Genomic DNA, 46917 nt, shown 5'->3' on the forward strand with positions numbered 1-46917 from the left:
CATCTTGTAGGGTACAGTTTAGTCTATAAACAATACTATTAATTTATGGAAAAGTTACCTAATATTTATTGTACTAAAGCTGGTTAAATAAATCCAACAACAAAAAGACCCTGATGCCGCTTCCAGGCAGCTCAGGGTCTAACGTATAAATCACATCATAATCGGCAACTGGATCCATTTTCAAAATGATAGCGCACCTGCCTATGCAAGCCGCCGTCTATCATCCGTCTATTCCATTCTGCGTTCCGCACGCCACTCCAGATACTGGTTCTCCAGCATCTCGCGCTCGCGCTGCTCATAGGAGTCACGCTGTGGCAGCCAAGATACCGTATCCTCATCTTCGTAGATGGTCCACAGATCGGTGAATAGATGATCCTGCATACTCACACGCTGACCGGATAAACGGCCTTCAGCCCAGAGCAGCCCATCTGTTGTCCGTATGACTATGCGAATGCCATCCATCGTGCGGGCTTTTTGACCAAGACGGATAGCAGATAGCATCTGTCCAAGCGTATACCAGTTCATCTTCGCACCTCACTGTGCAGCGATTCCGGATCGGAATACAAAATCGTACTGCTTAACGTTCGATCAGTTTGAAATCATCGTAGTGGAAGCCCGGTGCTACTACACAGGATACAAATACCGGCTCATCTCCCAATGGACGCGCCATCTGCCATACTCCAGCTGGAATCAGCACCTGAGGCAGCTGACCTGCTTCCAGATCCAAACCAAGGATGAACTTCTCGCCTTCTTCCGGATGCTCGCCACTGCCGCCAAGCGTCAGCTCCAGCGGGCTGCCGGAATGAATCAGCCACAGTTCATCCGAATGCACTACATGCCAGTCGGACGTTTCATCCGCATGCAGTAGAAAATAAATCGATGTTGCTGAGAAGCGTGGACCCGAATATTGCTCAGGTAAAATGGATTGCGGAATCTCAAAGGAAGCTTTCCACATTTCCTTGTACCATCCGCCTTCTTCATGTGGCTTCAGTCCAAGTGCAGCTACGATAGGTGATACGGGTAATTGGGTAGTCATGGTCAAATACCTTCTTTCTGTAATAGTAGATTAAGCGATAGGGCGTACACATTTTCCCGAGCTCTTAGAGTTCTTCGGCAATCTGGATATCCGGTACGGTCGACAGCTGCACATTACCGGCCACTGCGCGCGAGATCATGCAGGATTGCTCCGCTTTGTGAGCCAGCATCAGTGCCTTTTCCTGTTCACGTTCACCGGCGCCTGCAGCCAGTACGATCTGCGGACGATGAATAATCTGCTGATAGGTGAATATGTTGTTGGTTACATCGACATGACCTTCGGAACGCATCGTCAGACGATCTATATCAATATTCGAACGTTCCAGCATCGCCGCCAGTGTGATGATATAACAGGTCGCTGCTGCGCCAAGCAGCATCTCATCCGGATTGGTACCTGTACCCGGACCGCCCATAGGTTGCGGAATCGAGATAACCGTATTCAGATTACCGGTGGAAATGGTACCTTCACTGTTGCGCCCGCCTTTCCAGTCGGCATCCAGTATAAATTCATGGATCATGATGATCTTCCTCTCTTCGTGATGTTGTCCATACGTCTCGTATGCCTGATAACCCGGCCAGCAAGGCCAAATCAGTGCTTCTGCCAGTGTACCATATATTTTCGTTTTTTTGACTCTGCTTCTCTTGCATACGGAACCAGAGATACTCGTGCAAAAGCAAATAAAAAACACTGCGCTACAGAATTGTCTGTACAGCTGCAGTGTCTTTTTGAAAATATCAAAAGTCTCTTTTATAAAAGCGGCGGATTCCCCATGCCAATAATAGAAGCATATAAATCGCAGCATACACAATGAAAGAGGCCGAGGGAATCTGTCCCAATCCAAAGCCGGCGGTCATCGATCCGCTCATATCCAGCATACCCGCCAGTTCCTGCAGACCCAGGAGCAGAGCCAGCATTTTGCGCTGAATCGCATCCACCGGCATAATCAGCGAGATCAGACCAGTAATATTATACAGCGTCTTCAGTACCTGTGGCTCCATTTGCATACTAGAAGTGACTTTCTCTACCATACCGCCCAGCCAGCCTGCTCCATATAACATGGTCATAAATACTCCATTGCCAATTGCCGAAAAGCTGGTAGAACCCAGCAGACTGAGCGTGACAAGTATAGGTACAGTCAACGCAAACAGCAAATAAGACTGGGTATGTACTGCTATATTTCTCGGTATACTAGCATGAATATCGGCAATAACGATAACGCAGATATAGAGGATCAGCGCATACAGAATCCCAAACAGCGTATAACCCAACCATCTGCCCAGGTACCATTGCCAGCGTGGAATCGGTCGGGTCAGCATCGACTGCATGATTCCGGTCTCCGCTTCTCCCGAAATCGAAGAAAACGAACTAAAAATCACCAGAAAAGCCAGAATAAAACTGCCAAAGAAAAAACCGAGTGTGAGCAAGGCAGCTCCATGGGCATACTGTTCTACCAGCTGGGCCGAAGGGGAGGAGTTGCTTATCTCTGAAGCTCCAATCGTCCGTGCAATAAACCAGAATACAATCAAAAACAAAACAGTCATCAGTACCGTCATTAATAGAACTTTTTTGCGCAGTAGTTCTTTCCATGTCATTCCAATTACAGCTGTCATTCGTGTTCCCCCCTGTGACTGAGCCCCGATACAGCTTCCATAAACCATTCTTCCAATCGTTCCCGGACAGGCTCTACCTGATAAAGGGTCATCCCCTGATTGACGATAAGTGTATTGATAAATCCTACCTGCTCTTCGTTATCGATCACAGCTCCCAGCCAGACGGTATCCTGCAGGGAATCTGAAGCAGTAACTGCTCCTGTACCAGGATGACCGGACTGCAGAATCTGCAGCGGAATACCACTGGTCTCTGTCAGCCAGGGCATAATATCCGGCGTGAATCCGCCGACTTTGAAGTGCCAGCGAGTCTGTGCGTAAAGTACTTCATGCACCTGTCCATGCCGTAAAATAACACCATTATTGAGCAGGGCGATTCGGTCGCAGATTGTCTCGACTTCTTCCAGCAGATGAGAGTTCAGAAAGATCGTCTTGCCTTCCTGCTTGAGCTCTTGCAGCAGACGACGTACATCCATCCGGCCTACCGGATCAAGTGCCGAAGAAGGTTCATCCAGAAATAGTATCGGAGGATCATTTACTAGCGCACAGGCGAGGCCCAGACGCTGCTGCATTCCTTTGGAATAATGTTTGACCCTGTCCTTGCCACGGCTCCCCAGTCCTACCCGCTCCAGCAGCATCGGGATGCGTGCATCCGCTTCTTGCTTGCTCATGCCGCACAGCCGTCCATGAAGCTGAATAACTTCCTGGCCAGTCAGCCATTCCTGATAACGATACAATTCGGGCAGATAGCCAATATGCTGCCTTGCTGCCAGCGAGCCTATAGGGTCACCAAACAAACGTGCTTCACCATCTGTCGGGTGGATCAGTCCAACGAGCATTTTAACAAGGGTGCTTTTGCCGGCACCATTGGGGCCGAGGAAGCCAAAGGCTTCCCCTTCTCCAACAGTAATCGTTACATTACGGCAACCCTTGCCATTACTGTATTCCTTAGTTAGATTTTGAATATCGATTGCTGTAACTGTCATAGTTTTATCAGCTCTTCCGCTTTCTTGATCAGCGCTTCACGGCTATAAAATATATCTCCATCCAGCATGAATAATTGATTATCCTTGAGCCAATAAGCAGTGTAATTCGTATATTTTGTAACGTTGTCTCCGTCTTGATTTTCATAATTTTGGGTCCCGATAATAACAGGTATACCACCAATCGTAACCTTTTCGATCCGAGCATTGGAGATCACCGGCAGAGGAAGTTCGCCTTTCAGTACTTTTTCCTTTTGCAGCATGGTTTTCACACTTTCCGGTAGGAAAGGCAGATTCATAATTGCATTGAACGCTTCTTCCGTATTGATTGACGGATCAAATTCTACACTTGGCAGACCCATCTGCGTCAGCAAGCCGGTGTTCTCATCAGTAGATGAATCCTCGGGTGATAATGGATAAGTAATACTTTCCGGTATCTTGATGCTAATCGGCTTCTGGTTCATCGATTCGGGAAGAAGTGTATCTCCACCCAGCTGCTGGATCGCTTTATTGACTTCATCAATGTTCATACGTACCGTACTGGTGCGGGAGGGATGGACGCCTACTCTAAGATCTTTTTCCGTTATCATTTTGCTCAGGTCGGTGTAACCCAGCATCTCCGCTGCTTTCTTTGGATAGTATAATCCCTCCACCTTGCCGGTCGTATCGGTAAATGTTCCAAAACGGTTCATATTTTCGTCAGTCATACCGCTTTCCTTGTAATGATCGAACATTTGGTCCAAATCATTGTCGTTCACAGTGGTAATTTCCTGCATACGGAACTGACCAAGTAGTGCAGCTAATGCATTATTGCCAAATGGTGTGGTAATGACTACACCAGCGACCACGCAGGCAGTGATACCTGTCACCCATCTGCGGCGAACCGGATTCATTTTGTTGCGGCGTGCAGATGACTTGGTAGCAGGGGATTCCTGACGCTGAGGTTCCTGTTGATCATTTGGTTTTATTGGATTCATGATTGTATTCATTCCTCTCGGATTGGATAAATTTGCAGATGCCTTGTCAGGCTTGGATTTGAACGAAGGGTTAGACCACTTTTCCCAATTGGGATGTGGGATTTCTTTTGTGAGAAGAGCCTGCATATTCTGCCATGCCTGATCTGTAGCATGCCGTTCGGCATCCTGATCATGCTCTTCTGCTGTATGGTTTGCCTGTGGGTATTCCCGTTGATCGGGATGATCCAGCGGATGTCTTGTCACGTGTAACGTCCTCCTTTGACTTCAAGCTCTCGGTTCTACGCCTTGTATGCTGCAAGGTGTTTACTCACCTGTTTACCTTTGCGGTCATTCAGGTGGATTTTAGCATCTTTTTTCTTAATTTATTGGTGGCCCGGTGCAGCAGGGTCCCTACCAGCGGCGGCCTTAGCTGAAGCTGCTCGGCAATCTCGGCATAACTGTATCCCGAATACCTCATCAGCAGCGCTTGACGGTCACGCGGTGGCAGCTGGTCGAGCAGCAGATGGACTTCATCCTGCTCCAGCTGTTGAATCATGATCTCCTCTCCCGTCGGTGGAGAATGACCTTCCAGATCATAATACTGTTCCTGCTTTTCTTGCAGCCGGCGCTCACGCGCTTTTTTATCCATATAGTCATAGGCGATTCGTGTCAGTACACGATGCAGCCAGGCACCGATGGCCTCCGGATTATCGGGAGGATTACGATACAAACGGAGGAACACCTCCTGTGCCAGATCATCTGCAATAGCCTGATCGCGCAAAAGCGCAGTTAATTTTCGTTTAACGGTCGGGTAATGCTCATAAAATATCTGTTTGAACTGTTCCGGTTCCGGGGTGTTCATGTATTGCATGCTCCTTTCCGCTGCAGCTATAAGAAAGACGCACGGGTTTGGATTTTTATATCACACCTATTCAAAAAAAATAATGCAGACAGGATATAATCTTATTTATCATCAGGCATAGAGCATCAAAAAACCAGTGATATTACTGGATTACACCGATTTGGAGACTTGGATTCAATAGCCATTATTTTTATTAGTCATACAATAACTGGATAGTTATAATGGAGATAAAATCCTGAGGGAGCGTGAAGATATGCACTGGCTGAATGACTTCGACAGGCATATGCATGCAGCATTTGAGGAAGCGGCTCAGCGTATACGACAATTTCCGGCTCCGCTGAATCATGAAGGGCTGAATTATCTGAAGGGATTCGATATTCGGGTGAAAGATGGCATACATAACTATATTTGCTATCTGCTTCCCTTTTGGCTGGAGCGCATGAGTAGCCTTCATCTGGCGCCTGAACAGAAGGAACATCTGCAGCAGATTGCCCAAAGTATCGCCGCTGGCAATATTATGGGTATGCTGCATTACTTTATCCATGATGACCTGATGGATGCTTCCGCGACAGCTACCGAAGATAATGGGGCTGCATTAATACAGAATCTGCGGCGCCTCCTTCCGCTGAGTGAGCTGCTGCATTCGGAATACACCGGTATTCTTTCCAGAATTGCCGGACACCGGCCGGAATACTGGTTGTATCGCCGTCAGTATACTTACGACTGGGCACGCGCTGTTCAACATGAACAGCACCCGGGTCATTTTATGGATCATCTTCCTCTAATCACCGGCAGAGCCAGTCCACTCCGGCTGTCTGCTGTCGTCATGCTGCTGGAAGCAGGACTTCCTGCCCTCGTGCCCGGTATTTTACAGCAGCTGGATCTGGCATTGCTGCTGCTGCAAATGAATGATGATGCGGCGGATTGGCAGGAAGATCTGCGTCTGCACAATTATAATTGCCTGCTGTCCCTTATTCATGAAGAAGCCGTGCCTGCTGCCGACCACCCACCTGAAGCCTTTTACATACTTGATGAACAGACAGTACGCCATTATATTTACGACCGGAATATTCTGCGCCACTACGCCAATATCGCTCATGAGCAGTACTATTCGCAACCGGCTCGTCCAGCAGACAATATGGATCTGCTGCAATTCTGTGAGGAACTGGTACAGCAGCTTGATCAGCTCGCTGCTGCTATAGAAGCAAGCCGTAATATGCTGCTTCAACAAGGAAGCCTTTTTTACTACGTCAATCCCCCTAAATTGTTATAGATTTTTCCAGTATGCCGTGCTAGACTAATAGGAAAATATAACCATTTTGCGAAAGGATTGATGGTCATGTCCAGCCAAGCCCTTTTACACTCGCAGGTCATTCAAAAAGCATGGGAAGATCCAAACTTTATGGAATTGCTCAAAAGCGATCCCAAAAAGGCATTGTACGATGTAATGGGAATTACGCTTCCGGAGAACGTACAGCTGAAGACGATTCAGGAAACTGCCGAGGAGATTTATCTGGTCATTCCGCCCAAGCCTTCCGAAATGGTTGCATCTGCCCGGATAAACGTCAAAGCTGCCTGGTAACTGGCTCAGACAGCGGTTTTATTAACGATCCAAATGGAAATACCAAAAAAAGCGCAATCCTCTGCAAAGTAGGATTGCGCTTTTTTTATATGCTACTGCGTCTTTTCTCCCTTGTCGGCGATAGACAGTTTGATTATTCTATTAATAAAGCGCTTACATTATTATCGTATTAGATCACTTCACGTATTTACCTGATGAAAAGGAGGCCTTTGATGAATACTGAATTCATGATTGAACATGATATTGATCTCAGCTTCCCTGCCTGTTCCAGTCTGCATCCGCATAAATGGACCCTGCTGTATGCAGCCGAGAATAACGAAACCCTGGATGGTCCAACAGCCCAGATCTATCTGCTCCCTCCCGGCAAAATCGCATTATATTTACATCTGCTTCCGCTGACAGAGGTTTGTTGTCAATTTACTGCCCATTCCCAGTGGACACTGCTGCTGCATAAGCTGCAGACCGGACTACCGGAACAACCACTGTGGCTGGAAGACTGTTCCTTATGCCAGCAAATCGCGTATATTCTGGAGCGTATGCGGGAATATGCAGCTTCATCGCATAATACGTATTACCGCAAACTTTCCTATCATTTGCTAAGTGAACTGCTGCTGCTGCTCGCTGCCGGTGCACGTCCGGATACTTATCCTGCCGATCCGCGCATTGATGAAGTCCTTCAATACCTGTATCTCCACTATACAAACGATATTCGTATTGAACATCTGGCTCAGCATGTATGTCTGTCTCCATCACATCTGTCCCACTTGTACAAGGAACAGACCGGCGAGACTATTATGGATACGGTACTGCGGCTAAGACTGGAGCAGGCCAAACATCTGCTTTGTTTTACTACCCGTTATATCGGCGAAATTGCCTATGAAGTGGGATTTAATTCGCAGACCTATTTCACCTGCAAATTCACCCGCCATTTTGGTATCAGTCCTTCCCTGTACCGCAGCAGCTTTTATGAGAAACAATCCTGTCAGTCTTCCTGAGCAGATAGATAAGATTGAACCTGTAAGCCGTAAAGTAGTGATTATTTCCACACGCTGTTCAGCTGGTACACGTCCATCGAGACCAGATTGACCTGGCCGCCATTTACATAAAAAGACATGCCCTGACTTCCCTGATCCGGGAAAATCACACTCGAGAATACACGCTGGCCGCCATTTGCGAAAATCTCGACCGTAGACTCATCCACCAGAATTCGCAGCCGGATCCGCCGGTTCTCCGGCTGTACATCAGCAGTCTGCCGGGTACTGAACTTGTCGGAGAAATCCGTTATCCCTGAAGCAGTACGATCGATATACAATTGACCGGTATCCACCTGATAACCTACATCAGTAAACTGACTGCCGCTACGATTGGTTCGCAGCTGGAAACCAAAATGGGCTGCGGGCTGCTGTGCAGGCAATTCCAGCTCGGCTTCAATCTCATAACTGCCGGCAGATAGACCTTTGAGTATATTGGCAGAAGAATGATCTACCTTGACAGCGCGGACACTGCGCAGTGGAGTACGTAGTGTATTCAGCTCCTGTACCGGAGCCTGTACGAGTCGAACACCCGATGTGGTGGAGACAAGCGACAACTCTCTTGGAGCACTCAATATCCCTTTCCAGTCTTGGGTCGGAAGATCAAATGCATAATCCCAATTGGTCATCCATGCCATCGCAATGCGCCGATCAGAGAGTCCTGCAAACGTCATGGAAGCATAGAACTCTTTGCCCCAATCGGTCTGGAGTACCAATCCCGGCGGATTATCATTGACAAAACGGCCTTCGTCGCTCAGCTGTCCGACGAAATATTCGGCATTCGAGCCCCCGGTATTCGGATGGGCGCCGGTGCTGATCATCAGTACCCATTTACTCTGATTTGTTCCTTGTACCGGCAGTTTGAATAGATCGGGGCACTCCCATACTCCGCCGCGAATATAATCGCCATATCCAAAATTATCGGTCAGTGTCCAGTCCAGCAGATTGGTTGAAGTGAACAGTCGTACATGATCACCTCCCGATACGACCATAACCCAGCGATTCCGCTCTTCATCCCGTACGATCTTGGGATCACGGAAATCCCAGCTGCCTGGATTATCGGCGGTCTGTCCGGGATTCTGGATTACGATGGAATGCTCTTCGGGATAATGCCATGTTCGACCCCGATCCATGCTGTAGGCAATCCCGATTTTCTGATTGCCATTGGGACGCTCAGGCGTGTAGGAAGTATAATAAGCAATCAATCCACCCTTTTCCGGCGACTCGTCAAACAGACCGGATACATTATGATCATCAGCAATCGCCGATCCCGACCAGACATGTCCCCATTTGTTCCATTCCAGTGCAAAGGGGAGGTTTTTCCAGTGCAGCAGATCTTCGCTGACTGCGTGTGCCCATCGTCCACCATCCTGATGGAACAGATGATATTCTCCTTTGTAATAAATCATTCCGTTCGGATCGCTCGCCCAGCCGCGCAGAGCAGAGTAATGATAGGCTGGCCGATACTTTTCACCATAGAACTGCTCGGCAGTCAGTACATACGTATCCTGAAAAGAAGCCGCGCCCTGCAGTACAGCTATTCCCGATACTGTTCCTGGGCGGGCAATTCCGTCGGCTTCTATCGCCGGATCTGCATAGCCATCCAGAAATAAGCGGATACGTTCACCCTCCAGGTGAATCTCCAGTCGATGCCTTGTTCCATTTTCACTGTAATAATCCTGTGCAGACGTCGCGATAACCTTACCATCAGCCTGCTGCAATCTGACCTTAACCCGTTGATCCTCGCGTACCAAGAGAGCAATGTATCCCTGCTTCCCATCCGCTGTACCACGGAAAAACAGACCGGCCTGCATCTGTTCATCTATCGGCATTAGATCTGTCATTATCACCATGTTCTCTGCTTCGGCAGGAGCAGTATAGGTGCGTATGCCGGCTGCATTACCATGGGCGCTCCCTCGCATACCACGTTCGTCCAGCGCCCAGACAGCTGTACCATGTGTATGCTCGCCCGTCAGGTTACTGTTCCACACAATCGTTGTATCGTCTGCTGTAGTCTCTTCATTATCCTTGCCGGATGATGGATTCATCTTGTCCTCCTGACCTGGGGGTAAAGTGCTGATAGATGGCTGGGCTGCTGCTGTACCACGAGCAGGTATATAGATATCCGCCAACAATAGTACCAGTGTGGTAACTGCTAATTTGGATAATCTGGATGGCATCTTCATTCCTCCCGATGAATGGATTACGATACAGAACCGGATAGATCATATATCTCCACACGACATACTACTATGTCCTGCTCCATAGCAGTCAACCTGATCCGGTCGGCATTCGGCTCCGGGAAAATAAGATCGGTCATCACCGTCCGCCCCTGATCGGCAAACACCTCCACCGAAGCAGCATCCACCAGAATACGCAGTTCCCGCTCTTCCTGAATCGTCTGCAGTGGTGCAGTATGATGATTGGCAAAATCGTTATGAAAATCGCTTTGTCCTGATTCTGTACGGTCGATATACAACTGCGCCGAACCGGCATTCACTCCAATGCGTGTGCAGCTCGCTGTCCCGGCGCGCACTTGAAGTTCAAAGGAGACCTCTTTGTCCATTCGAACAATCAGTTCATAGCTCTCCAGCCGCAGCTCCTTTATCGCCTGTTGAACCTGAGCCAGTGACACATGTTCCAACAGGAGAACAGGTCTGCGTATGGATTCCATTTCATCAACAGGACACTGCAGCAGCTGTACACCGGTAGGGGTCATCTCCAATTGTAGTTCACGGACAATTGTCATTGCCCCTCTCCAGCTGCCGGTAGGCGTATGATTGGCATACCGCCAGTTGCTCATCCAGCCGATGTATAGTCTGCGACCATCCTGCTGCGGAATATCCGACCAGCTCACTCCAGCATAATTATCGCGTCCATGGTCCAGCCAGCGTACTTGCCATGATGCTTCGTCCGGCAGGAATATCGCTCCATCAAAATGCCCGGTAAAATATTGGGTACGCGAGCCTTCTGCTCCTTGGCCATTATCGCCAATGCTGACGAGCATCACCCAGCGGCTGAGCCCGGGTGCATTGTTGATCGGCAGTTCGAACAGATCCGGACACTCCCATACTCCATCATGACATCCTATGCCTTCGCCAAATATACTGCTTTCGGTCCAGTTCTTCAGATCCGGCGAATGATATAATGCTATGCTTTGTCCGCAGGCGAGCACCATGGTCCAGCGTCCGGAGGATTCGTGCCAGAATACTTTGGGGTCGCGAAAATCGGGACGATAATCACATGTCAGTACCGGATTGCCCTGATACTTGTGCCAGGTTCTGCCGCGGTCATGACTGTATGCCAGACTCTGGCTCTGACGTACCGGATGATCCGGCTGTTCATCATGATGGGTAAAGATCGCGACCAGCCCCGGTTCCTCGGGGAAAAATCCGGTCGTATTCTGCCAGTCCACGACTGCGCTGCCCGAGAAAATCGTACCCTGTTCATCCGGTTCCAGTGCAATCGGGAGTTCTTCCCAGTTCACCAGATCACGGGTGATGGCATGTCCCCAGTGCATCGGTCCCCAAGTATCGCCATGCGGATGATGCTGAAAAAACAAATGATATTCCCCATCCAGATAGACCATTCCATTGGGATCATTCATCCAGCTGCGAGACGGGGAGAAATGATAAGCTCCCCGGTAATCCGGTTGTAGTTGAAGTGACATTGTATTAGCCTCCTGTTGTATGTTCAGCGCTCTGCTGTTTACTGCGGTCGTACCCATCCTGTCTGATCTTCAGCCACTCTTGCAGACCGAGACGATCCAGCTCCTGCAGATAGGCAGCCCATTCCTGATCAGCCTGTCCATTCTGATACCATTCTGTCCGCTTGCGCAGCATATACGGGAACAGATCGGCTTCGATCGTGGAGAGACGATCCAGTTCCTCAATACTGAAAAATACATTTGGATAAGTGTGCTTGGCCTTCATATGCGGTACCAGTACTTTTTTCATCAGATCCATACGCCATTTGGCATCATCGGGCATCGTCGTATATTTGCCAAAATAATCGCTCAACACTGCCAGCGGTCCGCCGATGCTGGTCTTCTGACGCACTTCTACTGGCGCTGAACCTTCAAGCGGCAGATGCTTCAGCATCTTTTTTGATTCATCATATTCAAAAATATTCTGCTGGTTCGGATCACCGTACGTCCCCCAGTTATTCTGCACCGACTGTAGCGGGTCATACATCTGATCCACCCATTTGGCTGTCTGTTCCAGCTGCTGGTTGCTGCTGGTGACGACCATACTGCCCCGGAAAAAGCCCATGGCATTATTGCGGGTTACGTTCACTTCACCATCCGGACCCGCTAGCGGTGGCATCAGTTCATAATCATTATTCATACCGGTAATATTGGCTTTGTCCCAGGTGAAATACAATCCATAGCGCTGATCTTTACCTTTGGCAAGATAGGTGTTCCAGTCCTGCTGGAACGATTCGATATCTATCAATCCGCTGCTGTACAGATCATGCACATAATTAACGGCTTCCCGGTACCCTTCCTGATTGCCGGTAAATACGACCTTGCCATCATCGGTTACGACCGTATGATCGGGATTCTCTCCCAATCCAAAGGAAGCGAACAGAAACGTCAGGTTCTCTCCACCCGGCTTGTCGATAAAGGACAGCGGAACCTCGTCAGCCTGTCCATTGCCGTTCGGGTCCTGTGTCTTAAAAGCAGTCAATACCTGCTTCAACTCATCGGTAGTGGTAGGCATCGACAGTCCCAGCTTTTTGAGCCATTTCACATTGATCCATGGCATATCATCGACCGATTGAATACGTTCTTTGTCCGTACCCAGCTCCTCGATCCATGGAAAGGAATAAATATGTCCATCCGGCGCGGTAATCATCGTGCGGTATTCCGGCCGTTCGGTCAGCACTTTTTTGAAATTGGGCATATACTGGTCGATCATATCTTCCAGCGGAACAATCGCTCCATCCTTGGCCAGCTTGAGCAGATCATAGTCACTGTACTCTGCTGCGAAGATGGCATCGGGCAGCTCGCCACTGGCGACAGCCAGATTACGCTTTTCTGCGAAAACATCACTGGTATAGCTTTTCCATTCCACATGAACGCCGGTTTTCTGCTCCAGTCGCTGCAGGACCAGCTTGTCGTTGGGATCGGCAGGTGCCAGTGGCGAACTGGAAGTCATAATATGCAGAATCGGTTTGCCGTCTGCTGTTTTTTGCGGTTCATTGCCTCCATCTCCGCAGCCTGTGGCTGCCAGCAGGATAATGGATAAAGCCGATGCTACAGCCGCTTTGCGTACTTTGGAATTACCGTTTGTGTTGCGCATAATATTGCCTCCCGAATCTTATATTTCAGTCTGGGTTTATTTGAGTGAGCCGACCATAACGCCTTTTTCGAAATATTTCTGGAAGAACGGATACATTACGATCAGCGGCAGACTGGAGATCACAATTGAAGAATACTTGATCATCTCGGACAGCCGTTTTAGCTCGGCCATAGCCTGCTGGTCGCCAATCATGCCTGGTGCTGCCTGGTTCTGGATCAGAATAGAGCGCAGGACAAGCTGCAGCGGAAACAGATTGGGATCATCCAGATAGATCATCGCATCAAAGTAGGAATTCCATTGCCCTACAAACGCATAGAGGGCAAGCACAAACATAATCGGCTTGGACAGTGGAATCACGATACGGGTGAAAATGGTCCATTCCGAAGCACCATCCACATTGGCTGCTTCTTTGAGTTCTTTGGAGATGCCTTTAAAAAAAGTACGGGCCAGAATAATATTCCATACATTCACTGCTCCCGGAATAATAAGCGCCCATGGAGTATTCAGCAGATCGAGCTGCCGTACCAGCAAATACGTCGGAATCAGTCCGCCACCAAAAAACAGCGTAATCACAAACAAAGTCATAAACCATTTGCGGCCAACCAGCGAATCTTCGGCCATCGCATAACCAGCGCAGATAGACACCAATACTGTCACCACAGCAAATCCTGTCGCATACAATACCGAATTAAAAAATCCGCGAATCATTGCTTCATTGCCCAGGATTTTGCGATAGCCTTCCAGACTCCAATCAGCAGGTTGAAACGAAAATCCGCGATTCAGCAGCACGGTTGGGTCCATAAACGAAGCTGCGATAATATAGCCAAACGGAATGACAACGATCAGTACGCCTAGCCCGAGAAACAGCCCGTTCAGTATGAGCAGCAAACGGTCAAACGGAGAGTTTTTGACAACCATGGTCTTCCTTCCTTTCTGTACAAATCCTGTGATCTAGTACAATCCCTCGTTATCATTGAGCTTCTTCACAATGAAGTTCACACCCAGCAGCAGAATCACATTGATCAGCGAGTTAAATAGTCCAACGGCTGCCGAATATGCATAATCTCCTGATTGCAGACCAATCTTGTAGACATAAGTCGCGATAATCTCTGAAGCAGGCAAATTCATCGATGTCTGCAACAGGTAAGCCTTTTCAAAACCAATCGACATAATGCCACCTGCTGCCAGAATAAACACGATAGCCATAATCGGCTTGATCGTCGGCAGATCGATATGCCAGATTCTCCTCAGCAGACTTGCTCCATCCAGACTGGCTGCATTATGCAGCTCGGGATCTACATTGGCCAGTGCCGCTACATAGATAATGGATGCCCACCCGGCTGTAGCCCAGATATCCGACAAGATATATACCCAGCGGAAGTATTCGGGATCGGTCATAAACATCAAAGGCTGACCGCTGATCCAGCTAACGATCTGATTGATCGGTCCGGTAGGAGACAGGAAAATAAACAGCATCCCGGCAATAACAATGACCGATACAAAATTGGGAGCATACAGAAACAGCTGGATATTTTTCTTGATTCCTTTGCGGCGAACCTGATTCAACATCAGTGCCAGCAGGATCGGAATCGGGAACCCGCATATCAGGCCAAACGCACTCAGCTTGAGCGTATTCATAAAAATCACTTCAAAATTGGGCGAGGTCAGGAATTTCTCAAAATGCTTGAGTCCTACCCAGTCACTGTGCATGATTCCCCGAATCGGACTGAAATCTTTGAAGGCAATGATTGCCCCATACATCGGTACATACTTGAACAGCAGTGTCAGAAGCAGCGCCGGTGCCAGCAGAATATACAAAAAGCTGTTTTTGCGGATATGCTCCCAGCGTGTTCTGCTGACCGACTGCTTCTCTGTATGTACAGGATGAGCGCCTGGTCTGCCGGATTTTGCTGAACTTTCCATGATTGTCCCTCCATTTCACTATTCCCTTGCCCCTTGTTTCCCCTACAGCAGTTTGTGTCCAAGACTAAAAGTAAGTGCTTACATTTTCATTTGTAAGCTTATTCCTTTACAATTTATACGATCCATTGTTCATATGTCAATAATAAATGTAAACAAAAGTATTGATTTTTATAATTACATGGTGTGCATATGCACATTTATAACATTCCATTTGCACATAAGAGATTGCTTTTAAAAGTAATCTCCTTTATATTTTAGATAGATATGCAGTAGTGTAAGACGGATATTCCCTGTTCTGCTGACAGAACAGCAAATTTGACAGTACAAAGGTGGATTTAATCCATGACCAAGGAAAAAGTAACCATTCAGCATATTGCCGATGCACTGGGTATTTCCCGCAATACGGCTTCCAAAGCGCTGAATGGAAATGAAGGCATCCCGGATGAGACACGCAGTAAAGTCATCCGCAAAGCTATTGAGCTAAAATACAAGCAATTTGCCTATATGGAAAGTGACGGACTGCTTCCTCGTAAAACCGGTAATATTGCCCTGCTCACCACCAATATGCCGGATAGTTCGCACTTTGGCTCTCCTTTGATCAGCGGTCTGGAGAAACGGGTCAGCGCGGAAGGCTATAATCTGTCTATCCATATTGTCCGGGAAGACGAGCGTGATGCCCTGCGGTTGCCCAATAATTTTGATGTATCCGCGGTGGATGGAATCGTATGTATCGAGCTGTTTGACCGGGAATACAGCGAGCTGCTGAATAATTTGAATATTCCGGTGATCTTCGTCGATTGTGCGTCCGATATCGACTTTTCCAGTTTTGAAGCGGATATTCTTTTAATGGAAAATGAACATAGTGTCTACCAGTTGACCCGCAGCCTGCTGGATAATGGATACGATCGTATTGGCTTTGTTGGCGATTACCGACATTGTAAAAGCTTTGGCGAACGATGGATGGGCTACAATCGTGCGCTGCTGGAAGCAGGTTTATCCATGTCTCCCTCCTTTTCTATCCTGGACGAAGACCGGTTTTTCCTGTTCGAGAATGATTGGATGGAACAGCGTCTGAAGCAGCTGGATGAACTGCCGGATGCATTTGTATGTGCCAATGATTTTATTGCAATCCGTCTGATGAAAGCGCTCAAATCGAGCGGTTTTTCTATCCCGGACGATATTGGCGTAACCGGATTTGATAACGCTTCTGCGTCAAAAATCGTAGAGCCCCATCTGACTACCGTGCATATTTACAGCAGTGATATGGGTATCAAAGCCGCCGAGATGCTGCTGTCACGGATTCGCTATCCGGAACAGCCCTATCAGGTCGTTCACGTACAGACCCGGCCTATGCTGCGTGAATCGGCGAATCATGCCGCAGCTGCTTCCATGCTGCACGCCTAATCCAAAGAGATATTCATACCAAAAACCCCTGAACATCGCAGGCTATGACAGCCTTTTTGTTCAGGGGTTTTTAATAATTTACAGAATATTAATAACGGGATCGTAAAAATATTTATTTGGTGCCTGCAGACTCCAGCTGCGTTTTGTAGGCATCCAGCTGACGCTGAAGTTCCGCCATGACTTTGTCATAACCGGCTACTTTCAGCTTATCGCGGAAATCCTGCACGGCCTGTGCCGGATCTCCCGCTTTGCCATAAGTGATCGCTGGTCCCATCTCTGCTGTAACCTGCGAAATGGCAGTGAGTTCCGATTCGACAGCCGTTTTGTCAAAAACAAATTGTCCGTATGGATACGGCTTTTTGATTTTGTCATATTCGCTGTACAGCGTATCAATCTTGTCCCAGGTAGTGTCGCTTGGAATCTCGTGTTCATCCATCCGTCCTGCCCAGAAGTCAGAGTAGAATGCATCATTGGTCTCGTTATAGTTGGCTGGCAGCGTACGCTTGCCATCCTTGATATCGTATTGTACACCTTCCATGCCATAGTTTATCAGCTGATAGATCTCTTTGTCATTACGAATCAGATCATAGGCCATCAGCGCACGCTCTGGATTTTTGCTGTGGGCCCCCAGGGATACACCGCCATGAGTGATCGGCATTTCCAGCAGATTGCCGCTTTGACGGGAGAACGGGAACATTTGCAGTTCCGAACCCGGCTGTTTTTTGTCCATCTGCACACGCAGGCCGGAGAAAGTCTGGGTATGATGCTGATCCATACCTGTTTGACCAGCCTGCAGGGCGACACGGGTATCGTTTTTGTTGTTCAGTACATCTTCGCGCCAGTAGCCTTTATCCGCCCAATCTTTCATCGTAGTGGCAAAATCCAGAAACGTATCTTCGAAGATCGGACTGACTACTGTATACCGGTCATCATAGGATTTGGTATTGAACACCGGCAGATAGCCTGTCGACATTGGCAGCTCCAGATATGGCGTATGCGACTGGACCCAGCCTCCAAAAATACTGGTGCTGGACTGCGCATCCCATGGAATTACGCCAGGTTTATTATCTTTGATCCACTGCAGGTACTTGCCGATCGTATCCCAGTCCTTGATTGGCTCGGTGATACCGGCCTGTTTGGCCCAGTCGCCGCGATAGAAGAAACCATGATTAATCCACTGGGTATAATCATTCTCGGGAATCAGTACGATTTTGCCATTGTATTTACTTTGATTCCAATCTTCAGCAGGAATCGATTTCCAGGTGACCGGAGCATACTTGGGCAGCAGATCGTCCAGCGGCATAAAAGCGCCACGCTGCGCATTGGACCAGGTATCCAGCCAGTCTGTACCGATCGTAATCAGATCCACCGATTCACCGGAAGCGAGCAGCAGATTGTATTTGGTCTGCCAATCTGCCCATTCTACCCACTTCCATTTCACTTCGGCATTGATTTTCTGCTTCATGATCGTATTGACCTTTTCCATCACTTTCTCAAACTGTCCGTTCTTGGGCTTGTCGCCCAGCGCCACAAACGTAACCGTAACAAACTGCGATTGATCATCACCAGCACCGGATTTGCTGCCGCCACAGGCAGCAAGTGACAGAACGATAACAGCCACCATCAGTGCCGAGATCAGCTTACGGAATTTCCACATACATTAGCCCCCTTTGGAATCATTGCAAAATTAAAACCATACTGCCCGGATACATTCAGCCTTTGACCGCGCCGACGGTAATCCCTTTGATAAAATAGCGCTGAACGAACGGATAGAATAAAATGACCGGTCCGGTAGCGACGACTGCTGTTGCCATCTTCATCGTTTCCAGTGGCACATCACTCATCGCTACATTGGAGGACGCCGCCGAATTACGGATAAAGTCGGCGCTGGTGACCACATTGTAGAGGAATAACTGCAGTGGACGATAATCCATATCCGGCGACAGGAATAACATCGCATGATACCACTCATTCCAGTATCCAAGGGCGATAAACAGTCCGATCGTTGCCAGTGCCGGTGTAGACATTGGCAGAATCAACCGCAGAAAAATGGTAAAGTCGCCAGCTCCGTCAATTTTGGCAGATTCGGTAATCGCATGTGGAATAGAGCGAACAAAGCTTTTCATCATAATAATCAGAAAAGGGGTCAGCAGTCCCGGCAGCAGCACCGCCAGATAGTTGTCCTTGAGTTCCAGGTACTGGGTGATCAGCAGGTAGAACGGTACCAGTCCGCCGGAGAACAGAGTCGTAAAGTAAATAAAAAAGGAAATACGATTTCGGTACGAGAAATCCGGTCGCTGCAGTGCATATCCGGTCATCGCTACGATAAACAAACCAACGATCGTACCGACAACGGTAATGCCCATCGTGACCAGATACGATCCGATAATCAGCTTGGGATTCTCGAATACAATCTGATAGGCAAAGGTACTGAATTCATGCGGCCAGATATTGAATCCATGCTGCTTGACTGCACTCTCGCTCGTAAAGGATGTGCCCAGAATAAGCAGAAATGGCAGCAGACATGAAATGGCAAACAGGCTGATAAAAATATAACCGGCCCAGCGTACAATAATTTCACTCTTATCCTGCCGGATACGTGCAGGTCGCGGAGGATTGCTGCCAATCAGGTCCATTTTGCTGTTGATATCCATCGCTGTGCACCTCCTAGAATAATGAGTTTTCCGGGGAAACTTTTTTGACGATCCAGTTGGCAGTCAGTACGACAACAAATCCGAATATGGACTGATACAGACTGACGGCACTACCCATCGAGAAGTTGAAATTGGTCATCAGCGAGCGGAATACATAGGTCTCGATAATATCAGTGCTGGCGTACAATGCCGTGTTATTGGCACCCACGAGATTAAAAAATAGTCCAAAATTGCCTTTGAGAATACCGCCGAGCGAGAACAGCAGCAGAATAATGAATGTAGGCTTGAGCCATGGAATAACGATATGAACAATCCGCTGGAAGGCATTCGCTCCATCAATCTCCGCGGCTTCCACAATCTCCGTATCCAGTCCCATAATAGCGGCAAAGTAAATGATTGAACCATAGCCTGTTGTCTGCCAGAGATAGGTAATGATAATGATAAATGGCCACAGATGCGGCTCCGAGTAAGCTTTGACCGGGTCCATGCCGAGCGCGCCGAGTACACCGTTCAGCAGACCATAGTCATAACTGAGGATATTGTAGGCGAGCAGACCCACCAGTACAGCCGATATAAAATAAGGCAGAAACATCAGCGTTTGCGATACTTTTTTGAACCATTTCTTGCGGATTTCATTCAGCAAAATCGCTACGGTAATCTGCGCGATATTGCCAAGCAGGATAAAAGCCAGATTATAGGCGATCGTGTTGAAAGTGAGTCTCCATAGATCCCCGGTCATGATAAGGAATTTGAAGTTATCCCATCCAACAAATGGACTGCCAAAAATGCCATCTGTATAATTGTATTTCACAAATGCCAGATACAGGCCGGGCATCGGTAAATAAGCAAATATACAGAAGAAAATGACGGCCGGACAACACATTAGCAAGAGCACACGGCTATTGTGAAACTGCTTGCGCCGGGAACGTTTTACACGCACGGCAGGGATTGATTTTGCGGTATCCAATGAATGATTCCTCCTTTGTGCTCTGGCTCAGGGAGTCAGGTGTAAAATGGGCTATTGGGTATCGGTATGGTTTACCCTTTTATTGTAAGCGTTTTCTTTATGCTTTTTATTACACTATTCTGCTATACCCTTTCAATATTCTGCTATATTTAAGCGGATAATTACGATTCCATACGAAAAAGCCATTCTGCTTTTCCGGTCAGGACACGCATCAGCTGCGTGTCGCGAGTGGAAAAGTCAGAATGGCTTCGGTACCTTCACCTTTTTTACTATAAAATTCCAGACTGCCATCCATCGCTTCAATAATGCGGAAGGTGACCATCAGGCCAAGTCCGGTTCCTTTGGTCTTATTGGAGAAATAAGGTTCCCCAAGTCGTGCCAGTTCTTCATCCGTCATACCCGAGCCGTTATCCTTGATATGCAGCTCGATATGATTCTCGTGTTCGATGGTCCATACCCGCACATACCCTTCCTTGTGTACCGCTTCAATACTGTTCTTGATGATATTGATGCAAGCCTGTTTGAACTTGGAAGAGTTGCCCCGGATCTGCAGATGCTGCGGCACCTGAATCTGCAGTACACTTCCCTGCAGACTGGCCAGCGGCCGCATAATATTCTCGATATGCTGGAATTCTTCATACAGGTTAAGCGTCTCTGTCTTCTCAAATTGCGGTTTGGCAAAGGTAAGGAAATCCGTAATAATATTGGCTGCGCGATCCAGTTCCTCCAATGCCATCCTCAGATGCTCCCGGCCCTTGTCATCCGTATTCATCTGGGTGAGCTGCAGGAAGCCACGGGTCACCTGCAACGGATTACGTACTTCATGGGCTACCGAAGCTGCCAGTTCGCTGATCATATCCATTTTCTCGGAACGCTGTAGTTCATTATTGAACAATTCCAGCTGCTGAGAATACTGGAGCACCTGCCGCTGATTCTCTGCAAACACTCTGCCCATAATAGCGATCAGGGAAATAACGAAGAAGATGACGCCCCATTTCCACAGGAACAGCTTGTAATCTCCATCTTCCAGATAGAACCAGATCAGCTCGCTGGCCGTAATCAGCGCAAAAGTGGTAAATCCGGAAGCGAAAATAATCGCTGCCCGGTTCTTCTGCAGTGCATATCGGATCGTAATAATCATAAACAGAATCAATCCTGCCAGAATGAACAATCCCAGGATCAGTACCGAGATTACATAGTAAATTTTGAAATAACGATCATGAGTCAATACGTTGGCAATCAGTGTCAGTACACAGAATCCCGAATATACATACTGCACCCGCTTCAGCTTGTAGATCATATCCCGGTAGCCTCTGCCGAATACACTTTCAAAAAACTCATAAAAGGCAGGGACCAGCACGAACAGACTGACATCAAACCCAAGGGCATATAGCCTGTCCCCATCGGGATAAAAAGTAAACAGAAACGGGGAATAAGTCACTATAACGCTACCCAGAGCCAAAATGACGATACAAAGACTGACCCACATCCTGCGAGAGCGCCCTTTCAGGAATACGGAACAAAAAGCCATAATAAAGGCTACAAAGATAAATGAGAACCCAATAACCACATCTACCAGATCGGAGCTGACATAAGTGGTTAGAATATCCTGATAGTCGCCGATCAGGATGCCGTTGGTCAGACCGATTTTCTCCCGGGCGGATTCGACCCAGATATAAATCATTTTATAGGAATCCTGCTGGGTTAGCGGCAGGAGCAGCTGGTTCTGCTCATACGCGTAGCCGCGGCGTGATTCATAGATTTTATTATCATCCAGATAGACGATTACATGCTTGCCCTGTAGCTCCCGGATCAGCAGACCGGAAGTGTTCCAGTTCAGTTCCGGAAGCGGAATCCGTATCCATGCGGAGGAACTGTTGACCGGCTTGCCGTCTTTCATCAGCTGTGAGGATGTCCAGTAGCTGTTCTGATCATCATTCCACGGCTTGGAAGTGAAGCTGTTCTGTGCTTGCCATCGGACCTGCCAATAATCGATACGCTGGAACTTCTGGTCTTCTCTTGCATTGGCAGACAAAGACAATGCCAGCATCGCCATGATAATGAAGAGTAGGAATATAATTAAGGCTTTGGGCATAAACTTCATAGTGCACCTCATTATTCATATACTGTCTGGTGATACCAATATACTTCATTGTTAGCAGAACGAACTTGATTTTGATAAATATGTATATTTCCCTATTGTACCTTATAAAGCGCTATTTCATAACTATTATTATACTTGTTTGTACATGTTGCATATACATAAATTACGGAAGAATCAGTAAAATTCATTCTACACATGAAAAATATGCCAGAGTAAGTTGCGTCACGACCTGTCATTTCTCGTCAAAAACAGCCTTTTCTGTTGTCAGTGTATCAGGTATCCTCAAGCACCCCATGTTTGGCAGAATAGCAACAAGGGTAACCTCTGATAAGGGGACCGATTTCCTCTGGAACATTATTCCGAAGGAGATGATGAATAATGACAGACAACAAACACTATGATGATGTATTCTGGAAAACAAGAAATTCACTGATGGATGATGAAGATTCACAGCCCGCAGGGGAAGATGCAGAGGTAGAACTCCCAAGAGATGCAGAACTTGCCGTGATTCAACCGGAACGGATGGATCCAAAAGAATATGAGAGTATTGCAGACGAAGAAGATGCCGGTATGCATCCACAAGCCGACCCGGAAGATATCGAATCCGATGCTGCACTTGCTCGTGAAGAAGACATGGACGAAAATAAATAAAAACAACATAGAAGCCGCATAAAAAATAACCAGTGTACAGCCATTCAATAAAAGCCGGAGGCGATCAGGATATCCTGATCACTTCCGGCTTATTTGAATGAATAATTTATCAAAGTAGGATGGCAGCCATAAGAGCTGCACATGTTGTACCTTTCAGCCTGTGCACTGTCTTTTCGTACCGATGTCGCCCAACCTGGAATGCTGATTATTTCCGTCCATAATCCGCTTTGATTTCGCCCCAGCTACGTGTTTCCCATTTGAGCAGCTTATTGCTGTACGTATTCGTGCGCAGCCATTGCTCTGCGCGATCGACCAGCTCCCAAATCTCGGCTGTGGAAGCATCACGTACCAGAGTAGAAGCTGCCTTTTTCTGCCGAACCCATTTCAGGGCATTCTCGGAATCACTATATACCGTTTTACTGCTGCCCTGGCGCTTCAAGTAGGCAAGAGCATGCACAATAGCGAGAAATTCGCCCATATTGTTGGTGCCTTTGGCGATAGGTCCGCAGCTAAAAATAGTCTGGCCGGTACGTGTATCTACTCCCTTGTACTCAACAGGTCCGGGGTTGCCGCGTGTACCTACATCAACAGAGATGCTGTCATAATCGATCTGATCCATTGGAATGCTCGTCGATGCAGCCGTCCGTTTGCCGTAGCTTGCTGTTCGGGAACTTCCTTTTGATGAAGAACTGCCAGTACTACCGGATTTACCCTGTCCCCAGTGTTTTTTCCAGCCTTCGCTGTAAGCTTTATCTGCTTCCGCACGGGATTCGTAGGATTTGTATTTGGCATCCTTGTAGCCACTCGTCTGCTTTTGGCACTCCGGCCATGATGTATAGATTCCGGGCTGGTGCCCTTCCCATACTACATAATATTTTGACTTTGCCATATCTTTTGTATGCCTCCATTGCCTCAGCCTGCACATGTTCGCAGGCTGTCCTTGTACATATTTATGCACAGACTATTTATGTACCTTCCATTATGGCTGTTCGGTACGTATTTTGGCAACCGGTTCGGCAGGTGCAGCAGGTATCTCCCAGCTGCGCCGTGTTACCATAAAGGCACATACGAGCAGCAGCAGTCCATTGATAATAAAGACAAACCGGATGTCCAGCCACGACCCGAGTACTCCACCAATCACAGGACCTGCCATTGTAGCAATCTGGGATGCCGACTGATTCAGTCCAAATGCCCGTCCACGGAAATCTGCCGGTGTTACCCGGACAATCATTGCATTGATCGACGGCAGTACAGCCGCAAAGAACAATCCGTAGCCAAACCGCAGCGCGCCAAATCCCCATATATCCGTAAAGAAAAATTGCAGCATATTACCAACGCCACTGCCCAGCAGTCCGATCAGCAGCACTTTGCCAAATCCGATCCGGCTGCCTATTTTGCCCCAGCGTGGTGCCATGATCAGAGTCGCAATACCAACAGCCGAGAATACAATGCCAGCACTGAGTGATGCATTATTCGTAGAGACGCCCATACTTTTTACATAGATGGTAATCAGCGGTTCCAGAATCATCACCGAGAAGTTGGCTACCCCTGTCAGCAGCAGCAATGACATGAACAATCGATTGGACGCCGCCTGCTTAATATCATCCAGCACATGAGAACGCTGGGCAGACCGATTAAAATTATGCTCCTTGGCCCAGATCGTCGCAATCAAAGCAGCAATCAGCACGATCAACGCCGAGAACAAAAAGGCATTACGGTTACCAAAATAATAACTGACCACCCCGCCGATCAGCGGGCCGATAATCGTTCCTGTCGCTCCCGAAGTTGCCATGACGCCAAGCGCATACCCTGTTTTATTCTCGGGGGTATTTGTTCCGACAAGTGCAATCGACGCCGGTACAAACCCTGCCAACAGCCCCTGACAGAGACGAACCACGAGAAACACATACGGATCGGTCACAAAGTAGCTGACCAGATACAGAACCGCCAGACTGAATCCCGAACGGATCAGCATCGGCTTGCGTCCGTACTTGTCCGACAGCGATCCCCAGAATGGCGAAATCAATGCACTCGCCAGAAACGTAATGCCAAATGCAACGCCTGACCAGATCTCCAGATGATCGGTCACTCCAAGTTCCGTTTCCATAAAAATCGGCAAAAACGGAATAGAAATCGAATACGCCGTACTACAAAAAAATACGCCAAGCCATAATACAATGAGATTTCTTTTCCATGGAAACTCCATCCAGGCAGACACATCCTTTCAATTATCGACCATTTTACTCTTGTTTGACGGAAAGTCCAAATCATTGGAGGGCGTATTTTGCTTTGAGAAGTGACGTATTGCTTCGAAGCAGTCTATAGCGTTAGGCTTCCGGAATGATACAGGGTTGGGTAAATGATAAAGCGCTTCGGGAAGGGATTATCCTGCTGACCTCCGATTAAGCACCGGATATGTCTGAATCACCGCTGCCGCGGTACATATCCGGTGCTTAAAGGTCGGTTTGCAGGATAATTCCCTTCTCTTCGCTCCGTGCTAAATGTTACTACTAGTGCTTTTTAGTAGTTTATATCTATTCATTTCATAAAAGAAAAGGGACACACACGGAGAGAATAATTAGAAATTCTGCAAAAGCACTTATTATTCAGGATGGCAAAATGCTGGCTTTGAAGATGGATGATTAGGGTTCCAATTAGACCGGTTTCAACTATTGGAATGGATTGCACAGAGCGAAGGAAAGGGAATTGTCCTGCAGGCCGACATTTAAGATCGGATATTTACCGCGATCAGCGGTGATTCCAAATATCCGATCTTAACCGGAGGCAAGCAGGACAATCCCTTTCCGCAGCGGTCTACCACCCAACCTTCTCACCAACTCCACCAACAATTTCAGCTTTCCATTCCAATCAGCACATATCGTTCAATCATCTCAATTACTCACGCTTCCCGCTGAATTTAGCAAGAAAGATGTCATCCCGCACAATTTGGGGTAAGAACGATTAAGACATTTTACACAATCGACTTTTACAATAAATGGACCACCGCAATAAACGTCCATACCGACCGAGGAGATGAATATAATGAGTAACGAATTTGATAATAACAGAGATGCTGCTGCACAGGAGTATAATCGTTATCGCACGATAGACCCGGTAACCGCACGGGATGAAGAAGAACTGCAAGCCATTCCCGCAGATGATCTGGATCTGATCAATCCGACTGTACGCGATGAAGAAGGCATCCGGCCGGTAATTCGCGAGGACAATTCGGTACAGGATCTGGAACCTCGTCTAGCTTCAGATGATATCGATCTGCATCGTCATACGATTGATCTGGATACCCATGCTGATCAGCTGGATACCGGCACCAATGCCGTAGATCAGGGTATTATGAATAATGCACAGGACGATTCAATAATCGAAGATGGGCCCCTGCCGGATATTCCGGATGCAGATGAGCTGAATGGCGGCGAGACGCCGGAAGATCCATCGGTACCTTCTTCATATGATCAGGATGCACACGGTACAGATCTGCGCAACGGTTCTACCGGCGAAGATGATCCGGATCGCTTTGAACGTCGCGACCGCTAAATTCAAGGAGGAATAAAGGATGACTGAACATAAGCAGAACCCCAATGAGGACAATCTGGTTACCGAACGGGATACGGATCCCAAATTTGGACTGTTCCGTGAAGATTCCTTTCCCGATTCCGGTACGGATGAAGTACAGAAGCGTGTAATTGAAAATGAACTGCCGCGGGATAACCAGCTTCCCGAGCATGAAGAAGACATTGACGATGAAGATACTCGCGGTTGAGGTTGAATCTGTAATGATACGTGGATCAAGGAGTGGATTCGCGAATCCTGGATGGATCTGATCCACGACAACTCTATACATCACTATATATACCAAAAAGCGATCCGCCTTTTTACAGGCACGGATCGCTTTTTGGCATATTACATATTAACTACATACATCAGATTATCGCAGAACTACAGCTTCTCAATCACAATAATACAGGTACTATCCGGCAGGCGGACCTCTTCATCCCACTCATCATGCAGCTGTATCCGGTGACGAAGTGCATCGGTGTATCCTTCCTGCAGAAAGGCTTCCATATGCACGATATTCGCCTGTTCTCCCAGCGTCTCGTGAATCAATGTCCGATACTGCAGCGGTGTCATATAACCAAACTGTTCCTGCACCTCATGCACATACGCCTCTTCGCCCCACGTATACGTGTACAGAAATTCCATCGCATCATTTACCGGCATAATCACCTGCTGATCGCCAATTCTCTCATACTGGATTTCCCTGCCTTCAAAATCTTCGGCATACCGTTCCAGCGCCTCCATTCCTCCTTCTTCCAGGAACGTAATCTTGCGCTGCTGCACAGTCGGTTCGGTCATAATGCCATCACGAATAATAATCCGTCCTCCGGTCGATAATACTTCAAAGGCACTGTGCAGGGCAGCAGCTACGGTCTCCAGATTGAACTTGCGTCCATTAAAAGGAACATACGAGTACAACTCATGCAGGATCGAGGAGAACAGAATCGTATCTACACTGCCTGGTGTCACATATTCCTGCAAAGCAAGTGCATCTCCCTTGATCACTTCCCAGCGGTGTCCTTCCCGCTGCTTTTTGCGGTTCAGCGACTCAATGACATTCTCGGAAATATCGATACCAATTGCACGCACCTCCGGCATCTCCGCTTCCAGCAGATCGAGCATAATGCCGCCGCCCGGTCCGATATCCAGCACGGTCTGTCCGACTACATCGCGCAACAACAGCTTTTTGTAATCGATCGTCTGATTCATCGTTTCCAGATAACTATCCTCATTATGGAAACGGTCGTATGCATCACGGCGCAGATCGAACAGATCGAACAGCATCAGCACGGCTTTCTCATACAATGGCGATTTCTCGGCTTCCATGCAGAATTCGATCAGCTTCTCGGCAGCCGGGGAAAAGGTAAAGTTAAAAAATACGGTATCTGCAATATGCGGTTCCATCGCCAATTCAGATTTCAGATGCGGACTGGACAGATCGAGCCGTCCAGAACGCAGATCGTCCCAATCCCAATCGGCAAGATATTTCTCGATAATACGCTTTTTGTACAGATTGATCTTTTTGGTTCCTCTATAATCATAGTACATGCTGTTCATCATGCGCTCAAAGCTGATATGACGTATCTGCTCTCCAGTTTGACTGCTGATCAGCAGGAAGATTTTGCTGAATTCCTCCATCGAAAAATCCTTGAGTGCAGCTTCTACATACCAGAAAGTACGACCAGCCAGCTGTTCGAACGCCTGATCCAGATCAATCTGCCGGCGTAGCTTCTCCAGCTGTTCCAGTGTATTCTCTCCATAGGCAGCACTACCGGTACGCAGACGCAGAATACGATCCTGCACAGTTACATTCTCGGGCTGCTCTCCATAGACAATGGCATGGATCAGCTGTACCAATTCATCGCGTACACGCTGCCATAGCTCTGTCGACACTGCCTCAATCACACAGCGATTCAGTACCAGCAACGTGCTCTTCATTTCTTCCGGTGACAATATGCCTTCAGCTACAATCTCCGTTAATAAATGGTTCTCATGAAAAGGCACTTCTCCGCGCAGATACTGCCCCAGCAGTCCATGAGTACGAATGAGTGCAGTAACCAACCGGGTTCGATCATGTTCCGGCTCCAAAGCAGCACGTTCGTACAGTTCCGCTGACCCTTCATTATGTACAAACAGGTTGATCCCCTGCTCCTGCCAGCTGATCCGGTCGCGTACCGATCCTCCTTTGGCTGTCTCCGACCACATCAATGTCTCTTCCACAATATCTCGTAGCCAGAATGATACCCGCAGCTGATCCAGAATACGCAGGGTGCGTTCTACATAATCCAGTACCGGATTCGCCTCATTCAGCTCCTGCAGCGTACTCACCCGCTCCAGATTGACGATCCGTTCCTCGGCGGATACCAGATAATTCAGCCATGGTGTGCTGAATGGCAGCAACGGACCTGCATTACGATAAGATTCGATAGCGACAAGTGCATGCAGCATAATAATTCCCTCATTTCCGATAGTGATTATGATGGTGGTGCCCCGGCGGTCGAACACTACAGATTTCAGCCAGATTCCAGCTTCTGTATTCGGCAGTATTTATACAAAAAAAGGATTGTACCCGCCTAACGAATACAATGCCTCTTTCCTGATATTTAGTGCGCGGGGTCAGACAGTCCGCTTGTCCACTGTCCATATACTACCCGCTCCTCTTCTCTCTTCGTGATTACTGATTTAATCATGAACTGCAACGGTTCTATTCCCGTCCGGGAAACTCGACAAACTCCTTGCCGACCGAATAACGTTTGTCTTCGTTAACGATATCACCGAGCCAGCGACTCAGCTTCACGCCGCTTTCCTGAGCAGAATAGAATACTTTGTAGGGTGACAATGTATGGGGAGTACCACGTCTTTTTTTGCCGCTGCCCACTCCATAATCGGTGATGAAAAAGTAATAGTCCGGCAATTCTTGCTGCAGGCGGTGTGCCGAGTTCAGCATGCCGAGTGACCATTCATTGGTAATCTCCAGATCATCACTGACCAGTCCTTCGGTTCGTCCATTTAGTACGGCTTCATAGGAAGGCAGCACTTTGTCATAGACCGTGTTGGACTGCAGCAATACGGTTCCCTCAGGCAGCAGACGATGATTCGCCCGGAACGCAGCGCCGATAATATCATCTTCGATCGCATAGCCATATCGTTTCAGGAAGTCCGCTTTCCAGACTTCGTCGATAATATGCGGCCACTGGTGGGAGGACAGATAGGCTCCATCGGCATAATGATACAGCTGTGCCTGTGGATAATGCTCGGCAATATACGGTGCCCAAAAGGCAGAACCGAATCCCCCTGCACTTGCTCCGGCAATCAGCAGTTTGTCCGGTGCCGGCACATGCTTGAACATCCAGTCGAGTCCCTTGAGCGTATTGGCACGCCCGCTGTAATGAGCGGTGAATGTGAGTTTGCCACGGTCCTTGTATTTCACCTGATGGTCACCGATGTGGAAATCTCCTGTCGCATAAGGAACATAGATAATATTCCAGTCACGGAACGGATTGTCTTTGCGCTGATTATCCAATATACCTCCCAGCAGATCTGGCTTGTAGAACGGAATATTGGCAAAATAATAACCCAGCTCATGATTGTGCAGCAGTGTGCGCAGTCCAAAAGGCTTGGTCGCTGTATTACGATTCCAACTGATCCCTCCGCCGGAAAAGTACACCATCAGATTATTGCTGCGGCCCCGCTTGGTCAGCAGGTAGTAGGAAGATCCGTCTCCCGATACCGCGCGGCCGCTCAGATCGACACGGCTCCATTTGTACAGCGGAGAATCGGCAAAATTGACTACCCGGGACGGACGTTTAATAATAAAAACGATAATGGCTATCAGGACCAGAGCAAGCATCAACCATTCGACACTGGACACGATCATGTTGTTTCCTCTTTTCTATAACTCTCTCGAAATGAACGATGTGAAATGGTTTTTTTATTTATTTTTGGCGAATCACGGTGACCCGTGTTTTACGGGGAGTACGATTGGCTTTGCGGCCTTTGAGCAGCCACAGATCCGGGGTATCGCGAATATCGCGAATTTCCAGCTGAAAAGGTGTGGTTGGCAGCGCTCTGGCAAAGCGCAGGAACAGCCGATTGCCATCCACGGCGGAGTGGCTGACTTTCCATTCACGCGGCTTGCTCAGGCCGGTCGACAAATGCAGCACGACGCTGCCTACCGAATCGGGATCAATCCGTTTGTTGTACGTGATCATCACCTCGTGCTCATCCAGCAACAGTCCCGAAGAAGGCAGCGGCGGCTCGGCATACATATATCCGCCAATATGATACTCGTAAGCAGTCCACGTCTGATAGCCAAGCGCATAAGCCTGATGTTCAAAATCATCGACCCAGCGGCGCCCTTTGATCATGCTTGCTTTGGAGCCGATATCTGCCTGGATACCGAGCGGCAGATTCGGATAACGTTCCCGGATCGGTGCTGCAACCGGCTCATATTCGCGGATATAATCAGCGCCCAGTCCCCGTTTCATCCAGTCCGGCCAGTGAGTCTGCAGCACATGCAGATCCGGACGCACCTTCTCGATCATGGACAGCGGATCGAGTCCCTGCCATTCACGCAGTTTCTCTATAGCATCCGCTTCCCGGACAGCCAGTGACCAGGTCGCCACCTTGATATCCGGACGCACCTGCCTTGCCCCTTTTTCCCCATTGATCAGCTCATCGATCAGATGATTTACAGCATTAACGCGCAGATCGGTCCAGGCCTGGTAAATATCCGGGATCCGCTTGTAATAATTGGATGCCGATTCATCCAGAAATTCGGGAATCTGCTCGCCATATTTGTCGTGAAAAGCCTGTCTTGCCAGCGGACCGATATCTCCATACACACCACGCGCGATGCCATTCCATTCCGGGAAATATGGCTCGGCCACTTCTACGCCGTCGAATGGCACATTTTCCAGCAGATAGGACAGCACTTCTTTTTTCCACTGGATATAATCGGTCGAGAAATGGGAAAAGCGTTCAAACCCATCATTGATTGGACGCAGAAGCTCCATTTTCCAGGAAGACCAGGATGGCGGAGCATGTTCTACGCTGAATGTACCGTTGCCCAGCACCAGCGCCCAGACAGCGATCTCCCTTTTCTGGAGAGCTTCGACGAGCCACTGGTCTACTTTTTGCTCATTGACTACAAAGTAATGCACTGTACGATACCCGGCGAGCATCAGCTCATCCGCGATACTGTCAGGGGAACGATCCGCATAATACGGAAATAGTGGATCGATCTGTATACTTGCGCCCCGCATCGCCCATGGGCGACTGCGATAAGGGTGATCATTCATCCGGCAAACCCTCCTGATGTTGAAGATGTTCTGGTACGCGGCGGTTTGCGCTTGCGCAAAAACAGCTGGGCAGAGATTTTGGCGCACCACAGGGAGAACCCGGCAAAAATAATGCCCCAAACTACAGCAGGCAGTATAAATTGGTGCGCCAGACCGGTCGCATCCCCTGCGGCTGAAGGACTGGTAATCGCCATAATCAAAATAGTTAACGAGGATAACACTGATTCTTCCAGTGTCAAAAACATAATCAGCAGATAATAGCCGTTGCGCAGCCATTCGGGACTGATCAGCATCAGAATGCTTACAATAACAAATCCAATCAGCCAGATTACGCCGAACCCCTGGTGCACATACAGAATCAGCATAATGAGCGCAATAACCGCCGTTATGATAATGCCAATCCGCTGCTGCCGCTTGTGATAGAGATAAAATAGCCAGATCACGAACAGAGAGGAGCCCATATACCCTGCTAGTCCAATCGGCAGTCCGCTCCATGCCGAGGTGATCATGGAATACGTCACTCCGCTATGATCTGCATTGAGTTCGATCCGGTTCACTCTCCCCGAGGTCATGAGCGTAACAATGGCATGGCAGAATTCATGAATCATCGTGTCCAGATTACGGAATAACGAAGAGAACGGGATCAGCCGGGTAAGCACTGCCGATCCAATGAGCAGGAGGATCAATTTAAGCCATTTGTTCAATACTCCACATCCTTATATGCTTTTTCATTTTGTGCTGTCTATATAGGTAGCAGCTTTATATAGTAGAAGCAGCTTCACAATTTGAAGGAACTGGTGCTGCACCAGAGTTTCTTTTATTTTAACGCTCGCTATCTTGCAATACAATTGATCGCCAAATGCTTATTATTACCCATTTGCCTATTTATTGACGTTATTCTTTAACTTTCATCTCTCCGTCTAATTATTTTGTAGACAATACATATTATTATCTATATTATATTAAATAAATGAGATGGTAATCTATTATGGGAGCTGAATAACATGAACCGTAGAAAAGAACTGCAAGAGCAGTACAAGGAAATAAAGACAGAAGCCGGTATCTATGAAGTACGCAATCTGCCGGAACAAAAAATATGGGTGACGAGTACACCCAATCTGCGTACGATCAATGGTTCGCTATTCTCTCTGGAAATGGGCAGCTTTATTCACCGCGAGCTGCAGGCGGACTGGACACGTCTTGGTAAGGATCAGTTCGAGGTGAACATCTTGGAAGTGCTCAAGCCGCTGGAGAACCCGTATGATCGAATCAAGGACAAGCTGCAGGATAAGGAAGAGGAATGGACCGAGCGTTTTCGCAGTGAAGGCATGAATCTGTATCTTCCTCTTCAGAAAAACACATCGGTATGATCAATCTCCATCAGGAACTGGAGCGAATCAGCGAAGTAGCCTTTTTCTCTTCACTGGGTCAGCCGCTGGCCGAGGAATTTGCAGCCAAGCTGCAGCCCGAGCTACCTTTTCTTCATTATATGCAGCTTCCGGATGTACAGGAGACTTTTGTACAGCCGACCTTGCCCGAATGGATCAAGCTGCAATCGGCTGTACGCTGGCTGCCCTCCTCTCCAACAGAACCAGACCCTTTCTACCCGGCGATGTCTGCCGATCCGCAGCTGCTGGATATCCGCAAACAAATCTATCAGGCCGTACTTCGCAAGACCCGTACTGCCCGGCCGGATACCCTGAAATGCAGACCGCATGATTTCACCACAGCAGCACGCCAGGCTGCCGGTTATGCCTATCGCCAGTATGCCATGGAACGTTATTACGATCTCGGCAGCAGCTGGCAGAGAATTATCCAACTATATGAAGCAGGACACTGGCCAGCCGGTTATGGCAAGGACACACTCGTATGGATATAGTCATGGGACAATTAGATGTATAAAAAAGGCAGAGACCGTAAATACGGCTTCTGCCTTTTTGTGTGTATGCAGCGATGATTGTTGCAGCTCTTTATGCCTACTGTAGCGACCGAATATTTATCTATTCATTACTCTATATAAAGTGACTATGGGATTCATTGTTCTTGGCAGATTACCTTGTATTCACCTTTCTGACCGGGAAACTATGGTATACTTTTGGTCGAACTGCCGGAATAAAGAGACTCCGGCTGAGGAGTGTTACATACTTATCTGACTGCTGCATACCGAGAGAAACAATATAGAAAGAAGTGAATTCCTTGTTTATAACTATCCTGTACAGCGTCGTACTGCCGATTATTGTACTGATTGTTGTCGGTTCGGTACTTCAGCGGATTTTTCAGCTGGATCTGTACACGCTATCCAAAATCAACTTTTACTGCATTACACCGGCGACGGTATTTATGAGTCTGTATCATTCGAATATGAATCCCGAGCTGCTAGGCAGTGTAGTACTGTTCTATGCCCTGTATATACTGATTCTGTATATTCTCGGCTCGCTCACTTCCCGGATTATGGGATACAAAGGTGGGAAAAAGGCTGCTTTTAACAATAGCATTATGCTGGATAACTCCGGCAATTACGGGTTGCCTGTCAATCAGCTTGTATTCAGCGGAGAACCACTGGCTGCGTCGATGCAGGCACTGATCATGTCCCTGCAGAGCCTGCTTACCTTTACCTATGGAGTTATCTCGATTCAGGGCTCCCGGCTGCAGGGTAACTATCGCAGCGTCATTATCGGATTCCTGAAAATGCCAGTACCCTATGCACTGGCACTTGGCCTGATCATGCATGCGCTCGCGATTCCGCTACCGACTGTGCTCGCCCAGCCGCTCACCTATGCCCAGCAGTCCATGGTCGCGATCGCACTGATCACGCTCGGTGCGCAGATCGTCAAATATCCACTGCGGCTCTATCGCAGCGATATCTATATCAGTATGGTGCTGCGACTGTTTGGCGGTCCATTAATCGGATTGATGCTGATTCTGCTGCTCGATATGCACGGGATTCCGGCACAGGCACTATTGATCGCATCCGCTATGCCTACAGGTGTAAATACATCGATTCTGGCAGAAGAATACCGTAATGAACCGGATTTTGCCGCCCAGACGGTACTTATTTCGACGATTGTGAATGTATTTACCATTACGGCCGTAATTACATTGTCCGGTCATTTATAGCAGATATATGTCAATCAGTGATTAACATGATAAAAGGAGGACGATAATGAGTGACAGTTTTTCACTGTTAGTGGGAGCATTAGGCGGTTTTATATTTTATGCTGTAATTATAGTAGCTATTATTTTTATCATCCAAAAACGATCGAAAACTTCCAATAAAATCAACCTGGTTCCCATTCTGCTTATCACTATGTTTTCTTTTTCAATATTGGCAATTAATCGATTAATGTATGGTGGTTTCTATTTTGATATTTTACTGGCTTTGTATTTGACAGCAATTATGGTGCTATCTTTTAAGCTGATCCAGCAAATACGCAACAAATAAATATTCTCTTTTCTCTAAGCCTTTTGAAATAGAAAGTAGGTAAGCATGATGGCTAATCTTCCCACTATTTCAAAGGGTCTTTTTTTCCTTTCGCACAGATATTTGCTTCATAACCCTACCTTGGTTTAAAGTCATAGTATATGTCCTGCAGTACCATCCCGGCGTTAGACGTTTCTTTTCGGATGATCCATCCGGCTTGAAATCGGTTAACGCCCGATGACGTGCCGAGGAAATTACCAACCCACTAAGGAGTGAAGACCTCTATGCTACGCCAACCGCGTAAAAATGTTGTATTTGTACTCGTATGTGCAGCCTTGTTCCTGATCATCGCTGGCTGCGGTAACAACAATGGAACGAGCAGTTCCACTACGGGCCAGACCGGTACTTCCAACAGTACGGAAACAAATGGCACTACCGGTTCGACTGGAACGACTGGTGACCAGAGCGGCTCTACAGCAACCGATACAGCGCAGACACCATCCGCAACTGATAACTCCGCTGACTTCAAGCAGGCCAATGACCCTATCGTAACCGTTGAAATGAATGATGGCCAAAAGATTGAAATCGAACTGTATCCCAAAGCAGCACCCAACAGCGTTAACAACTTTATTTCCCTCGTCAAAAAAGGATTCTATGATGGCCTGACTTTCCACCGCGTTATTCCGGGCTTCATGATCCAGGGTGGCGATCCCAACGGCGATGGCACTGGTGATCCGGGTTACAGCATCCCCGGTGAATTCAAATCCAATGGCGTGCAGAATGACCTGAAGCACACGGCAGGCGTACTGTCGATGGCACGTTCCGGCGATCCAAACTCCGGCGGCTCCCAGTTCTTCCTGATGGTAGCCGATGCTCCGCATCTGGATGGCGAGTATGCTGCATTTGGTAAAGTTATCAACGGTATGGAAGAAGTCAACAAGATCGTCAACCTGCCAACAGGTGCCAATGACAAACCTAACACTCCTCCTGTCATGAAAAAGGTAACCGTGGATACTAAAGGTGTCGATTATCCGGAACCCGAGAAAAGCAAATAAAAAGATTTATTCGACCAGCGCTTTCCATAGCGCTGGTTTTTTTTGATCCTTTCGGACCTGTGATGATTAGGTGAATCCATTCTTAGCTGCAGTATATAATGCTTCCCTATGCACTATGCTCTTCTTTGGCAGTACCTTTCCATAAAAAATGTCAATTTTTGTCGTTAAAATACCGAAATTCTATTTAGAAACTTAGCTATATAGACGATATATATGTTATGCAATCCTACAAGAGTGCATACTACAGCAACCTCTGCTGAACCTATTGTTTATCATATTTAATCAGGGCAAATTCACTGAAAGGTGAAGACGCAAAGCCAAGGGTCTAAGGCATGATGGGCAGGGTCTTGCTAGGATAGCCGGTTGCCGATGAATACCTGATGCGGTATGACTCGAAGGAGTCCAACATCATGAGAACAGCATATTATCGCCTACAATTGGGTATCCTCTGTATAGCATTACTACTGTGGCTAGGAGGATTCACGATGACACCCGCTTATGCTCAATCACCTCAAAAAGCAACCTGGCTGTGGAACACACAGCTGATTGTAAATTCTACAGCCAGTATTTTATCTTTTGCAGTCAGCCAGAACGTTACCCTGATCTACCTGCAGGTCAACGACGATCTGGATGCTAATGTATATCAACACTTTATCGCTGCTGCTTCTGCCCAAGGCATTACAGTGCAAGCACTCGATGGAGCCCCCTCTTGGGCGCTGGATTCCCGGCGTCATGAACTTCAAGCCACGCTTGACTGGATTACCACGTATCAACAGGGCGCCTCTGCCGATGAGAAGTTCAGCGGTATCCATATCGATATCGAACCTTATCTGCTGCCCGAATGGCGCACCGATCAGTTAACCGTTATCGCAGGCTGGCAGCATAGTGTTGAGAGCGTCGTACAAGCTGCTCATTCGCTGCATATCCCCGCTTCCGCCGATATCCCGTTCTGGCTGCATACCCTGTTGACCGCAGACGAATCTGCAACGCTCAGCAGTTGGATGATGCAGCAGTACGATTCCATTACGATCATGGCTTACCGTGATAGTGCCTCCGGAATTCTGGATGTTGCCGAAGCCCAGCTGGCCGAGGGTGATGCTGTCGGTACACCCGTCTATGTAGGGGTGGAGACCAACCCTACGAGTGAGGGGAATACTATCACTTTTTATGAGGAAGGCGCCGCTTACCTGAACAACCAGCTCGCTCGTGTGACGAAGCAGGCGGGCAAGCACGACTCTTTTGCCGGTATCGCTGTCCATGATTATGCTGGTTGGTCGACACTGGTAAGCAAATAAATAGTAGCGATTCACTATCGAGACAGACGTTGTTTTCCGTTTGTCTCGTTTTTTGTATAGGGAGAATATGTGGAGGCATTTTCATCCTTCATGAATATTTGATTTTTGGCCTTCTCGTATGCGACCAATTACTTACCTTTCTATCTTTGGAACCAATTCTTTCATTTGCAATATTCACAATTTGACGATTTTGTAGTTTAATGCCGATTAATGTAACAAAAATGTTATGCAATAGTATCCATTTACGGAAGATTCATTCCTTCCTGTCTTGTTATGATGAATACAGAAAATTGCAGGTAAGGAGCGTCTTATTCATGTTACATAAGCAAAAATGGTTACTCGCACTACTCATCGCTGTACTTCTGATTCCTCAGACAGCGACCGCTGCCAAATCGCAGTCATCCGGCAGCAAAGCACATTCATCCAAAGTGATCTATCTGACCTTTGACGATGGACCGACTGCACATACGATGCAGCTGCTCGATATCCTCGACCAGTACAATGCCAAAGCGACTTTCTTTATGCTTGGACCGCATATGGAACACTTCCCGGCAGCGACCAAACGTATTGTCAAAGAAGGCAACGGACTTGGCCTCCATGGTGTAAGTCATGTAGTCAGCCAATTCTACAGTTCTCCGTACAGCGCCTACAAGGAAATGAAGGGCGCCAACGAAAGTCTGTACAAAGTAACCGGCAAGTCCACAAGTCTGGTACGTACTCCTTATGGCAGCAAGCCATATCTCAAAAAATCCTACCGGGATATTATGCTGAGCACCGGCGGCTTCCATCTGTGGGACTGGAACGTGGATTCCCTGGACTGGAAGTACAAAAAAGATCACCAGAAGGTGTACAACAATATTATGACCCAGGTGAAATCGGTAGAACGTCGCGGAGCTACTCCGGTTATACTGATGCATGATCAACCTGCCACTCTCAAAGTACTGCCAAAAGTACTCAAAGAGCTCAAGGCAGAGGGTTATCATTTTGAAATATTGGATAAAAAAAATCATCCGCTGAACTTCTGGAACGACGAACGCTAAGTTCTGCGATTGATTGCCGAACCTGTAGCGTATGACATTCATACAGCGATACGAAAAGCCCCTGTCCGCAAGGAGATTGTACTCCTTTGGACAGGGGCTTTTTATATGGTTCTCCGGTTCACTCGTCTTCTGCCAAATTCACTTTTGTCATGCAGGCAATTCCGGCTTATTGCTGGTATGATAAAATAAATCCAATTTATCGTACAAAGGAGCGTATTTATGACAGAATCACAGCAGCCTGCAGCAGGATTCCCTCTGGTTACACGCGCTGACCGCGAGCGGCTTTATCGGCAAAAGGGACGTGTACTGTGGCTGACCGGATTGTCCGGATCAGGGAAATCCACTCTCGCTTTTGCACTGGAGCATGAGCTGTTCCTGCGTGGACAATCTTGTTATGTACTGGATGGGGACCGGGTACGGCAGGGACTGAACAGCGATCTGGGCTTTGCTCCAGAAGATCGGCGCGAGAATCTTCGCCGCATGGGAGAAGTCGCCCGCATCCTGCTGGATGGTGGACAGATTGTTATCGCTGCACTGATTTCCCCCCATGCTCCGGATCGGCAAATGGTACGGGACATGTTCCAGCCCGAAGACTTTTGCGAGATCTATGTGAACTGCTCTCTGGCAGCCTGTGAACAGCGTGATCCCAAGGGATTGTACCAGCGTGCCCGCAGCGGGGAGATTCCGCAGTTTACCGGGATCAGTGCTCCCTACGATGTACCCGAGCAGCCTGAATTGGTTATTAACACCGAGTTCCTGTCTGTAGAGGAATCGGTCATGCTGATTATGGAGACACTGGAATTGTCAGGGGCAGCCAGCCTGAATATCTCTGGCTGATTCGCTGAAATCAGCATCGTATTCAATTCCAATACAGTCTGCGATACTCCGTAGGTGTCATCTTTTCACGGGTGAGAAATTGACGATTGAAGTAGCTGGCACTGGGATAGCCGGCATCCTCGGCAATCTGCCCCACAGGGCGATCCGGCCGTTCCAATAACCACTGCTTGGCCATCTGCAAGCGGGAACGGGTGATGAATTCCATTGGAGTCATCTCGACTACACTTTTGAACAGTCTGCAAAAATAATGTTCGCTCACCCCTGCCCGCTCCGCCCAATCCTGCAGGAGAAAAGGTTCGCAGGCCTGTTGCTGCATCTGTGGCAGCAGGCTCAGAATCCGGCCTTCCGCCTGACCCGCACGCCGATTCTTCAGCGGAACCGCCTGATGCACGAATTCGGCGAGCACCGCATAGGTCAGTGTCGATAATAGTGACGGATGCAGCATCCGGTGCTGCTCCGCTTCATTCAGCAGTGCCAGATGAGAGGCTTCCCAGCCTTCCCGCTGACGCAGTGTCCACAATAGATTGCGGTGAAATCCACGCTCAATCATATAATCATGCAGACGCTCTCCATAAAAATGCACCCAGCGCACATCCCACGGATCATCCTGGCTGCTGTAATACCGCTGACGCTGATGCGGAAAATAAAGCACCGCCTGCCCGCTGCGCAGTTCATGTACCGTTCCCTCCACTTCCACATATCCTTTACCGGCAGCTACATAATGTATATTAAAATTATTCAGTGCACCCTCTTCTCTCAACACGGAATGTTCCGGTTGATCATGATAATGCCCTACTGATTCCGGCAGACAAAAATATGGCTGTTCCTGCAAAGTAAGTAGTACGGTCTGTCTAATCTTCCTCATCCTCTCTAATGACAATATTGTGTTAACCTATTCAATATATTATCATTTCCAAGCCTTTTTGAATTCATTATAATCACAACATACAGGTAATCGATTCCTCATACGAAAGGAAGATATAAGACATGGAATATATCCAAATTGAAGGTGCACGCAAACCAGTCTCTCGCCTGATCAAAGGTACAGACTATTTTAAGCATGATACGTATGAAAAAGCAGCTGCGAATCTGGATGCTTTTCTGGCAATTGGCGGTACGACAATAGACACTGCCCATATTTACTGCGGCGGTGAGAGCGAGGAAGTGCTTGGCCAATATATGCAGGAACGCGGTAACCGTGAAGCACTGGTCATTCTGACCAAGGGTGCCCATCATGATCAGCATGGACCACGTGTGAATGCAGAGGATATCCGTAGCGACCTGATGACCAGCCTGGAGCGGCTGAAGACCGACTTTATCGAACTGTATGGTCTGCATCGTGATGATCCGTCTGTTCCTGTAGGCTCTATTCTGGAAGCGCTTAACGAGCATGTCGAAGCTGGACGGATCGGTGCTATCGGCGCTTCCAACTGGACCTGGCAGCGGCTACAGGAAGCGAATGACTATGCCGCTTCCCATGGATTAACCGGTTTTACTTTCAGTAGTCCCAATCTGAGTCTTGCCAAAGCCAATGAGCCATTCTGGGCAGGCTGTGTCTCCGCTGACCGCGAAACACTGGATTGGCATGAACAGACCCAGCTGCCACTGCTATCCTGGTCTTCACAGGCGCGGGGCTTCTTTACCGGACGCTTTACCCCGGAGGTGCGGGATAATGAAGATCTGGTGCGCGTATTCTACAGCGATGAGAACTGGGAGCGGCTGCGCCGTGCTGGAGAACTGGCTGGACAGAAGCAGAGTACTACGATCCAGATTGCGCTGGCTTATGTACTCAATCAGCCTTTTCCGACCTGTGCTTTGATCGGAGCACAGAACCGTGAAGAACTGCTATCCTGTGATGAGGGTGCGCAGATTACACTGACACGTGAAGAACTGGATTGGCTGGATTTGAAATAAATCCTGCAGATATACAGTGATCCGCTGGACAGGTAGATCGTATCTTGAATTAGGGTGAGTGATTGGCGAATCTTTAAACTTTTAAACCTTCACATGTTCTAACTAAATGCCAATCCGCATGAAATGCTGTACCCTATCGTTGATTTTTCAATCCGTACGATAAAAAAGGAACAGATCCCACTGCATCGCAGCGATCTGTTCCTTTTCTGCATGATTATACTTTGTCCGACAAAATAAAATCGAACCGCATTACTGGGCAGCTGTCTGATAGGCTAGCAGCTGATGGAAGGTTCCCTTGGTCTCACTGGACAGCTGGTTAAATCCACCCTGCTGCACAATCTGTCCATGATCCATCACGATCACCTGATCGGCATTGCGGATTGTGGATAGACGGTGGGCAATAACAATCAGTGTGATCTTGCCTTTGAGTTTCTCCAGCGCGAGCTGTACCTTGGCTTCATTCTCGGTATCCAGCGAGCTGGTCGCTTCATCCAGAATCAGCACTTCCGGCTTGCGCAGGATAGCTCGTGCCAGCACGATACGCTGGCGTTCTCCCCCAGACAGACGAACCCCGCGGTCGCCAATAACTGTATCCAGTCCATCCGGCAGCTTCCGTACGAACTCATCACAAGCTGCAAAGGACAATGCTTCCCACAGCTCGTCTTCGCTCGCGTCCGGCTTCACCAGCATCAGATTCTCACGAATACTGCTGTGGAACAGAAACGGCTCCTGAGCGACGTAACCGATAGAGTTGCGCCAGGACAGCAGACGCTCTCCAGTCAGTACTTCTCCATCTACAGTCACTTTGCCATCCTGCGGCTCCATCAGCCCCATCAGCATATCGATCAGCGTACTCTTGCCCGCTCCCGAACGTCCGGCGACAGCAGTCATCTGACCTGCCGGAATAAACAGATTAATATCTTTCAGCGCATTGTCATGCTCTTCACTGTAGCGGAATGACACCTGCTCACAGCGAATACCCTGCTGCAGTGGCTGTACCGGTCCTTGACCATACCCAACCGGACGATATGATTCTTCAGCCTGCTCACATTCGGTCTGCAGCTTGGACAGTGCGCGGAACGCAGGCAGCAGTGCACCGATATACTCCAGATAGGACTGAATACCGCTGAATCTTGGCCATAAGCGGGCAAAGATCAGTACGATCAGCACTGAACGCTCCGGCTGCAGCTTGAATACCTGCGCGGATAGTACGATAAAACCGACAATGAATACGACCGAGATCAGCTTGTAGATCAGCTGGGTAGCCGAATTCAGGCGAATCTGCTGGATCAGATTATATTCCAGCTTGTTGGCCATATTGCGGAACCAATCAAAGTGCGAAGATTCCAGCATATTACTTTTGATATCCTTGATTCCGTTCAGATTCTCCTGGATACCGGAGAAATAATCCTGTGACAGCTGGGTCATTTTATCCCCGTATGTTTTGGACTTACGGACAAACTTGCGTGAATACAAGGCCAGCAGTCCGCCACCGATCATTACCAGCAGGGTCATCTTGAAGGATAACACCATGGCAAATCCGATCTGAATCACGGTAAACAGCAGCGAAGTGGATAGCATCAGGACCAGATTCGTTCCCTGACTGACCCTGGCCAGCTCGGTGGTCAGCATATGGCTCAGATCCGACTTGCGCTTACGCAGGAAAAAGGACCAGTTGGAACGCATAATCGAGCGATATACACGCAGACGCAGGCTCTTGATAAATCCTTGCTGGATCTCGGCGCCCATAATCGCCTGTTTGCGCTGCATCAGTCCTTGTACAATTGTCAGCAGACTGTAGACCGATAAAATAATAATTAGCGTCGTCGTAACCGGCATCTGCTTGAGCGGCTCAAACAGCGAAGCCATAGGCAGTGTACTGCTGCCGGCACCGCCGAATACCCCAATCAGGCTGAGCAGAGGGACAAGCATATACAGCGTGACCATATCAAGCAGACTGATGACGAGCATCAGACCAATATAGAAATAGATTCGTTTGCCGCCATATTGGCGTAGTTCATTTACATAGCTGCGCAGCTCATTCACTGGCCCACCTCCCGCTGCAATGCATTACGCCGCTGATTCCGCCGGTATAACAGCAGAAACGGGTGCAGCGGATAATACATAAAATGCAGCGGCTTCGGCAGCGGCAGTGTCTGCATATCCCATGCATCCGGTGTCATCTTGCGCCACCAGAATAATGCCTTTTGACCGTTGGTACGCAGTGCATATTGATAGGAACGGTATTGCTGTGCGAGTCGCTCGGTTTCCGGTTCCGGACAGAGGCTTACCTTTTCCCGGATAAATACAATCACACGACGAGCCAGGTCTCTGGCACGCGGCTGATTCATCAGCACTTCCATCTGCGGCGTTACCGGAGTCTCCAATAAAGCAGCCGCCAGCAGGAATGCCTGACCGACAATATGACTGCTCTTGTACTGACGCACCAGACGTGCGAGCAGTTCCCAGTCGATATCCATACGCACCAGTTTATCGATATCTGCCAGCCAGCGCAGACGGAACCAGGCATGACGTGCACCATGGACAGCCAGATAGATCAGCAGATCTTCTTTGCCGAGCATATGCACGGATGTACCGCCAAACTGCATAGTTTGTCTACGTGTCCATAGATCGTCAAAGCTTTGTTCGGCACCGGCATCTCCATTCAGCCGCCAGTGCAGCTCAATCTCTACGCCGGTACGTTCATGGGTATAGGATTCGTGATTATAGCGCCATTTCCATTTATCCAGCGTCCGGTCGACTTCCTGGGTCTTGGTGTAACCAAGTTCCAACAGTGCCTGCTCGGCTGCTTCTATACGATCCATCGGCACCAGTACATCCAGATCCTTGGACGTGCGTCGGGACAGATCACCGTACAATAGCTGAGCGAGCACCGGGCCTTTGAGCTGGAGAGCCGGAATATTCTGCTTGCTAAAAGTCTGGCTGACCAGATGCAGCGCTTTGGAGATCTGCACCGCCTGACGGTGAGCGTCCCGATCCGATTCGTACGTGGTCTCCTGCATATAATCGCCCAGTGACGGCGACACTTTGGCAAACGGGCGCATCTTCATAATGCGTCCCCAGGCCAGGTAAAAGAGAGCTTCCAGCATCAGCTTGCGCATCGCAGCCGGATAGTTGCGCAGTTTGGCTGCTTTGGACAATTTAGCGAACGGCAGCGCCATTGACCTCAACCAGCCCTTCCTGCAGCATTTTCTCTACAAATACACTCACCTGCTGTTTGCATACGTCCTGCGCTACGTCATACTCCTGCAGCAGTACGGCTACAATCTCATCTACAGTGACCGGATTCTCACTGATATCCCAGATTCGGCCTCCAATAGCGCCCAGATTGTAATATTTACCGGACTCGATATCCAGCATGACTTTCTCTCCATTCATATCGCTGGCGATATAGTTGGAATTTTGGGTGATTTTTTGTTCGCTATTTATCATTTGGTTAGACATTAACGTTTCCCCTTTCATGGCTAGGCTGATATGTTTAGTTCTGGTATGGATTAAATGAGTGATTTAATCTCCTTGGCACATTCATCCGTAACGGTTCAACTGTTGCTGCCCGAGCGGGATGCGGCGTGATTTTTGGATTGGATGATCTGAACGACTTTTTCCATAATGGCAGGTGCGGTAAAAGCGGTCGTCGAACGCTGAATCTGATAAGCATCAAGCTCCCCTGCCAGTGCGGCAAACTGGGAGAAATGGCGCTGCTTCAGACCCAGACGCGGAACAATTGCACCGCGGAAGGTATGCGCCAGCATAATGTGGAGACGTTCCAGCCGATTTAATTCTATAATACTAGCTTCCGGTGCATCCGTCTTCACCAATTCGAATACTCCTGCAAGCGGTACAGGCTGGTTATAAAACCGATCACCGACCGGAATTGCGAATTTATCGTATTCATCATGCAGCGTAGAATATTGATCGGATGAGATACCAAAATGATTCAGACTTTCCTGCCACAGCTTCTGCTGTGGATAAGCCGGATATACATGAGGCACTCCATTCTCATAATTCACGGCGATTACATCATCACTGATGAGCGGATACCCTGCCTGCATAAAGGTAGCTGCAAGCGTGGACTTGCCTGCTCCCGAATGACCGACAAAAGCATAAGCCTGACCTTCGATTAATAATGCACTGCCGTGCAGTGGGAAAATATCACGCTGCATCAACAGAATGCCCATGCAGGTTCCAAGTATGAACAGGCGCAGTTTGGCTTCACTGACCTGGGGTGCAGGATCGATTATGATACTGTTACCTTCGTGAATACAGAATATGCCTGTATCGGGCATTTGGAACATAAAGCCTGGCGGCTGCATCGTAAAATTGGTATCACGGGTAGAAATGGCTTCCGCCCACTGGGACAAATCCGCAAAACGGACGGTCACGTCAGCTGATCTATTTGTATTGTTAACTTGCTGTAGCTCAGGCAAGGAAATTTCGCTTTTAATCCGTAGACCAAAGGCTTGATATACGGTTTGTTGGATCGTGTTAATAGTAATAACCTCCCGATAGGTTCCCTGGCTGATCGCTTCCGGAACTTAATGCACACCGGTGATTCCATCATGCTCTGGTCCTGTTGAAGAAAATGGACCCTTATACGTTTTTGGGGTATAAGGGTCACTTTGAGAATTACACTACTGCTGGTCTTACGAAGCAACACAGGTCGCTTACCAAAAACAATCAGCAAGACTTACGCAAATCTGCATCATTTATAATCGACGTTGTCGATGACCTTTCAGCCTTGACCTGGCGCTAATTTAATTAGCTACCTGGGTTGTACAGGTCTGCGTCATCATAAGTGACCCAGTCAATTGCTTTCCAGCCTTTACCTGCGGCAGTTTCGTTCATTTCCAAAACTTCCATTGCTGGAGCTTGCCATTGCATTTTTTCTTGTTTCATCCTGTGTTCCTCCTTATACGTTATTAAAATGATTGAATATGAAAATCAGCTCGGGTTGTACAGATCCGCATCGTCATAAGTAACCCAGTCGATGACTCTCCAGCCTTTACCTGCCGCTGTTTGATGTACATCCAAAACTTCCAAGGTTGGAGCTTGCCATTGCATTTTTTCTTGATTCATTCGTATTCCTCCTCAAAGGTTTTGGATTCAGGGGTGAGCCTGTTACTTGAATAGAAATGGATTAGCTGCCCGGGTTGTACAGATCAGCATCATCATAAGTAACCCAGTCAATGACTTTCCAGCCTTTACCTGCTGCTGTTTCATTGACATCCAAAACTTCCAACGTTGGAGCTTGCCATTGCATTTTTTCTTGGTTCATGAGTATTTCCTCCTCAAATGTTTTGGATAGATGGTCGTTCAACTTACCCCTTTAACATGCGGCGATTAGCTGCCCGGGTTGTACAGATCGGCGTCATCGTAAGTAACCCAGTCAATGACTTTC

General features: G+C 48.1%; 46 protein-coding genes and 1 riboswitch. Of the genes, 16 read left to right on the plus strand and 30 right to left on the minus strand.

The features are described from left to right. Positions 1-228 precede the first annotated feature (228 nt). The 7 genes from H065_RS0102890 to H065_RS0102920 all read right to left on the minus strand — a co-directional run bounded on the left by H065_RS0102890 (position 229) and on the right by H065_RS0102920 (position 5444). Positions 229-525, minus strand: a complete 297-nt coding sequence (locus H065_RS0102890) for a hypothetical protein (RefSeq protein ID WP_017811510.1) — start codon at positions 523-525, stop codon at positions 229-231. A gap of 52 nt (positions 526-577) precedes the next feature. Further along, positions 578-1036, minus strand: a complete 459-nt coding sequence (locus H065_RS0102895) for a cupin domain-containing protein (RefSeq protein ID WP_017811511.1) — start codon at positions 1034-1036, stop codon at positions 578-580. Between the two features lie 64 nt (positions 1037-1100). Continuing rightward, positions 1101-1553 (minus strand): OsmC family protein, encoded by a 453-nt coding sequence (locus H065_RS0102900; protein WP_017811512.1) that lies wholly within the window; start codon positions 1551-1553, stop codon positions 1101-1103. 217 nt (positions 1554-1770) lie between these two features. Continuing rightward, complete coding sequence (locus H065_RS0102905; protein WP_017811513.1) at positions 1771-2646, minus strand: ABC transporter permease subunit; 876 nt, start codon at positions 2644-2646, stop codon at positions 1771-1773. Beyond that, positions 2643-3629 carry an ABC transporter ATP-binding protein gene (locus tag H065_RS0102910; protein WP_017811514.1) on the minus strand — a complete coding sequence of 329 codons (987 nt, stop codon included), beginning with the start codon at positions 3627-3629 and terminating at the stop codon, positions 2643-2645. The genes H065_RS0102905 and H065_RS0102910 overlap by 4 nt, the downstream gene beginning before the upstream one ends. Beyond that, positions 3626-4846, minus strand: a complete 1221-nt coding sequence (locus H065_RS0102915; RefSeq protein ID WP_017811515.1) for a hypothetical protein — start codon at positions 4844-4846, stop codon at positions 3626-3628. Before H065_RS0102915 ends, H065_RS0102910 begins: the two co-directional genes overlap by 4 nt. An 88-nt stretch (positions 4847-4934) precedes the next feature. Then, positions 4935-5444: a sigma-70 family RNA polymerase sigma factor gene (locus H065_RS0102920; protein ID WP_017811516.1), complete on the minus strand. Its 510-nt coding sequence runs from the start codon at positions 5442-5444 to the stop codon at positions 4935-4937. A 253-nt stretch (positions 5445-5697) separates the two neighbouring features. Between H065_RS0102920 and H065_RS0102925 the strand changes: the two genes are divergently transcribed. The 3 genes from H065_RS0102925 (at position 5698) to H065_RS26795 (ending at position 8021) form a co-directional block, all read left to right on the plus strand. Next, positions 5698-6717, plus strand: coding sequence for a hypothetical protein (locus H065_RS0102925; protein WP_017811517.1), 1020 nt, complete (start codon positions 5698-5700; stop codon positions 6715-6717). Positions 6718-6783: 66 nt separating this feature from the next. After that, positions 6784-7026, plus strand: coding sequence for an NHLP leader peptide family RiPP precursor (locus tag H065_RS0102930; RefSeq protein ID WP_017811518.1), 243 nt, complete (start codon positions 6784-6786; stop codon positions 7024-7026). Positions 7027-7238: 212 nt separating this feature from the next. Then, the gene (locus tag H065_RS26795) at positions 7239-8021 is read left to right on the plus strand and encodes a helix-turn-helix domain-containing protein (RefSeq protein ID WP_017811519.1); all 783 of its coding nucleotides are present in this window, start codon (positions 7239-7241) and stop codon (positions 8019-8021) included. A gap of 41 nt (positions 8022-8062) precedes the next feature. On the opposite strand, the gene H065_RS25040 is transcribed toward H065_RS26795, so the two are convergent. The 5 genes from H065_RS25040 to H065_RS0102960 are packed head-to-tail and all read right to left on the minus strand — an operon-like array spanning position 8063 to position 15283. Beyond that, positions 8063-10237: a glycoside hydrolase family 32 protein gene (locus H065_RS25040; protein ID WP_017811520.1), complete on the minus strand. Its 2175-nt coding sequence runs from the start codon at positions 10235-10237 to the stop codon at positions 8063-8065. A 23-nt stretch (positions 10238-10260) separates the two neighbouring features. Then, positions 10261-11727 (minus strand): glycoside hydrolase family 32 protein, encoded by a 1467-nt coding sequence (locus tag H065_RS0102945; RefSeq protein ID WP_017811521.1) that lies wholly within the window; start codon positions 11725-11727, stop codon positions 10261-10263. A 4-nt stretch (positions 11728-11731) separates the two neighbouring features. Further along, positions 11732-13360, minus strand: coding sequence for an extracellular solute-binding protein (locus tag H065_RS0102950; protein WP_017811522.1), 1629 nt, complete (start codon positions 13358-13360; stop codon positions 11732-11734). A 36-nt stretch (positions 13361-13396) separates the two neighbouring features. Beyond that, the gene (locus H065_RS0102955; protein ID WP_017811523.1) at positions 13397-14278 is read right to left on the minus strand and encodes a carbohydrate ABC transporter permease; all 882 of its coding nucleotides are present in this window, start codon (positions 14276-14278) and stop codon (positions 13397-13399) included. Between the two features lie 33 nt (positions 14279-14311). Beyond that, positions 14312-15283: an ABC transporter permease gene (locus H065_RS0102960; RefSeq protein ID WP_017811524.1), complete on the minus strand. Its 972-nt coding sequence runs from the start codon at positions 15281-15283 to the stop codon at positions 14312-14314. Between the two features lie 342 nt (positions 15284-15625). Between H065_RS0102960 and H065_RS0102965 the strand changes: the two genes are divergently transcribed. Then, positions 15626-16687, plus strand: a complete 1062-nt coding sequence (locus H065_RS0102965; protein WP_017811525.1) for a LacI family DNA-binding transcriptional regulator — start codon at positions 15626-15628, stop codon at positions 16685-16687. 112 nt (positions 16688-16799) lie between these two features. On the opposite strand, the gene H065_RS0102970 is transcribed toward H065_RS0102965, so the two are convergent. The 4 genes from H065_RS0102970 to H065_RS0102985 all read right to left on the minus strand — a co-directional run bounded on the left by H065_RS0102970 (position 16800) and on the right by H065_RS0102985 (position 22403). Next, entirely contained in the window at positions 16800-18344 is a 1545-nt protein-coding gene (locus tag H065_RS0102970) for an ABC transporter substrate-binding protein (RefSeq protein ID WP_017811526.1), read from the minus strand. Between the two features lie 55 nt (positions 18345-18399). After that, on the minus strand, positions 18400-19341 hold the full coding sequence (locus tag H065_RS0102975; protein ID WP_017811527.1) for a carbohydrate ABC transporter permease: 942 nt from the start codon (positions 19339-19341) through the stop codon (positions 18400-18402). A 13-nt stretch (positions 19342-19354) separates the two neighbouring features. Continuing rightward, complete coding sequence (locus H065_RS0102980) at positions 19355-20224, minus strand: ABC transporter permease (protein WP_152425786.1); 870 nt, start codon at positions 20222-20224, stop codon at positions 19355-19357. A 295-nt stretch (positions 20225-20519) separates the two neighbouring features. Beyond that, on the minus strand, positions 20520-22403 hold the full coding sequence (locus H065_RS0102985) for a sensor histidine kinase (RefSeq protein WP_238557867.1): 1884 nt from the start codon (positions 22401-22403) through the stop codon (positions 20520-20522). Positions 22404-22790: 387 nt separating this feature from the next. Between H065_RS0102985 and H065_RS0102990 the strand changes: the two genes are divergently transcribed. Next, on the plus strand, positions 22791-23063 hold the full coding sequence (locus H065_RS0102990; RefSeq protein ID WP_017811530.1) for a hypothetical protein: 273 nt from the start codon (positions 22791-22793) through the stop codon (positions 23061-23063). A gap of 205 nt (positions 23064-23268) precedes the next feature. Here H065_RS0102990 and rnhA read toward each other — a convergent pair whose 3' ends face one another. Both rnhA and H065_RS0103000 read right to left on the minus strand, forming a co-directional pair. Continuing rightward, on the minus strand, positions 23269-23952 hold the full coding sequence (rnhA, locus tag H065_RS0102995; RefSeq protein WP_017811531.1) for a ribonuclease H: 684 nt from the start codon (positions 23950-23952) through the stop codon (positions 23269-23271). 90 nt (positions 23953-24042) lie between these two features. After that, positions 24043-25269 (minus strand): MFS transporter, encoded by a 1227-nt coding sequence (locus H065_RS0103000; RefSeq protein ID WP_017811532.1) that lies wholly within the window; start codon positions 25267-25269, stop codon positions 24043-24045. An 836-nt stretch (positions 25270-26105) separates the two neighbouring features. On the opposite strand from H065_RS0103000, the gene H065_RS25045 reads away from it, so the two are divergent. Together H065_RS25045 and H065_RS25050 are read left to right on the plus strand one after the other, a co-directional pair. Continuing rightward, positions 26106-26615 carry a hypothetical protein gene (locus H065_RS25045; protein ID WP_017811533.1) on the plus strand — a complete coding sequence of 170 codons (510 nt, stop codon included), beginning with the start codon at positions 26106-26108 and terminating at the stop codon, positions 26613-26615. 19 nt (positions 26616-26634) lie between these two features. Then, positions 26635-26841 (plus strand): hypothetical protein, encoded by a 207-nt coding sequence (locus tag H065_RS25050; RefSeq protein ID WP_017811534.1) that lies wholly within the window; start codon positions 26635-26637, stop codon positions 26839-26841. Between the two features lie 176 nt (positions 26842-27017). Here H065_RS25050 and H065_RS0103015 read toward each other — a convergent pair whose 3' ends face one another. The 4 genes from H065_RS0103015 to H065_RS0103030 form a co-directional block, all read right to left on the minus strand. Then, the gene (locus tag H065_RS0103015; protein WP_017811535.1) at positions 27018-29084 is read right to left on the minus strand and encodes a class I SAM-dependent methyltransferase; all 2067 of its coding nucleotides are present in this window, start codon (positions 29082-29084) and stop codon (positions 27018-27020) included. Positions 29085-29340: 256 nt separating this feature from the next. After that, positions 29341-30513, minus strand: coding sequence for a pectin acetylesterase-family hydrolase (locus tag H065_RS0103020; RefSeq protein ID WP_017811536.1), 1173 nt, complete (start codon positions 30511-30513; stop codon positions 29341-29343). A gap of 58 nt (positions 30514-30571) precedes the next feature. Further along, positions 30572-31936, minus strand: a complete 1365-nt coding sequence (locus H065_RS0103025; RefSeq protein WP_017811537.1) for a hypothetical protein — start codon at positions 31934-31936, stop codon at positions 30572-30574. Further along, positions 31933-32640 (minus strand): M50 family metallopeptidase, encoded by a 708-nt coding sequence (locus H065_RS0103030; protein ID WP_017811538.1) that lies wholly within the window; start codon positions 32638-32640, stop codon positions 31933-31935. Before H065_RS0103030 ends, H065_RS0103025 begins: the two co-directional genes overlap by 4 nt. Before the next feature lie 300 nt (positions 32641-32940). Here H065_RS0103030 and H065_RS0103035 point away from each other — a divergent pair, with 300 nt between their 5' ends. From H065_RS0103035 to cysC, 8 genes are all read left to right on the plus strand, one after another. After that, positions 32941-33306, plus strand: coding sequence for a GIY-YIG nuclease family protein (locus H065_RS0103035; RefSeq protein WP_017811539.1), 366 nt, complete (start codon positions 32941-32943; stop codon positions 33304-33306). Continuing rightward, on the plus strand, positions 33303-33815 hold the full coding sequence (locus H065_RS25055; protein ID WP_017811540.1) for a hypothetical protein: 513 nt from the start codon (positions 33303-33305) through the stop codon (positions 33813-33815). Before H065_RS0103035 ends, H065_RS25055 begins: the two co-directional genes overlap by 4 nt. 317 nt (positions 33816-34132) lie before the next feature. Next, positions 34133-35053 (plus strand): AEC family transporter, encoded by a 921-nt coding sequence (locus H065_RS0103045; RefSeq protein WP_017811541.1) that lies wholly within the window; start codon positions 34133-34135, stop codon positions 35051-35053. A gap of 46 nt (positions 35054-35099) precedes the next feature. Further along, on the plus strand, positions 35100-35378 hold the full coding sequence (locus tag H065_RS0103050; protein WP_017811542.1) for a hypothetical protein: 279 nt from the start codon (positions 35100-35102) through the stop codon (positions 35376-35378). Positions 35379-35641: 263 nt separating this feature from the next. Continuing rightward, positions 35642-36412 carry a peptidylprolyl isomerase gene (locus H065_RS0103055; RefSeq protein WP_017811543.1) on the plus strand — a complete coding sequence of 257 codons (771 nt, stop codon included), beginning with the start codon at positions 35642-35644 and terminating at the stop codon, positions 36410-36412. 276 nt (positions 36413-36688) lie between these two features. Then, a riboswitch (cyclic di-GMP riboswitch) is annotated at positions 36689-36783 on the plus strand. 114 nt (positions 36784-36897) lie between these two features. Then, complete coding sequence (locus H065_RS25060) at positions 36898-37707, plus strand: hypothetical protein (RefSeq protein ID WP_017811544.1); 810 nt, start codon at positions 36898-36900, stop codon at positions 37705-37707. Between the two features lie 314 nt (positions 37708-38021). After that, positions 38022-38747 (plus strand): polysaccharide deacetylase family protein, encoded by a 726-nt coding sequence (locus H065_RS0103065; protein ID WP_017811545.1) that lies wholly within the window; start codon positions 38022-38024, stop codon positions 38745-38747. Between the two features lie 219 nt (positions 38748-38966). Then, positions 38967-39584, plus strand: coding sequence for an adenylyl-sulfate kinase (gene cysC, locus H065_RS0103070; RefSeq protein WP_017811546.1), 618 nt, complete (start codon positions 38967-38969; stop codon positions 39582-39584). 22 nt (positions 39585-39606) lie between these two features. Here the strand turns inward: cysC and H065_RS0103075 are convergent, their stop codons facing one another. Continuing rightward, a complete protein-coding gene (locus H065_RS0103075) occupies positions 39607-40449 on the minus strand; it encodes an AraC family transcriptional regulator (RefSeq protein ID WP_036629249.1) in 843 nt (280 codons plus the stop codon). 122 nt (positions 40450-40571) lie between these two features. On the opposite strand from H065_RS0103075, the gene H065_RS0103080 reads away from it, so the two are divergent. Next, entirely contained in the window at positions 40572-41498 is a 927-nt protein-coding gene (locus tag H065_RS0103080) for an aldo/keto reductase (protein ID WP_017811548.1), read from the plus strand. A gap of 249 nt (positions 41499-41747) precedes the next feature. Here the strand turns inward: H065_RS0103080 and H065_RS0103085 are convergent, their stop codons facing one another. From H065_RS0103085 to H065_RS27640, 7 genes are all read right to left on the minus strand, one after another. Continuing rightward, complete coding sequence (locus tag H065_RS0103085; protein ID WP_017811549.1) at positions 41748-43544, minus strand: ABC transporter ATP-binding protein; 1797 nt, start codon at positions 43542-43544, stop codon at positions 41748-41750. Next, entirely contained in the window at positions 43541-44680 is a 1140-nt protein-coding gene (locus H065_RS25065) for a nucleotidyltransferase domain-containing protein (protein ID WP_017811550.1), read from the minus strand. The genes H065_RS0103085 and H065_RS25065 overlap by 4 nt, the downstream gene beginning before the upstream one ends. Continuing rightward, positions 44661-44963 (minus strand): lasso peptide biosynthesis PqqD family chaperone, encoded by a 303-nt coding sequence (locus H065_RS0103095; RefSeq protein ID WP_017811551.1) that lies wholly within the window; start codon positions 44961-44963, stop codon positions 44661-44663. The genes H065_RS25065 and H065_RS0103095 overlap by 20 nt, the downstream gene beginning before the upstream one ends. 95 nt (positions 44964-45058) lie before the next feature. Then, complete coding sequence (locus tag H065_RS25070) at positions 45059-45901, minus strand: hypothetical protein (RefSeq protein ID WP_017811552.1); 843 nt, start codon at positions 45899-45901, stop codon at positions 45059-45061. A gap of 376 nt (positions 45902-46277) precedes the next feature. Then, positions 46278-46415 carry a paeninodin family lasso peptide gene (locus tag H065_RS27630; protein WP_017811553.1) on the minus strand — a complete coding sequence of 46 codons (138 nt, stop codon included), beginning with the start codon at positions 46413-46415 and terminating at the stop codon, positions 46278-46280. A gap of 45 nt (positions 46416-46460) precedes the next feature. Next, positions 46461-46595: a paeninodin family lasso peptide gene (locus H065_RS27635; protein ID WP_017811554.1), complete on the minus strand. Its 135-nt coding sequence runs from the start codon at positions 46593-46595 to the stop codon at positions 46461-46463. 61 nt (positions 46596-46656) lie between these two features. After that, positions 46657-46794, minus strand: a complete 138-nt coding sequence (locus H065_RS27640; protein ID WP_017811555.1) for a paeninodin family lasso peptide — start codon at positions 46792-46794, stop codon at positions 46657-46659. Positions 46795-46917: the final 123 nt, after the last annotated feature.

Origin of the sequence: Paenibacillus shenyangensis (genome assembly GCF_000346635.1) — a bacterium.
In the GTDB taxonomy this organism is placed as follows: Bacteria; Bacillota; Bacilli; order Paenibacillales; family Paenibacillaceae; genus Saccharibacillus; species Saccharibacillus dauci.

Bases quoted from the DNA above. Each gene is read 5' to 3' on its own strand.
- H065_RS0102890 (WP_017811510.1), bottom strand. From the start codon at position 525: ATGAACTGGTATACGCTTGGACAGATGCTATCTGCTATCCGTCTTGGT.
- H065_RS0102895 (WP_017811511.1), bottom strand. From the start codon at position 1,036: ATGACTACCCAATTACCCGTATCACCTATCGTAGCTGCACTTGGACTG.
- H065_RS0102900 (WP_017811512.1), bottom strand. From the start codon at position 1,553: ATGATCCATGAATTTATACTGGATGCCGACTGGAAAGGCGGGCGCAAC.
- H065_RS0102905 (WP_017811513.1), bottom strand. From the start codon at position 2,646: ATGACAGCTGTAATTGGAATGACATGGAAAGAACTACTGCGCAAAAAA.
- H065_RS0102910 (WP_017811514.1), bottom strand. From the start codon at position 3,629: ATGACAGTTACAGCAATCGATATTCAAAATCTAACTAAGGAATACAGT.
- H065_RS0102920 (WP_017811516.1), bottom strand. From the start codon at position 5,444: ATGAACACCCCGGAACCGGAACAGTTCAAACAGATATTTTATGAGCAT.
- H065_RS0102925 (WP_017811517.1), top strand. From the start codon at position 5,698: ATGCACTGGCTGAATGACTTCGACAGGCATATGCATGCAGCATTTGAG.
- H065_RS0102930 (WP_017811518.1), top strand. From the start codon at position 6,784: ATGTCCAGCCAAGCCCTTTTACACTCGCAGGTCATTCAAAAAGCATGG.
- H065_RS26795 (WP_017811519.1), top strand. From the start codon at position 7,239: ATGAATACTGAATTCATGATTGAACATGATATTGATCTCAGCTTCCCT.
- H065_RS25040 (WP_017811520.1), bottom strand. From the start codon at position 10,237: ATGCCATCCAGATTATCCAAATTAGCAGTTACCACACTGGTACTATTG.
- H065_RS0102945 (WP_017811521.1), bottom strand. From the start codon at position 11,727: ATGTCACTTCAACTACAACCGGATTACCGGGGAGCTTATCATTTCTCC.
- H065_RS0102950 (WP_017811522.1), bottom strand. From the start codon at position 13,360: ATGCGCAACACAAACGGTAATTCCAAAGTACGCAAAGCGGCTGTAGCA.
- H065_RS0102955 (WP_017811523.1), bottom strand. From the start codon at position 14,278: ATGGTTGTCAAAAACTCTCCGTTTGACCGTTTGCTGCTCATACTGAAC.
- H065_RS0102960 (WP_017811524.1), bottom strand. From the start codon at position 15,283: ATGGAAAGTTCAGCAAAATCCGGCAGACCAGGCGCTCATCCTGTACAT.
- H065_RS0102965 (WP_017811525.1), top strand. From the start codon at position 15,626: ATGACCAAGGAAAAAGTAACCATTCAGCATATTGCCGATGCACTGGGT.
- H065_RS0102970 (WP_017811526.1), bottom strand. From the start codon at position 18,344: ATGTGGAAATTCCGTAAGCTGATCTCGGCACTGATGGTGGCTGTTATC.
- H065_RS0102975 (WP_017811527.1), bottom strand. From the start codon at position 19,341: ATGGATATCAACAGCAAAATGGACCTGATTGGCAGCAATCCTCCGCGA.
- H065_RS0102980 (WP_152425786.1), bottom strand. From the start codon at position 20,224: ATGTGTTGTCCGGCCGTCATTTTCTTCTGTATATTTGCTTATTTACCG.
- H065_RS0102985 (WP_238557867.1), bottom strand. From the start codon at position 22,403: ATGCCCAAAGCCTTAATTATATTCCTACTCTTCATTATCATGGCGATG.
- H065_RS0102990 (WP_017811530.1), top strand. From the start codon at position 22,791: ATGACAGACAACAAACACTATGATGATGTATTCTGGAAAACAAGAAAT.
- rnhA (WP_017811531.1), bottom strand. From the start codon at position 23,952: ATGGCAAAGTCAAAATATTATGTAGTATGGGAAGGGCACCAGCCCGGA.
- H065_RS0103000 (WP_017811532.1), bottom strand. From the start codon at position 25,269: ATGGAGTTTCCATGGAAAAGAAATCTCATTGTATTATGGCTTGGCGTA.
- H065_RS25045 (WP_017811533.1), top strand. From the start codon at position 26,106: ATGAGTAACGAATTTGATAATAACAGAGATGCTGCTGCACAGGAGTAT.
- H065_RS25050 (WP_017811534.1), top strand. From the start codon at position 26,635: ATGACTGAACATAAGCAGAACCCCAATGAGGACAATCTGGTTACCGAA.
- H065_RS0103015 (WP_017811535.1), bottom strand. From the start codon at position 29,084: ATGCTGCATGCACTTGTCGCTATCGAATCTTATCGTAATGCAGGTCCG.
- H065_RS0103020 (WP_017811536.1), bottom strand. From the start codon at position 30,513: ATGATCGTGTCCAGTGTCGAATGGTTGATGCTTGCTCTGGTCCTGATA.
- H065_RS0103025 (WP_017811537.1), bottom strand. From the start codon at position 31,936: ATGAATGATCACCCTTATCGCAGTCGCCCATGGGCGATGCGGGGCGCA.
- H065_RS0103035 (WP_017811539.1), top strand. From the start codon at position 32,941: ATGAACCGTAGAAAAGAACTGCAAGAGCAGTACAAGGAAATAAAGACA.
- H065_RS25055 (WP_017811540.1), top strand. From the start codon at position 33,303: ATGATCAATCTCCATCAGGAACTGGAGCGAATCAGCGAAGTAGCCTTT.
- H065_RS0103050 (WP_017811542.1), top strand. From the start codon at position 35,100: ATGAGTGACAGTTTTTCACTGTTAGTGGGAGCATTAGGCGGTTTTATA.
- H065_RS0103055 (WP_017811543.1), top strand. From the start codon at position 35,642: ATGCTACGCCAACCGCGTAAAAATGTTGTATTTGTACTCGTATGTGCA.
- H065_RS25060 (WP_017811544.1), top strand. From the start codon at position 36,898: ATGACACCCGCTTATGCTCAATCACCTCAAAAAGCAACCTGGCTGTGG.
- H065_RS0103065 (WP_017811545.1), top strand. From the start codon at position 38,022: ATGTTACATAAGCAAAAATGGTTACTCGCACTACTCATCGCTGTACTT.
- cysC (WP_017811546.1), top strand. From the start codon at position 38,967: ATGACAGAATCACAGCAGCCTGCAGCAGGATTCCCTCTGGTTACACGC.
- H065_RS0103075 (WP_036629249.1), bottom strand. From the start codon at position 40,449: ATGAGGAAGATTAGACAGACCGTACTACTTACTTTGCAGGAACAGCCA.
- H065_RS0103080 (WP_017811548.1), top strand. From the start codon at position 40,572: ATGGAATATATCCAAATTGAAGGTGCACGCAAACCAGTCTCTCGCCTG.
- H065_RS25065 (WP_017811550.1), bottom strand. From the start codon at position 44,680: ATGGCGCTGCCGTTCGCTAAATTGTCCAAAGCAGCCAAACTGCGCAAC.
- H065_RS0103095 (WP_017811551.1), bottom strand. From the start codon at position 44,963: ATGTCTAACCAAATGATAAATAGCGAACAAAAAATCACCCAAAATTCC.
- H065_RS27630 (WP_017811553.1), bottom strand. From the start codon at position 46,415: ATGAAACAAGAAAAAATGCAATGGCAAGCTCCAGCAATGGAAGTTTTG.
- H065_RS27635 (WP_017811554.1), bottom strand. From the start codon at position 46,595: ATGAATCAAGAAAAAATGCAATGGCAAGCTCCAACCTTGGAAGTTTTG.
- H065_RS27640 (WP_017811555.1), bottom strand. From the start codon at position 46,794: ATGAACCAAGAAAAAATGCAATGGCAAGCTCCAACGTTGGAAGTTTTG.